Source organism: Streptomyces sp. NPDC005728 (assembly GCF_040630895.1).
Lineage (GTDB): Bacteria > Actinomycetota > Actinomycetes > Streptomycetales > Streptomycetaceae > Streptomyces.
On the sequence record NZ_JBEXYL010000004.1, the window covers coordinates 1 to 56,605 of the forward strand.

Annotated in this window: 53 protein-coding genes, 1 tRNA gene and 1 pseudogene (1 of these 55 cut by a window edge); 33 read left to right on the forward strand and 22 right to left on the reverse strand. The window is 69.4% G+C overall.

Annotated features, from left to right (window positions below; translation table 11 throughout):
- Window positions 1-201: 201 nt before the first annotated feature.
- Window positions 202-903: a DUF5324 family protein gene (locus ABZ471_RS04435; protein ID WP_359062294.1), complete on the reverse strand. Its 702-nt coding sequence runs from the start codon at window positions 901-903 to the stop codon at window positions 202-204.
- Between the two features lie 257 nt (window positions 904-1,160).
- Between ABZ471_RS04435 and ABZ471_RS04440 the strand changes: the two genes are divergently transcribed.
- The gene (locus ABZ471_RS04440; protein WP_359062296.1) at window positions 1,161-1,694 is read left to right on the forward strand and encodes a peptidylprolyl isomerase; all 534 of its coding nucleotides are present in this window, start codon (window positions 1,161-1,163) and stop codon (window positions 1,692-1,694) included.
- Between the two features lie 110 nt (window positions 1,695-1,804).
- Window positions 1,805-2,695, forward strand: coding sequence for a rhomboid family intramembrane serine protease (locus ABZ471_RS04445; protein WP_359062298.1), 891 nt, complete (start codon window positions 1,805-1,807; stop codon window positions 2,693-2,695).
- A gap of 261 nt (window positions 2,696-2,956) precedes the next feature.
- Here the strand turns inward: ABZ471_RS04445 and crgA are convergent, their stop codons facing one another.
- Complete coding sequence (gene crgA / locus ABZ471_RS04450) at window positions 2,957-3,211, reverse strand: cell division protein CrgA (protein WP_359062300.1); 255 nt, start codon at window positions 3,209-3,211, stop codon at window positions 2,957-2,959.
- Window positions 3,212-3,351: 140 nt separating this feature from the next.
- Between crgA and ABZ471_RS04455 the strand changes: the two genes are divergently transcribed.
- Genes ABZ471_RS04455 through ABZ471_RS04480 form a run of 6 tightly spaced genes read left to right on the forward strand, consistent with a single transcriptional unit; the run spans window position 3,352 to window position 7,510 of the window.
- Entirely contained in the window at window positions 3,352-4,140 is a 789-nt protein-coding gene (locus tag ABZ471_RS04455; protein ID WP_359062302.1) for a DUF881 domain-containing protein, read from the forward strand.
- A gap of 23 nt (window positions 4,141-4,163) precedes the next feature.
- Window positions 4,164-4,853, forward strand: coding sequence for a class E sortase (locus ABZ471_RS04460; RefSeq protein WP_359062304.1), 690 nt, complete (start codon window positions 4,164-4,166; stop codon window positions 4,851-4,853).
- Window positions 4,854-4,869: 16 nt separating this feature from the next.
- The gene (locus ABZ471_RS04465) at window positions 4,870-5,067 is read left to right on the forward strand and encodes a hypothetical protein (protein ID WP_359062305.1); all 198 of its coding nucleotides are present in this window, start codon (window positions 4,870-4,872) and stop codon (window positions 5,065-5,067) included.
- Window positions 5,064-5,702 (forward strand): aminodeoxychorismate/anthranilate synthase component II, encoded by a 639-nt coding sequence (locus tag ABZ471_RS04470; RefSeq protein WP_359062307.1) that lies wholly within the window; start codon window positions 5,064-5,066, stop codon window positions 5,700-5,702. The genes ABZ471_RS04465 and ABZ471_RS04470 overlap by 4 nt, the downstream gene beginning before the upstream one ends.
- A complete protein-coding gene (locus ABZ471_RS04475) occupies window positions 5,699-6,742 on the forward strand; it encodes a class E sortase (RefSeq protein WP_359062309.1) in 1,044 nt (347 codons plus the stop codon). The genes ABZ471_RS04470 and ABZ471_RS04475 overlap by 4 nt, the downstream gene beginning before the upstream one ends.
- Before the next feature lie 15 nt (window positions 6,743-6,757).
- The gene (locus tag ABZ471_RS04480; protein WP_359062311.1) at window positions 6,758-7,510 is read left to right on the forward strand and encodes a class E sortase; all 753 of its coding nucleotides are present in this window, start codon (window positions 6,758-6,760) and stop codon (window positions 7,508-7,510) included.
- A gap of 86 nt (window positions 7,511-7,596) precedes the next feature.
- Here the strand turns inward: ABZ471_RS04480 and ABZ471_RS04485 are convergent, their stop codons facing one another.
- The 7 genes from ABZ471_RS04485 to ABZ471_RS04515 form a co-directional block, all read right to left on the reverse strand.
- The gene (locus tag ABZ471_RS04485; RefSeq protein WP_359062313.1) at window positions 7,597-8,646 is read right to left on the reverse strand and encodes a restriction endonuclease; all 1,050 of its coding nucleotides are present in this window, start codon (window positions 8,644-8,646) and stop codon (window positions 7,597-7,599) included.
- 240 nt (window positions 8,647-8,886) lie between these two features.
- Window positions 8,887-10,857 (reverse strand): Stk1 family PASTA domain-containing Ser/Thr kinase, encoded by a 1,971-nt coding sequence (gene pknB / locus ABZ471_RS04490; RefSeq protein ID WP_359062315.1) that lies wholly within the window; start codon window positions 10,855-10,857, stop codon window positions 8,887-8,889.
- 172 nt (window positions 10,858-11,029) lie between these two features.
- Window positions 11,030-12,511: a penicillin-binding transpeptidase domain-containing protein gene (locus ABZ471_RS04495; RefSeq protein ID WP_359062317.1), complete on the reverse strand. Its 1,482-nt coding sequence runs from the start codon at window positions 12,509-12,511 to the stop codon at window positions 11,030-11,032.
- The gene (locus ABZ471_RS04500; RefSeq protein ID WP_359062319.1) at window positions 12,508-13,947 is read right to left on the reverse strand and encodes an FtsW/RodA/SpoVE family cell cycle protein; all 1,440 of its coding nucleotides are present in this window, start codon (window positions 13,945-13,947) and stop codon (window positions 12,508-12,510) included. The genes ABZ471_RS04495 and ABZ471_RS04500 overlap by 4 nt, the downstream gene beginning before the upstream one ends.
- A 27-nt stretch (window positions 13,948-13,974) precedes the next feature.
- On the reverse strand, window positions 13,975-15,519 hold the full coding sequence (locus tag ABZ471_RS04505; protein WP_359062691.1) for a Stp1/IreP family PP2C-type Ser/Thr phosphatase: 1,545 nt from the start codon (window positions 15,517-15,519) through the stop codon (window positions 13,975-13,977).
- Between the two features lie 132 nt (window positions 15,520-15,651).
- Window positions 15,652-16,170, reverse strand: a complete 519-nt coding sequence (locus ABZ471_RS04510) for an FHA domain-containing protein (protein WP_359062321.1) — start codon at window positions 16,168-16,170, stop codon at window positions 15,652-15,654.
- 10 nt (window positions 16,171-16,180) lie between these two features.
- Window positions 16,181-17,041, reverse strand: a complete 861-nt coding sequence (locus ABZ471_RS04515; RefSeq protein WP_359062323.1) for a DUF3662 and FHA domain-containing protein — start codon at window positions 17,039-17,041, stop codon at window positions 16,181-16,183.
- A 418-nt stretch (window positions 17,042-17,459) separates the two neighbouring features.
- Between ABZ471_RS04515 and ABZ471_RS04520 the strand changes: the two genes are divergently transcribed.
- A tRNA-Leu gene (locus ABZ471_RS04520) sits at window positions 17,460-17,543 on the forward strand.
- A gap of 177 nt (window positions 17,544-17,720) precedes the next feature.
- Here ABZ471_RS04520 and ABZ471_RS04525 read toward each other — a convergent pair.
- The 3 genes from ABZ471_RS04525 to ABZ471_RS04535 form a co-directional block, all read right to left on the reverse strand.
- A complete protein-coding gene (locus ABZ471_RS04525; protein WP_359062325.1) occupies window positions 17,721-18,272 on the reverse strand; it encodes a hypothetical protein in 552 nt (183 codons plus the stop codon).
- 397 nt (window positions 18,273-18,669) lie between these two features.
- On the reverse strand, window positions 18,670-19,656 hold the full coding sequence (locus ABZ471_RS04530; protein WP_359062327.1) for a ParB N-terminal domain-containing protein: 987 nt from the start codon (window positions 19,654-19,656) through the stop codon (window positions 18,670-18,672).
- Window positions 19,657-20,040: 384 nt separating this feature from the next.
- Window positions 20,041-21,210 carry a GNAT family N-acetyltransferase gene (locus tag ABZ471_RS04535; RefSeq protein ID WP_359062329.1) on the reverse strand — a complete coding sequence of 390 codons (1,170 nt, stop codon included), beginning with the start codon at window positions 21,208-21,210 and terminating at the stop codon, window positions 20,041-20,043.
- Window positions 21,211-21,734: 524 nt separating this feature from the next.
- Here ABZ471_RS04535 and ABZ471_RS04540 point away from each other — a divergent pair.
- The 5 genes from ABZ471_RS04540 (at window position 21,735) to ABZ471_RS04560 (ending at window position 28,247) form a co-directional block, all read left to right on the forward strand.
- Entirely contained in the window at window positions 21,735-22,262 is a 528-nt protein-coding gene (locus ABZ471_RS04540) for a hypothetical protein (RefSeq protein WP_359062331.1), read from the forward strand.
- Window positions 22,263-22,336: 74 nt separating this feature from the next.
- Window positions 22,337-24,193, forward strand: coding sequence for an ABC transporter ATP-binding protein (locus ABZ471_RS04545; RefSeq protein ID WP_359062333.1), 1,857 nt, complete (start codon window positions 22,337-22,339; stop codon window positions 24,191-24,193).
- Window positions 24,190-25,974 (forward strand): ABC transporter ATP-binding protein, encoded by a 1,785-nt coding sequence (locus ABZ471_RS04550; RefSeq protein ID WP_359062335.1) that lies wholly within the window; start codon window positions 24,190-24,192, stop codon window positions 25,972-25,974. The genes ABZ471_RS04545 and ABZ471_RS04550 overlap by 4 nt, the downstream gene beginning before the upstream one ends.
- Window positions 25,975-26,025: 51 nt before the next feature.
- On the forward strand, window positions 26,026-26,988 hold the full coding sequence (locus ABZ471_RS04555; protein WP_359062337.1) for an NAD(P)/FAD-dependent oxidoreductase: 963 nt from the start codon (window positions 26,026-26,028) through the stop codon (window positions 26,986-26,988).
- Window positions 26,985-28,247 carry an ATP-grasp domain-containing protein gene (locus ABZ471_RS04560; RefSeq protein ID WP_359062339.1) on the forward strand — a complete coding sequence of 421 codons (1,263 nt, stop codon included), beginning with the start codon at window positions 26,985-26,987 and terminating at the stop codon, window positions 28,245-28,247. The genes ABZ471_RS04555 and ABZ471_RS04560 overlap by 4 nt, the downstream gene beginning before the upstream one ends.
- A gap of 73 nt (window positions 28,248-28,320) precedes the next feature.
- Here ABZ471_RS04560 and ABZ471_RS04565 read toward each other — a convergent pair whose 3' ends face one another.
- Together ABZ471_RS04565 and ABZ471_RS04570 are read right to left on the reverse strand one after the other, a co-directional pair.
- Window positions 28,321-29,385 carry an SIS domain-containing protein gene (locus ABZ471_RS04565; protein ID WP_359062340.1) on the reverse strand — a complete coding sequence of 355 codons (1,065 nt, stop codon included), beginning with the start codon at window positions 29,383-29,385 and terminating at the stop codon, window positions 28,321-28,323.
- The gene (locus ABZ471_RS04570; RefSeq protein ID WP_359062342.1) at window positions 29,382-30,203 is read right to left on the reverse strand and encodes a BtpA/SgcQ family protein; all 822 of its coding nucleotides are present in this window, start codon (window positions 30,201-30,203) and stop codon (window positions 29,382-29,384) included. The genes ABZ471_RS04565 and ABZ471_RS04570 overlap by 4 nt, the downstream gene beginning before the upstream one ends.
- A 25-nt stretch (window positions 30,204-30,228) precedes the next feature.
- Here ABZ471_RS04570 and ABZ471_RS04575 point away from each other — a divergent pair, with 25 nt between their 5' ends.
- Window positions 30,229-30,876, forward strand: coding sequence for a Type 1 glutamine amidotransferase-like domain-containing protein (locus ABZ471_RS04575; protein ID WP_359062344.1), 648 nt, complete (start codon window positions 30,229-30,231; stop codon window positions 30,874-30,876).
- Window positions 30,877-30,882: 6 nt separating this feature from the next.
- Here the strand turns inward: ABZ471_RS04575 and ABZ471_RS04580 are convergent, their stop codons facing one another.
- Window positions 30,883-31,881, reverse strand: coding sequence for an aldose epimerase family protein (locus ABZ471_RS04580; RefSeq protein WP_359062346.1), 999 nt, complete (start codon window positions 31,879-31,881; stop codon window positions 30,883-30,885).
- 65 nt (window positions 31,882-31,946) lie between these two features.
- Here ABZ471_RS04580 and ABZ471_RS04585 point away from each other — a divergent pair, with 65 nt between their 5' ends.
- Window positions 31,947-32,903, forward strand: a complete 957-nt coding sequence (locus ABZ471_RS04585; protein WP_359062348.1) for an LLM class flavin-dependent oxidoreductase — start codon at window positions 31,947-31,949, stop codon at window positions 32,901-32,903.
- Here ABZ471_RS04585 and ABZ471_RS04590 read toward each other — a convergent pair.
- On the reverse strand, window positions 32,900-33,904 hold the full coding sequence (locus ABZ471_RS04590) for a 2OG-Fe(II) oxygenase family protein (RefSeq protein ID WP_359062350.1): 1,005 nt from the start codon (window positions 33,902-33,904) through the stop codon (window positions 32,900-32,902). The two genes, ABZ471_RS04585 and ABZ471_RS04590, sit on opposite strands and share 4 nt — an antisense overlap.
- A 297-nt stretch (window positions 33,905-34,201) precedes the next feature.
- Between ABZ471_RS04590 and ABZ471_RS04595 the strand changes: the two genes are divergently transcribed.
- The 8 genes from ABZ471_RS04595 to ABZ471_RS04630 all read left to right on the forward strand — a co-directional run bounded on the left by ABZ471_RS04595 (window position 34,202) and on the right by ABZ471_RS04630 (window position 43,187).
- Window positions 34,202-35,095: a TauD/TfdA family dioxygenase gene (locus ABZ471_RS04595; RefSeq protein ID WP_359062352.1), complete on the forward strand. Its 894-nt coding sequence runs from the start codon at window positions 34,202-34,204 to the stop codon at window positions 35,093-35,095.
- Complete coding sequence (locus tag ABZ471_RS04600; RefSeq protein ID WP_359062354.1) at window positions 35,092-36,732, forward strand: pyridoxal phosphate-dependent aminotransferase; 1,641 nt, start codon at window positions 35,092-35,094, stop codon at window positions 36,730-36,732. Before ABZ471_RS04595 ends, ABZ471_RS04600 begins: the two co-directional genes overlap by 4 nt.
- A gap of 213 nt (window positions 36,733-36,945) precedes the next feature.
- Window positions 36,946-37,227 (forward strand): acyl carrier protein, encoded by a 282-nt coding sequence (locus tag ABZ471_RS04605; protein ID WP_359062356.1) that lies wholly within the window; start codon window positions 36,946-36,948, stop codon window positions 37,225-37,227.
- Complete coding sequence (locus tag ABZ471_RS04610) at window positions 37,224-38,846, forward strand: class I adenylate-forming enzyme family protein (RefSeq protein ID WP_359062358.1); 1,623 nt, start codon at window positions 37,224-37,226, stop codon at window positions 38,844-38,846. The genes ABZ471_RS04605 and ABZ471_RS04610 overlap by 4 nt, the downstream gene beginning before the upstream one ends.
- Window positions 38,843-40,336, forward strand: a complete 1,494-nt coding sequence (locus ABZ471_RS04615) for a hypothetical protein (protein WP_359062360.1) — start codon at window positions 38,843-38,845, stop codon at window positions 40,334-40,336. Before ABZ471_RS04610 ends, ABZ471_RS04615 begins: the two co-directional genes overlap by 4 nt.
- Window positions 40,333-41,547: an ATP-grasp domain-containing protein gene (locus ABZ471_RS04620; protein WP_359062362.1), complete on the forward strand. Its 1,215-nt coding sequence runs from the start codon at window positions 40,333-40,335 to the stop codon at window positions 41,545-41,547. Before ABZ471_RS04615 ends, ABZ471_RS04620 begins: the two co-directional genes overlap by 4 nt.
- A 96-nt stretch (window positions 41,548-41,643) precedes the next feature.
- Window positions 41,644-42,369, forward strand: a complete 726-nt coding sequence (locus tag ABZ471_RS04625) for a hypothetical protein (RefSeq protein WP_359062364.1) — start codon at window positions 41,644-41,646, stop codon at window positions 42,367-42,369.
- On the forward strand, window positions 42,366-43,187 hold the full coding sequence (locus ABZ471_RS04630) for an NAD(P)-dependent oxidoreductase (protein ID WP_359062366.1): 822 nt from the start codon (window positions 42,366-42,368) through the stop codon (window positions 43,185-43,187). The genes ABZ471_RS04625 and ABZ471_RS04630 overlap by 4 nt, the downstream gene beginning before the upstream one ends.
- Window positions 43,188-43,420: 233 nt before the next feature.
- Here the strand turns inward: ABZ471_RS04630 and cysS are convergent, their stop codons facing one another.
- Complete coding sequence (gene cysS, locus ABZ471_RS04635) at window positions 43,421-44,818, reverse strand: cysteine--tRNA ligase (RefSeq protein ID WP_359062368.1); 1,398 nt, start codon at window positions 44,816-44,818, stop codon at window positions 43,421-43,423.
- Between the two features lie 487 nt (window positions 44,819-45,305).
- On the opposite strand from cysS, the gene ABZ471_RS04640 reads away from it, so the two are divergent.
- A complete protein-coding gene (locus tag ABZ471_RS04640) occupies window positions 45,306-45,641 on the forward strand; it encodes a helix-turn-helix transcriptional regulator (protein WP_359062370.1) in 336 nt (111 codons plus the stop codon).
- Between the two features lie 63 nt (window positions 45,642-45,704).
- Here ABZ471_RS04640 and ABZ471_RS04645 read toward each other — a convergent pair whose 3' ends face one another.
- On the reverse strand, window positions 45,705-46,502 hold the full coding sequence (locus tag ABZ471_RS04645) for a hypothetical protein (protein ID WP_359062372.1): 798 nt from the start codon (window positions 46,500-46,502) through the stop codon (window positions 45,705-45,707).
- Window positions 46,503-46,934: 432 nt separating this feature from the next.
- Between ABZ471_RS04645 and ABZ471_RS04650 the strand changes: the two genes are divergently transcribed.
- From ABZ471_RS04650 to ABZ471_RS04685, 8 genes and pseudogenes are all read left to right on the forward strand, one after another.
- Window positions 46,935-47,600: a response regulator transcription factor gene (locus ABZ471_RS04650; protein ID WP_359062374.1), complete on the forward strand. Its 666-nt coding sequence runs from the start codon at window positions 46,935-46,937 to the stop codon at window positions 47,598-47,600.
- Complete coding sequence (locus ABZ471_RS04655; RefSeq protein WP_359062376.1) at window positions 47,597-48,709, forward strand: histidine kinase; 1,113 nt, start codon at window positions 47,597-47,599, stop codon at window positions 48,707-48,709. Before ABZ471_RS04650 ends, ABZ471_RS04655 begins: the two co-directional genes overlap by 4 nt.
- A gap of 181 nt (window positions 48,710-48,890) precedes the next feature.
- Complete coding sequence (locus tag ABZ471_RS04660) at window positions 48,891-49,520, forward strand: histidine phosphatase family protein (RefSeq protein ID WP_359062378.1); 630 nt, start codon at window positions 48,891-48,893, stop codon at window positions 49,518-49,520.
- A 94-nt stretch (window positions 49,521-49,614) separates the two neighbouring features.
- Window positions 49,615-49,770: pseudogene (locus tag ABZ471_RS04665) on the forward strand (DNA-binding response regulator); the annotation flags it as partial.
- A gap of 221 nt (window positions 49,771-49,991) precedes the next feature.
- Window positions 49,992-51,425, forward strand: coding sequence for a DUF2252 domain-containing protein (locus ABZ471_RS04670; RefSeq protein WP_359062380.1), 1,434 nt, complete (start codon window positions 49,992-49,994; stop codon window positions 51,423-51,425).
- A gap of 40 nt (window positions 51,426-51,465) precedes the next feature.
- Window positions 51,466-51,942 carry a hypothetical protein gene (locus ABZ471_RS04675; RefSeq protein WP_359062382.1) on the forward strand — a complete coding sequence of 159 codons (477 nt, stop codon included), beginning with the start codon at window positions 51,466-51,468 and terminating at the stop codon, window positions 51,940-51,942.
- Between the two features lie 49 nt (window positions 51,943-51,991).
- Complete coding sequence (locus tag ABZ471_RS04680; protein WP_359062384.1) at window positions 51,992-52,804, forward strand: hypothetical protein; 813 nt, start codon at window positions 51,992-51,994, stop codon at window positions 52,802-52,804.
- Window positions 52,805-52,835: 31 nt separating this feature from the next.
- Entirely contained in the window at window positions 52,836-53,183 is a 348-nt protein-coding gene (locus ABZ471_RS04685) for a rhodanese-like domain-containing protein (RefSeq protein ID WP_359062386.1), read from the forward strand.
- A 17-nt stretch (window positions 53,184-53,200) separates the two neighbouring features.
- Here ABZ471_RS04685 and ABZ471_RS04690 read toward each other — a convergent pair whose 3' ends face one another.
- From ABZ471_RS04690 to paaC, 4 genes are all read right to left on the reverse strand, one after another.
- Window positions 53,201-54,343, reverse strand: a complete 1,143-nt coding sequence (locus ABZ471_RS04690) for an acyl-CoA dehydrogenase family protein (RefSeq protein ID WP_359062388.1) — start codon at window positions 54,341-54,343, stop codon at window positions 53,201-53,203.
- 134 nt (window positions 54,344-54,477) lie between these two features.
- Window positions 54,478-55,542, reverse strand: a complete 1,065-nt coding sequence (locus ABZ471_RS04695) for a 2Fe-2S iron-sulfur cluster-binding protein (RefSeq protein WP_359062390.1) — start codon at window positions 55,540-55,542, stop codon at window positions 54,478-54,480.
- A complete protein-coding gene (paaD, locus tag ABZ471_RS04700; RefSeq protein ID WP_359062392.1) occupies window positions 55,542-56,069 on the reverse strand; it encodes a 1,2-phenylacetyl-CoA epoxidase subunit PaaD in 528 nt (175 codons plus the stop codon). The genes ABZ471_RS04695 and paaD overlap by 1 nt, the downstream gene beginning before the upstream one ends.
- A protein-coding gene (gene paaC / locus ABZ471_RS04705; protein ID WP_359062395.1) for a 1,2-phenylacetyl-CoA epoxidase subunit PaaC crosses the window boundary here: on the reverse strand, window positions 56,063-56,605 show its 3' portion. It continues 177 nt past the right edge of the window; only the last 543 of its 720 coding nucleotides appear in the window; the start codon falls outside the window, past its right edge; its stop codon occupies window positions 56,063-56,065. The genes paaD and paaC overlap by 7 nt, the downstream gene beginning before the upstream one ends.

The following is a 56,605-nucleotide window of genomic DNA, read 5'->3' on the forward strand; positions in this document are numbered from 1 at the left end:
CGCATCGGCGTCCACCTCTCCGAGGAGTTCCAGCTCCACCCCGAACAGTCCACGGACGCGATCGTGATCCACCACCCCGAAGCGAAGTACTTCAACGCCCGCTGAAGGCCTGGCGCAGGACGTGCCGAAACGAACGGTAGGGCGGGCGACCCGCACATCGCCCGCCCCACGGCCCGCCGGCACCAGGCGGCACCGGCCGACTCACTCCTTCTCGTCGCGGTCGGCGGCCTCCTCCTCGGCCTGCTTCGCCTGGACCTCCGGGTCAAGCCCCGAGGTGCCACTGCCGTCCACCGAACTCAGCCGGCCCGACTCCGGCACCTCCGTCGCGGCGGGCGGCTCCACCAGCCAGTCGGGATTGGCCTGCTTGTCCCACCACTTCCAGGCACAGAACGCCCCGCCCGCCACCAGGCCCAGCAGCGCCAGCACCTTCATGGCACGCCCGGCCCGGCACCGCCGCTCCTTCCTGTGGGCGAGCTTCTGGATCTCCTGCGCCGAGACCTGACCACGCAGCGCAACCAGCGCGGCCGCACCCCGCGCGGCAGCCTCGTCCGCCACCGGAGCGGCCGCGGCCACCGCATGCTCGATCTTCGGACGGGAGTACTCGGCCGCCTGCCGGGCGGCCTTCCGGGTCAGGACGGCAGCCTCCTGCGCGGCCAGATCCACCTTCGGCGGCACATGCGCACGGGCCTGCTCCAGACGCGGGGCGAGCCGGGCGTCGTACTGCACACGGGCCTGTTCAGCGGCCTGCGACACAACGGGCGCCAGCCGTACGCGTGCCTCCTGCGCGTAATACGCGGCACGCTCCTTGGCCGTGTCGGCATAGGGCGCCACCACTTCCGCGGCGTGCAGCACGCTGTCCTTCGCCGAGCCGGTCGCGGCGCGCACGCTGTCGATGCGGGTCACGGGTTTCCTCCTCCTCGGTGGCGTACGGTAATTCGCCTTTCCACACTTTTACGGATCATGCCCGCCGGCAGCCCACGCGGCATGCGAGGACGGGCATATGGGTGCAACAGGCGCTTGTCGACGACACTGCCACGAATCGCCGCCATGCGCTCCCTGCCGTGCGCTTCCTTCACGCAGGAAGTCGCGGCCGCCGGGCGCCCGCCGCCACGCGCCGTGCGAGTATCTGGGGGTTACAAGAGGACAACGGAAGGCAGATCGTGGCTGAGCAGCTCTACGCCACCCTGAAGACCGACCACGGCGACATCGAGGTCCGGCTGTTCCCGAACCACGCGCCCAAGACGGTCAGAAACTTCGCCGAACTCGCTCAGGGCGAGCGTGAGTGGACGCACCCGGGCACCGGCACGGTGAGCCAGGACAAGCTCTACGACGGCACGATCTTCCACCGGGTCATCAGCGGCTTCATGATCCAGGGCGGCGACCCGCTCGGCAACGGCATCGGCGGCCCCGGCTACGAGTTCGGGGACGAGTTCCACCCCGACCTGCGCTTCGACCGGCCCTATCTGCTCGCCATGGCCAACGCCGGCCCGGGCACCAACGGCTCCCAGTTCTTCATCACGGTCAGCCCCGCCCCGCACCTCAACCGCAAGCACACCATCTTCGGCGAGGTCACCGACCCGGCCAGCCGGAAGGTCGTGGACACGATCGCCGCCGTGCCGACCACCCTCCCGAACAACCGGCCGGTCAACGACGTGGTCATCGCGTCGGTCGTCGTGGAGCGGCGCGAGCGCTGAGCCCGCCGCGCCCCGCACACCGCGGGGAACCAAACGTCCCGCTCGTCCGTATGGAAGAACGGGACGGGGTAGGTGCCGGGGGAAGGACCCACAACCAACAAGGGGATCTCATGGAGCAGGCCGAAGGCAGCACGCAGGACGCCCGCAGCCTGCCCGCGTGCTACCGGCACCCGGACCGCGAGACCGGCGTGCGCTGCACCCGCTGCGAGCGCCCCATCTGCCCCGAATGCATGGTCAGCGCCTCGGTCGGCTTCCAGTGCCCCGAATGCGTCCGCGGCGGCTCCGGCACCGGACACACACCCGCCGCATCCCGGCCGCGTACGGTGGCGGGCGGAACACTCACGGCCGACCCCCGGCTCGTCACCAAGATCCTCATCGGGATCAACCTCGCCGTGTTCCTGCTGCAGCAGGCCCTGGGCGACCGCTTCACCAACCGCTTCGAGCTGATCGGTCAGGCCTACACCCCCCTCCTCACCGGGGTGCAGGGCATCGCCGAGGGCCAGTACTACCGCATGCTGACCGCGATGTTCCTGCACGGCGGCATCGCCCACATCCTGTTCAACATGCTCAGCCTGTGGTGGATCGGCGGCCCCCTGGAAGCAGCGCTCGGCCGCGCCCGCTATCTCGCCCTCTACTTCGTCTCGGGCCTGGCCGGCAGCGCGCTCAGCTATCTGATCGCCGCGCCCAACCAGCCCTCGCTGGGCGCCTCCGGAGCGATCTTCGGGCTGTTCGGCGCGACCGCCGTCCTGATGCGCCGGCTCAACTACGACATGCGCCCGCTCGTCGCCCTGCTGGTGGTCAACCTGATCATCACCTTCAGCCCGGGAATGGGCATCGCCTGGCAGGCCCACATCGGCGGCCTCGTCGCCGGTGTCGTCACCGGCTACGCCATGGTCCACGCCCCACGGGAGAAGCGGGCGCTGATCCAGTACGGCACCTGTGCGCTCGTCCTGGTCGTGGTGGTGGTCCTGACGCTGGTCAGGACAGCTCAGCTCACCTGATACCGAACCGTTGTCCACAGCGTGTGGCGGATCTTGTGCACGCTGTGCGGGAACAGCTGTGCCCCCTGCCGCTCGGATGTGTTTCCGCAGGTCGGGCAGGGGGCGAACGCGTGTATGAGGGCCGGTAGGGCAGTCACACCGGCGTCAACGGCCGATGAGTTATCCACAGATCGTAGTCTTTTCCCCAGGTGCATGTGGAAACCGAACCGAGGCTGTGGATAACTCAGCGGAGCAGCCCTGGGCAGAGCTGCCCCGGCCGCGCTACTTCCACTGCGTGGAGACGCCGAACCCGGCGGCGATGAAGCCGAAGCCCACCACGATGTTCCAGTTGTTCAGGCTGTCGATCGGCAGCGAGCCGTCGGTCACATAGAACACGACGATCCAAGCCAGGCCGATGACGAACATGGCCAGCATGACGGGCGCGACCCAGGCCCGGTTCGTGAGCTTGATGGCCTGCGCCTGCTTGGCGGGCGGCGGCGTGTAGTCGGCCTTCTTGCGGATACGTGACTTCGGCACGAGGGTCTCTCCTGTCGATGCGCTGCGTGGCCGCGCAGGTAACTGGGTCGGTCCGGGGCAGCGTACAAGGGGACACTGAGTGCTCCCCCGGGCGTCCGTTAGCGTAGTGCTTCCGCGGCGCCGAAGGAGATAAGGGTACGTTGAGCAATTCTGCCGACTCCCCCGGGACGGGATCAACGGGTTCCGGCCCTGCTCGTGGGCTCCCCTTCCGTCCGGTGCGGATCCTCACGGTGGTCGTCTTCGCGCTGGCGGGGCTCATCTTCTTCACCAGCTTCAACACGGCCAAGGGCACCGACATCCGCACGGACGCCTCGATGCTGAAGCTGTCCGACCTGATCCATGAGCGCAGCCGCAAGAACAAGGAGCTGGACGAGTCCAACGCGGCCCTGCGCGACAACGTGGAGTCGCTCGCGGAGGGCGACGACGGGAGTACCAAGGCGGAGGACGAGAAGCTCAGGGGGCTGGAGCAGAGCACGGGCACCCAGAAGCTCACGGGCGAGGCGATCACCGTCACGCTCAACGACGCCCCGCCGAACGCGACCGCCAAGCTCCCCGGCTATCCCGAGCCGCAGCCCGACTACCTGGTCATCCACCAGCAGGACCTGCAGGCCGTGGTCAACGCCCTGTGGCAGGGCGGGGCCAAGGGCATCAAGGTCATGGACCAGCGGCTGATCTCCACCAGCGCCGTGCGCTGCGTCGGCAACACCCTGATCCTCCAGGGGCGCGTCTACTCACCGCCGTACAAGATCACCGCGGTCGGGGACCCCGGGAAGCTCCAGCAGGCGCTGGCCGCGAGCAAGGCGATCCAGACCTACATGGTGTACGTCAACGTCTACGGGCTCGGCTGGAAAGTCACCGAGAACGGGACGGTGACTCTGCCGGGCTACTCGGGCACAGTGGATCTGCACTACGCGAAGCCAGTGGGGTAGATCCGTCCGGTCAGGAGCCGCCGGTGCGCGTGATCGTCAGGACTGTCAGCGAACTGTGCATCACCGTCGGCACCCTCATCGTGCTCTTCGTCGTCTACGTGCTGTTCTGGACCGGCGTGCAGGCGGACGGCGTGATGAGCGACCAGATCGATCAGTTGCACCAGCAGTGGGCGAAGGGGAGTGTGCGGCCCTCGGCAGGGAGCACCGGGGCCTCCGTGGACGCGGCGGAACGGGCGGCGTACCGGTACGGCAGGCCCTTCGCGATCATGTACATCCCGCGGCTCGGTTTCACGTGGAACAAGCCGGTGCTGCAGGGCACCGGAACGGACGTACTGAAGAAGGGCCTGGCCCACTACGCCGGGACGGCCCGGCTCGGCCAGGAGGGCAATTTCGCGGTCGCCGGCCACCGGCGCACATACGGCGACCCCTTCAAGGACTTCCCGCGGCTGCGGCCGGGCGACGCGGTGGTGCTCACGGACGGGACGACCTGGTTCACGTATCGGATCGACAAAGGGCCTTACAAAACCGTTCCGGCCGACGTTGAGGTGATCGACCCTGTGCCACGTAAGTCGGGGTACACGCGTACGGGCCGGTATCTGACGCTGACCACATGCGATCCGGAATGGGGACACAGTCATCGGCTGATCGTCTGGGCGCACCTGGACTCCACCCAGCCTGTGGAGTCAGGCGAACCGGAGGCTCTGCGCCGTTAGTCTGGTGCAGTACGGCGTGAGTCAGGTGCCGTGGTGGAACGGAAGGGACGGCATGTACGGCTGGATCTGGCGGCATCTGCCGGGGAACGCGTGGGCGAAGGCGCTGGTCTCGTTTCTCCTGGTCCTGGCCGTGGTCTATGTCCTCTTCCAGTACGTCTTCCCCTGGGCCGAGCCGCTGCTGCCCTTCAACGATGTGACGGTGGACAACCAGTGAGTGCGCGGATTCTCGTCGTCGACAACTACGACAGCTTCGTCTTCAACCTGGTCCAGTACCTGTACCAGCTGGGTGCCGAGTGCGAGGTGCTGCGCAACGACGAGGTGTCGACGGCGCACGCGCAGGACGGCTTCGACGGTGTGCTCCTCTCGCCAGGGCCGGGGACGCCGGAGGAGGCGGGGGTGTGCGTGGACATGGTCCGCCACTGCGCCTCGACCGGTGTGCCCGTCTTCGGTGTCTGTCTCGGCATGCAGTCGATGCAGGTGGCGTACGGCGGTGTGGTGGACCGGGCGCCCGAACTGCTGCACGGCAAGACGTCGCTGGTGGAGCACGGGGGCAAGGGTGTCTTCGCGGGCCTGCCGTCCCCCTTCACGGCCACCCGCTACCACTCGCTCGCCGCCGAGCCGGCCACCGTGCCGGCGGAGCTGGAGGTCACGGCCCGTACGCACGACGGGATCATCATGGGCCTGCGTCATCGTGAACTCCTGGTCGAGGGCGTGCAGTTTCACCCCGAGTCGGTGCTGACCGAGCACGGGCACCGGATGCTGGCCAACTGGCTGGTGGAGTGCGGCGACCAGGGTGCCGTGGCGAGGTCGGTGGGGCTCGCCCCGGTGGTGGGCAGGGCCACGGCGTGACCGCGCTGCGGCCCGAGCGCGAGGACTTGTACGGGGAGAGCCCGTACGAGTCCTACGGCTCTGCGCCGTATGCGGCCGCCGGCGACGCTCTTACGGCGCCGATGCCGGCGGCCGACGAGGAAACGATGGCGCTGCGGATCGCCGATTCGCTCCCGGGGTCGGAGAACGGACCCAGACGCGCCTCTGCGGCTCCCTCGGGCTCTTCCGGCACCGGAATCACATCGGGCGGCCGTGCGGCCCGTAGAAAGGCCGCCAAGCGGCGCGGCGGGCGTCATGGCGGCACCAGGGGGCCGGCGAGTCCGCCGGATCCCGGGCCGCAGCGGCCGCTCTCCCGGGTCGAGGCGCGGCGCCAGGCGCGGCTGCGCAAGCCGAGCGCGGGCGTCGTCGCGAGCCGGGCGATCGGCGAGGTGTTCATCACCACCGGCGTGCTGATGCTGCTGTTCGTCACGTACCAGCTGTGGTGGACGAACGTCCGTGCGCACGCGCAGGCGGGCAACGAGACGCATCAGCTGCAGAACGACTGGGCGAGCGGCAAGCGGGCCCCCGGGGTGTTCGAGCCGGGGCAGGGCTTCGCGATCCTGCACATCCCCAAGCTGGACGTGCTGGCGCCGATAGCGGAGGGCGTCAGCAACAAGCGGGTGCTCGACAAGGGCATGGTCGGCCACTACGGCGAGGGCGCGCTGAAGACGGCGATGCCGGGGGCGAAGACCGGCAACTTCGGGCTGGCGGCGCACCGCAACACCCACGGTGAGCCGTTCCGGTACATCAACAGGCTTCAGCCCGGCGACGCGGTCGTGGTCGAGACGCAGGACAAGTACTTCGTGTACCAGGTGACCTCGACGCTGCCGGTGACCTCGCCGTCGAACACGAGTGTGCTGAACCCGATCCCCCCGGGGTCCGGTTTCACCGAACCGGGCCGGTACATCACCCTCACGACCTGTACGCCGGAGTTCACCAGCAAGTACCGGCTGATCGTCTGGGGCAAGATGGTGGAGGAACGTCCGCGCAGCAAGGGCAAGCCGGACGCGCTCATCGAGTAGGGGCAGAGGGAACAAGTGGCAGCGACCGCCGACGACACCGAAGAGCACACGGACGCGTCCGACGAGGCGTCCGCCGCGCGCCGCCGGCGCCCCGGCCGGATAGCTCTGGCGGTGAGTGTCTTCGGTGAACTCCTCATCACCGTGGGCCTGTTGCTGGCCTTGTTCGTCGTCTACTCGCTGTGGTGGACGAACGTCATAGCGGACCGCAAGGCGGACAGGCAGGCCGACAAGGTGCGCGACCACTGGGCCCACGCCACCGACTCGGGTCCCGGCGCGCTGGACACCAAGGAGGGCATCGGTTTCCTGCACGTCCCGGCGATGAGGAACGGCGAGGTCCTGGTCGAGAAGGGCACGGACACGGACGTCCTGAACGACGGCGTGGCCGGCTACTACACGGACCCGGTCAAGGCGGCCCTCCCCACGACCGGCAAGGACGGCAACTTCGCCCTGGCCGCCCACCGCGACGGCCACGGTGCGAAGTTCCACAACATCGACAAGCTGGAGAAGGGCGACCCGATCGTCTTCGAGACGAAGGACGACTGGTACGTCTACAAGGTGTACTCGATCCTCCAGGAGACCTCGAAGTACAACGTCAAGGTCCTCTCCTCGGTCCCCAAGGAGTCCGGCAAGAAGAAGCCGGGCCACTACATCACCCTGACGACGTGCACCCCGGTGTACACGTCCCGCTACCGGTATGTGGTGTGGGGCGAGCTGGTCCGCGTGGAGAAGGTGGACAGCAAGCGGACGTTGCCCAAGGAACTGCGTTAGCGTGACGTGCTGTCACGCTTCATGAGCCGGGCCCGAAGCCGCAACCATCCTTTGCGACTTCGGGCCCTTTCCCTGTCACGCCGTTGTTATTCCAAAACCCTCAACGGTTCCCCGGCACTCCATTCCTCCAGCACCCCACGGTGTACGACGGTGATCCCCGCCTCGACGGCGATGTGCAGGGCCTCAGGGGTGAAGGGGCAGGTGGCGACGAAGAGCGCCGCTTCCGCGCTGTACAGGACCTTGGCGGCACCGACGAACTTCTGCACGTCGGGGCTGGTGATGCTGAGGTAGGGCGCGAACCTCTTGCACTGGACGACCAGGCGCCGCCCGTCGGCCGTGAGCCCGATGATGTCGACGCCCCGGTCTCCGTGCCCGCCCTGTACGACGACGTTGGTGCATCCGTCGCGGCGCAGCAGTTTGCCGACGTGCTGCTCGAACGTGCGGCCGTTCATGGCGTCCATGGCAGCCATGACTCCGACGGCGGGCCGGTCGTCTCGAACCCCTTCCAGCCTCTGCAGCCGTGCGTGGTGCTGATGGAGCCGCCGCTCGATGCGCTGGACTCCCGTCCGCAGGGCGATCAGCTCCTTGCGGTGTTCGCCCGAGGTTTCGATGAGGGCGTTGAACATCGGTACGACGGTCTTGCCGAGGATGTGGGTGATGCGTTGGTCGATGCGGTCGTCGAGGGAACCGCCGTCTGCGTGGATGGAGTTATCCACAGGCCGTGTACGAACCAGGTACTCCATGTCGAGCAGGTACGTGCGTACTTGACGGGCGACCTCGCTGTCGCGGAGGAGCATGGCGATGGTGAGTACGGCGCGCCGGGAGTAGATGGTGAGACTCCGGCGGGCCTGTGGATAACTGCCCAGCGAGAGTGACACGTTGTCACTCTCGAACTTTCGCAGGTCAGCGCCCCGCAGGACGGCCATGCCGTTGGTTTCCAGCTCGTCGCGGTGACGCTTACTGAGCTGCCGGATGACTTCCACGGTGACGCCGAAGTACGCCGCCACCATCGCCGTCGTCACATGCATCCCGTCCGGCAGCAGTGACAGTGCCTTGACTCTGTCGAGCACGTCCGTGCGTTCCAGGACGCTGTCGCGCAGGGTCTTCGATTCCAGCAGTGCCGATTCGTTGATCACGTTCTGCCCTCCCGTCTGTGGCGCGGCCGTACGGCCAGGGCAGAGCTACGACACCCCACCCCATCCGATCAACGAGTTGTCGGATAGGAAGACACGATCGATGGAGGAACTGTCGTGCTGGCACGGCGCGGCATTCTGCGCGCTGCGCGCATCGTGAGACTCGGCAGTCGCCCATGCAAAACGCTCGGCGGGGAAATCCCCGCCGAGCGTTTTGCATGGGCCTTTCAACGGAACTTGGCCTCAGCCGTTGGTGCCGCCGAAGATGTTCGTTCCGCCGTTGTTGCCGTTTCCGCCCTGGTCCACGGTGAACAGGGTGACCGTGTCGCCCTGGTTGACCGTGCTGCCGGGGGTCGGGTTGGAGGTGACGACGAGGGCGTTGTCGTCCTGGGAGCCCTGGACGGCGACCTGGAGACCCGCTTGCTCGAGCATCTTCCGGGCGTCCTTGAGCCGCTGGTTCTGGACCTGCGGAACCTGCGTCTGCTGCTGGCCCTGCACCTTGCCGACGCTGATCGCCACGTTGGTGTTCTTGACGACCGGGGTGCCCGCCACCGGGTTGGTCGAGATGACCTTGCCGTCCTGGTTGGGGTCGTTGGTCGGCGTGTCGTTGCAGCTCGGGACCAGACCCTTTGCCTGCAGCTCGGCTTTCGCCTCGTCACAGGACTTGCCGGTGACGTCCGGGATGGCGATCTTCTCCTCGGCCTTGGCGACCGTGAGGGTGATCGTGGAGCCCTTCTCCTTCTCCGCGCCGCCCTCGGGGTCCTGGCCCGTGACGACGCCCGGGGTCTGAGTGGACACCTCGGTCTTCTGCTCGACCACGAAGCCCTTGTCCTTCAGCCGGGCCTCGGCCTTGTCGTACTGGATCCCAAGGACGTCCGGCACGGTGACCTTGGGGGCGCCCGTCGACACCGTCAGGGTGATCGTGGCGCCCTTCTTCACGTCCGCGCCCGCCGCGGGGTCCTGGGAACAGACCTTGCCCTTCGGCTGGCTGTCGCACTCCTTGCGGATGGGGGCCGCCAGCTTCAGGTCCGTGTTCTCGGCCATTTTCTGGGCGGTGGGGTAGCTGTTGCCGACGAAGTTCGGGGCCTTGAAGGTTTCGTCCGCGTTCTTCCCGCTGAACGCCCACTTCCCGATCAGGATCGCGCCGACCAGGACCAGGACGGCCGCGACGACGAGGAGGATCGTGGAGGTGGAGTTCTTCTTCTGCTGGCGGCGCCGGTCGGGGCGGTCGTCGTAGCCGTAGCCGCCGTCGTCCGGGTTCATCGGCGGGAGCATGCTCGTGGCGCCGGCGTCCGGACGCAGGGCCGTCGTCGGCTGGTCGTCGGGGTAGCCGCCGTAGCCCACCGTGCCCATGGCTGCTGTCGCTGAGACCGGCTGGCCGTCGAGGCAGGCCTCGATGTCGGCGCGCATCTCGTCGGCCGACTGGTAGCGGTAGTTCGGGTCCTTGACCAGCGCCTTCAGGACGATGGCGTCCATCTCGGGGGTGATCTCGGGGTCGAAGACCGAAGGTGCCTGCGGTTCCTCGCGGACGTGCTGGTAGGCCACGGCCACGGGGGAGTCGCCGACGAAGGGGGGCCGTACGGTCAGCAGCTCGTAGAGGAGGCAGCCCGTCGAGTAGAGGTCCGAGCGGGCGTCCACCTGCTCGCCCTTGGCCTGCTCCGGGGAGAGGTACTGCGCCGTGCCGATGACCGCCGCCGTCTGGGTCATGGTCATGCCGGAGTCGCCCATGGCGCGGGCGATGCCGAAGTCCATCACCTTGACCTGGCCGTTGCGGGTCAGCATGACGTTGGCCGGCTTGATGTCGCGGTGGACGATGCCGCTGCGGTGGGCGTACTCCAGGCCCTGGAGGATGCCGATGGTCATCTCCATCGCGCGCTCGGGCAGGAGCTTGCGGCCGGAGTGGAGCAGTTCACGGAGCGTGGAGCCGTCCACGTACTCCATCACGATGTACGGGATGGAGACCCCGTCGATGTAGTCCTCGCCCGTGTCGTAGACCGCGACGATCGCGGGATGGTTGAGCGAGGCGGCCGACTGGGCCTCCCGGCGGAACCGGGCCTGGAAGGACGGATCACGCGCGAGGTCCGCGCGCAGCGTCTTCACCGCCACGGTGCGGCCGAGCCGGGTGTCATGCGCGAGGTAGACCTCGGCCATGCCACCACGGCCGAGCACCTGGCCCAGCTCGTACCGGCCGCCGAGGCGACGCGGCTCTTCCATAGCTACCTACCAGCCCTCTCCGTCGGTCTCGGCCGCGCACGTCCGTGTGCGGCCGAAGGCTGCCGTCCGGGCCTACCGTACCCGGCTCGTTCTGTGTGACCTGGCCAAGCCCGTAACCCGATACAGGACCGGTATCGCAACGTGCACCGATGTGAAGGGGACGTGTGCAGGGTCACTTCTTGGAGTCGATGACCGCCTCCATGACGTTCTTCGCGATCGGCGCGGCCAGGCCGCCGCCGGAGATGTCGTCCCGGTTGGCGCTCTCGTCCTCGATCACCACGGCCACGGCGACCGGGGAGCTGCCGTCGGCGACCTTGGCGTAGGAGATGAACCACGCGTACGGGTTCTCGCTGTTCGCCACGCCGTGCTGGGCGGTACCGGTCTTGCCGCCGACGGTGACACCGCCGCCGATCTGCGCGTTGGTGCCGGTGCCCTTCTGGACGACCGTCTCCATCATCTGCTGCAGGATCTGCGCGTTCTGCGGCGACAGCGGCTGGCTCAGCTCCTTCGGCTCGGTCTTCTCCACCGGGTCGACGTTGGAGGACTGCAGCTGGTCGACCATGTACGGCTTCATCAGCTTGCCGTCGTTGGCGACGGCCGAGGCGACCATGGCCATCTGTAGCGGGGTGGCGGCGGTGTTGTACTGGCCGATGGAGGACAGTGCGGTCTGCGACTGGTTCATGTTGTCGGAGAACACCGAGGCGTTGGAACGGACCGGGGTGAACTGCTCGGAGCCGAATCCGAACTTCTTCGCCTCGGCCAGCATCTTGTCGTTGCCGAGGTCGGAGCCGATCTTGCCGAAGACGGTGTTGCAGGAGTACTGGAGCGCGACCCGCATGGTCGCGTTCTTGCAGGGGATGTTCCCCTCGTTCTTCAGCTGGGTGTGGGTGCCCGGCATGGTCCACGGCAGCGGCGATTCGGTCGACTCGTCGGCCGAGGTGTACTTGCCGTTCTCCAGCGCGGCCGCGGCCGTGACCACCTTGAAGGTGGAGCCCGGCGGGTAGGTCTCGCGCAGCGCCCGGTTCAGCATCGGGTCGGCCGGGTTGTTCTTCTTCTGGAGCTTGGTCCAGTTCTTGGAGTCCACGTCGGTGGAGTTGCCCGCGAAGGACGAGGGGTCGTACGACGGGTAGGAGGCCAGCGCGAGGATCTTGCCCGTGGACGGTTCGAGGGCGACCACGGCACCCTTGCCGCCGCGGCTCTTGAGCCCGCTGTACGCCGCCTTCTGTGCGGCCGCGTTGAGCGTGGTGACGACGTTGCCGCCCTGCTTCTTCTTGCCCGTGATCATGTCGAGGGTGTTGCGGAAGAAGAGCCGGTCGTCGTTGCCGGTGAGGATGCCGTCGTTGATCTTCTCCAGCTGGGAGCTGTCGAAGGCCTGCGAGGAGTAGCCGGTGACCGGGGCCCACATGGGCCCGTTCTTGTACGTGCGCTTGTACTTGAAGTCGCCGCTCTTGGACATGACGGATCCGGTTATGGGGTCGCCGTCGACGACGATGTCGCCCCGCGGGTTCGCGTACCGCTCGATGGCGACCCGGCGGTTGTCCTTGTCGGTGCGCAGTTGGTCGGACTTGACGTACTGGAGCCAGTTGTCGCGGATCAGCAGGGCGAGGACGAGGAGTCCGCAGAAGATCGCGATGCGGCGCAGAGGCTTGTTCACGGGCGCACTACCTGGGTCATCTCGGCGTCGGGGTTGGCGGCGGGGGTGGGCGCCGGGCGGCGGGCGGTGTCGCTGATGCGGATCAGGATGCCGATCAGTGCCCAGTTGGCGATCACGGAGGAACCGCCGTACGCGAGGAACGGCATCGTCATACCGGTCAGCGGGATGAGGCCCATCACACCGCCGGCGACGACGAACACCTGGAGTGCGAAGGCGCCGGACAGGCCGATGGCGAGCAGTTTGCCGAACGGGTCGCGGGCGGCGAGGGCGGTGCGCACGCCGCGCTCTGCGATCAGGCCGTAGATCAGCAGGATCGCCATGATGCCGGCCAGACCCAGCTCCTCGCCGAAGGTGGCGAGGATGAAGTCGGAGTTGGCGGCGAACCGGATCAGCTCGGAGTGGCCCTGGCCCCAGCCGGTGCCGAGGGTGCCGCCGGAGCCGAATGCCCACAGGGCCTGCTGGAGCTGGTCGGAGTGGACTCCGGTGACGCCGGGGGTGCGGCTGAGCACGTACTCGTGCATCGGGTCGAGCCAGGCCTGCACACGCACCTGGATGTGCGGTTCGAAGCTCGCCACGCCGACGGCGCCGGCCGCGGACATCAGCAGACCGAAGACGATCCAGCTGGTCCGCTCGGTGGCGACGTACAGCATGATGACGAACATTCCGAAGAACAGCAGCGACGTACCGAGGTCGGTCTCGAAGACCAGGATGAGGATCGAGATCGCCCAGACGACGAGGATCGGGCCGAGGTCCCGGCCGCGCGGCAGGTACATGCCCATGAAGCGGCGGCTGGCGAGGGCCAGCGCGTCGCGCTTCACCATCAGGTAGCCGGCGAAGAAGACCGCCAGCACGATCTTGGCGAACTCGCCGGGCTGGATGGTGAAGCTGCCGACCTGGATCCAGATCTTGGCGCCGTAGACGTTGGCGCCGAGGCCCGGGACCAGCGGGAGCAGCAGCAGGACCAGCGAGGCCGCCATGGAGATGTATGTGTAGCGCTGCAGCGTGCGGTGGTCCTTGAGGAAGAACAGCACGGCGACGAAGAGCGCGATGCCCATCGCGGTGTAGATCAGCTGGTTGGTCGCCTTGCCGCCGGCCACGCCGATGCCCTGGAGCAGCTTGGACTGGTCGAGTCGCCAGATGGCGACCAGGCCGAGTCCGTTGAGCAGAGTGGCCAGCGGCAGCAGCAGCGGGTCGGCGTACGGCGCGAACTTCCGTACGACGAGGTGGGCGATGCCGGCCAGCAGGCCGAGGCCCAGGCCGTAGCCCAGCAGGCCCGCGGGCACCTGGTCGTTGAGGGCCAGGCCCACGTTGGCGTAGGCGAACACCGGGATGACCACGGCGAAGATCAGCAGAGCCAGCTCGGTGTTGCGGCGGCTCGGGGCGCCGATCGCGCCGATCGTGGACGTGTGGTGCGTCGGATTCGTAGTACTGCTCATCGTGTGACGGTGCCTCTCACGGCTTGCCTACTGCTTGCCGCACTGATCGACGACCTTCTGCTCATCCTCGGAGAGGCTCGGGCCGGGGCTCGGGGTCGTGGACGGGGTCGGAGACTTCGAGGGCGATGTCGGGGACGTTTTCGACGCCGACGGGTTCGGCGTCGGTGATGCCTTGGACGTGAGGGAGGTACGGGTGGTTCCCGTGGCGCCTCCGGCCTCGCCCTGGCCCGTCTTCGCGTTCTTCTCGGTCTCCGCGGCCGTGCGCTCCGCCTGCTTCTTGCAGGCGGAGGCCTGCACGAGCAGCGCCTCGATCTTGGTCTGCGCCTGCTGCAGACCACCCGCGGTGATCGTGTTCTTGACCTGCTTCTGCTGGTAGGGCGGCAGGTACTTGAGTTCGATCTCGGGGTGGTCCTTCTCCACCTTCGACAGCGACACCCAGGCCAGGTCCTGGCTGATGCCGCGGTACAGCGCGACGTGCTCGCCGTTGGCGCCGACGTAGTACTGCGTCTGCGTCCACCGGTACCCGCTGTACAGGCCGCCGCCGATGACCGCGAGGGCGAGGACGCTGTACAGCGTGGCCTTCAGCCACGTGCGGCCCTTGCGCGGCTTGACGAAGTCCTCGTCGGTGTAGTCGCCGAAGCCGCCCGTGGGTACGAAGCCGGTGGTGTCGCCGGAGCCGGGCGGGCCGAACTCGCCGCCGCCCTGTCCGTGGCCCTGACGGCCGAGGTGGGAGGCGCGGCCGGCCGGGGTCTGCATGATCCCGTTGTCGTGGAGGTGGTGCTGGTTCTCGGCGACGGCGCCGACCACGACCGGGGTGTCCGACAGCTGCGTGGCGAGGGTGTCACCGGTGTCCAGGTCGAGGACGTCGGCGATGATGACGGTGATGTTGTCGGGGCCGCCGCCGCGCAGCGCGAGCTGGATCAGCTCCTGCACGGTCTCCTGCGGGCCCTGGTAGCTGGCGAGGGTCTCCTCCATCGTCTGGTGGGAGACGACGCCGGACAGGCCGTCGGAGCAGATCAGATAGCGGTCGCCGGCCCGGACCTCGCGAATGGACAGGTCGGGTTCGACATGGTCGCCGCTGCCGAGGGCGCGCATCAGCAGGGAGCGCTGCGGGTGGGTGGTGGCCTCTTCCTCGGTGATCCGGCCCTCGTCGACGAGCCTCTGCACCCAGGTGTGGTCCTGGGTGATCTGGGTGAGCACCCCGTCACGGAGCAGATACGCCCGCGAGTCGCCGACGTGCACGAGGCCGAGCCGTTGCCCGGTCCACAGCAGGGCGGTGAGGGTCGTGCCCATGCCCTCGAGCTGGGGGTCCTCCTCGACCATGGCACGCAGCTGGTCGTTGGCGCGCTGCACGGCGGCGCCGAGGGAGGTGAGGATGTCGGAGCCGGGCACGTCGTCGTCGAGCGTGACCAGGGTGGAGATGACCTCGGAGGAGGCGACCTCGCCGGCTGCCTGGCCGCCCATGCCGTCGGCGATGGCGAGCAGGCGCGGACCGGCGTAACCGGAGTCCTCGTTGCCCTCCCGGATCATGCCTTTGTGCGATCCGGCGGCGAAGCGCAGTGACAGACTCATGCGCACCTCGCCCGTCGGCTCCGGGTACAGCCGGTCGTGTCGAGCCACACTGCCCACCCTCCGGTCGGGAGCGCGCCGGAGACCGGGGTGCGGCCTGCCGCTGCGTGCTCGCTCCGCTCGCTCATTGTCGTACTACTTCCGCAGCTCGATGACGGTTTTGCCGATGCGGATCGGCGCGCCCAGCGGGATCGGTGTGGGAGTCGTCAGCCGGGACCGGTCCAGGTAGGTGCCGTTGGTGGATCCGAGATCCTCGACGATCCACTGGCCGTCGCGGTCCGGGTAGATCCTGGCATGGCGGCTGGAGGCGTAGTCGTCGTCCAGCACGATCGTGGAGTCGTGCGCCCTGCCCAGGGTGATGGTCTGGCCCTGGAGCGCGACGGTGGTGCCGGTCAGTGTGCCTTCTGACACGACCAGCTTGGTGGGGGCGTTGCGGCCACGCCGGCCGCCGCCCTGCTGGGCGCGCTGTTGTTGCGGCGGTGCGGACTGCTGGCGTTGCGCCTGCTGGGGGCGCGCGGCCTCCCTACGCGATCCGCGCTGGGTGACACGCGTACCGAACAGGTCGCTCCGGATGACCTGCACGGCCACGATCACGAACAGCCACAGTACGGCCAGGAAACCCAGCCGCATGACCGTGAGGGTCAGCTCTGACATTGCCCCCGCTTCACCCTTCGGCTTGCCGGTAAATGATGGTGCTGCTGCCCACGACGATCCGCGAGCCGTCGCGGAGCGTAGCGCGGGTGGTGTGCTGTCCGTCCACCACGATGCCGTTGGTGGAACCGAGATCCTGGATCGTCGAGGGCGTCCCGGTCCGGATCTCGCAGTGCCGGCGGGAGACGCCGGGGTCGTCGATCCGCACGTCGGCGTCGGTGCTGCGGCCCAGCACCAGCGTCGGGCGGGAGATCTGGTGGCGGGCGCCGTTGATCTCGATCCAGTAGCGGGTGCGCCCGCCGCTCGCCGGGGCGGCCGCGGGCCGCTGGGGGGCGGGCTGGGGGTAGCCGTAACCGCCGCCGGGGCGGGCGCCGGGCGGTGGCGCGGACGGCATGGGGGGCGCTCCGGCGGGAGCGGCGGGCGGGTAGCCGTAGCCGCCCGGGGCGCCCTGGCCGGGCCGGCCGGCCGGAGCGGCGGGTGGGGCGCCCTGCTGGTTGGCGGAGGAGGCGAGGGTGCGCGAGCGCACCCGGTACAGACCGGTGTCGAGGTCGTCGGCCTTCTCCAGGGTGACCTTGATCGGGCCCATGAAGGTGTAGCGCTGCTGCTTGGCGTAGTCGCGCACCATGCCGGCCAGCTCGTCGCCGAGCTGTCCGGAGTAGGGGCTGAGGCGCTCGAAGTCCGGTGCGCTCAGCTCCACGATGAAGTCGTTGGGGACCACGGTCCGGTCGCGGTTCCAGATGGTGGCGTTGTTGTCGCACTCCCGCTGGAGCGCACCGGCGATCTCCACGGGCTGGACCTCGGACTTGAAGACCTTGGCGAAGGTGCCGTTGACCAGACCTTCGAGACGCTGCTCGAACTTCTTCAGGACTCCCATGGGGCACCTCCTCCGTCGCTGACGCTTCTTCCTTGCCCTGCTCTGTGCCGCTGTCTTGCCCGGTACTGCTTACTGATCGTATCTACGCGCCCGGCAATCAGCCGGTTCCCCCAGCGGCTCCCCTTCGAACTCCTCCACGCAAGGATCGTAGAGGCGGGCGTGGACCAGTGTCCCGCACCCGGCTGTGGACCCGGTCCGCCTCCTGGGGAGATGACCGGGACCGGTACGAGGTTGATACGTGAACAGGCACTCCTCGATACGTGGGCGGGTACGGGGCAGATCCGGGCGGTCCCGGGCGGTCCCGGGCGGTCCCGGGGCTGGTGGGAAGGGATGTGAACCCACCCCGTACGGCGTGCTAATGTTCTGGATGTCGGAAGGGGCCAGCCCGAAAGGGCCGGAGCCGGAAGACACACCCAATGCGCGGGTGGCGGAATAGGCAGACGCGCTGGATTCAGGTTCCAGTGCCCGCAAGGGCGTGGGGGTTCAACTCCCCCCTCGCGCACAGAGAGAAACCGATGAAACGGGTCTCTGCCGGTGACGGAAGTCACGGCGGGGCCCGTTTCTCGTTGTGTCCGGGTTTGTGAGGGATCGCACAGTCTGGCGGCAGACGCAGGAGACCCCATCGGTGAGCTATCTCACCGATGGGGTCGACTGCTTTTCTGCAAGAGATGCCGAGCTGTTACCTGGGGTCGGCCCGGCTGGGCGGCGGCTGCGAGGTGGCCGGTCGGCGTCCAGGTCTCGGGTTCTTCCGTCTGACGGCGGTGGTGGGTGCGTCGCCGTGGCCGCTCGCCTCCGAGGGACAGCGTGTCCAGCCACCCTTCTGCCATTCCGGGCCGCCCTGCTCCAGGGCCTGCCAGTGCTTGGCGCCGGTCTCGGGGCTGATGGTGATGGTGCGCCGGCGGCAGACCTTGAGCGGGCCGACCGGGCTCGGCTCCGGGCCGACCAGGGGGAGGTGGATGCCGCGGCCCATCGTGCGGGGCTTGATGGGGCACTGGGCCTTGCCTGCCTCGGCGGGGCACATCATCCGCTGGCAGCCCTCGCCGTCGGCGTTCTCCTTGGGCATCAGGCGGTAGCCGCGGCGGGCGGCGATGAGCCGGCCCCAGGTCTCCCGGTCGATGCGGTCGGCGTGCAGGTCGATGGTGGCGTTGACGAGAGGCTGGGGCATGGACGGGCAGTACCACCAGCCCTCGACGAGGATCGCGCCGTGTGTTCCGCCCTGCGGCGAGGTCACGCGCCGCCCACAGCTCCTTGCCGTCCTCGGAGCGCGGGTCCCGGTGGCCGGCGCGGCCCGGCCGGTTCGCTCCCGGCCAGGCCGCCGGATACACCGAGCGGTGCCCGTCGGGGGCCCAGACCGCCTCGGCCACCGCGTCGACCCGCAGCCCGGCCGGCAGGTCGCCGATCGGAAATCCGGGCACGCTCACTCTTCGGGCGAACTTGTACAGTCAACTTCAGCGACCGTCACAGGCGGACGCGTCCGGGAAGTGACCGGCACAAGACGCCGAGGCGAACCCCGCTGCGTGCCTTCGGCTGTGCACCGCTCGAAGACCTGGTCCGGACGACCCGGGTGCGCGTCCCGGGTCAGGATGCCGAACCGCCGAGTTGCCGACGGACCGGTGTCCCGTCGATCTCTATCCGATCGCCACGCGGCTCTCGCCGAGCGCTCCTTTCAGCTGTTCGGTGAACTCCTCCCATGCCCTTGCGTTCGCCTGCGCCACCTGCAGGACGCTCTCCACGCAATGGGGCGGAATGTTACTGAGCAACGCCTGCCACTTCTCCCGCTCCGGCTGGCTGCTCAGCCAGTTCAGCAGGACGCGCCCCGTCTCGCTGAACCGCAGGGACGGGTCCTTGCGGAGTCTTTGCAGTGCGGTCCAGTCCGCCACGGGGTCCTTCGTGATGACAGCCCGGGCAGAGCTGGGTGCGGCTGCTTTCTGCGCTCTTCCTGCGTTCTTCTTCGTCCGGCGCTGACTGGACGGCACCGGATCCTGTCCGTAGCGCAACCTGTCTCGCACGTCCATCACGGTGGACGGAGCCAGACCCGCGGCCCTTGCTATCTCCCGCAGCGACGCATCGGGGTTCTCGAGCAGCAACGCCGCGGCAAGCTCCCGCCCGCTGGCGCTGTTCAACGGACGAACCCGGCCGTCGCGCCCCACCCTCGAGGACTCCCGCTCGTTGTTGTCGGTGAGTTGGTCCCTCACCGCTCTTACCGAGCGTGCCGACAGCCCGGTGATGGGGGATATGGCTCGGTCCGAAAGTTCGGGATGCTCAGTGACAATGCGCGCGGCTGCCGCTTTCCGGTCGGAAAGCGAGAGAGGTAACCCATGCCGCACATTCATCTCGACCGCGACAACGAAGGCGTCCTCTGCAGCACCGTCGAAGAAGCGGACGTCAATGGATTTGTCCCCTCTCAATGTGGCGGCGCGTAGTCTGTGCATTCCGTCGATCACGCGCATGGTGGCCCGATGTACGACAATGGGCGGAAAGTGCGCGTCGGATTCTATGAGCAACCGGATGTGGTCAGCGCGTTCGCCATCCAGGCGGGGTGAATCCGCAGGGAGGATGGAACTGATAGGGAGTCGTACGACTGGGTTCCGTTCCAGGAGTGCGGTCAGTCGCATGTCGTCTTCGTGGAGCACCAAGGCCGTTTCCCCGTCCTCGCGGCGTACAGTTTCAGTCATTCAGCCGCAGATATCCAGGCGGCCAGGCAGCCTGGATATGCATGAGCGTAAGAAGATCACGCACACTCCTGGTGCGCAACTGCTTGCTTTGTTTTTTAATCAAAGAAAACCTGGCCACCGACGGGATTCAGCCAGGCCCATCCTGAAACGTGCATGCAGAGTGAAAGCATGTCGCAAGGGACGTGAAGAGCGGGATACCTATCGCTGTATCCCGCATGTCGTACACAAGGGTGGAAATCGGGTTTTCGCTGGCACGGCTGATGTCGCGTTCCGGCGAGCGGTACGTCGATGAGGCGGGCGCCGGGCCGGCCGCCGGCGGCGACATCAAGAAGGCGAACTCGTCCGTATCGTCTCGACGAACCGGGCCGCCTCACCGGCCGGCAGGACCGCGGCCAGCCGGGTCGCCCGGTCGAGTACGACGCTCCTGCGGACCGGCACTCCTGGGGCGACGGCCCACAGCGGACGGACACGAGCCCCTCTGCGGCACTTCGCCTCGTACGACTCCGTGCCCAGGTGCAGGCGGCGCAGGCCTCGCTCGTAACAGTATTGGAGCGGGGCGTGCAGCATGACCTGTGCATACGTCGCGGAGTCCTGAGCTGTGGCGTAGTCGAAACCCACCAGGCGCAGACTCAGTTCGGTGCCCCAGTCGTAGCAGAGGGAGAAACCGGCCAGGTGCCCCTCGGCGTCCCTGGCCTCGAAGACGACGGAGAGGTCGTCGAGGTGCTCGGCCTGCCGCCGCAGGGAGGAGCGCTGCTGTTCGACGGTCTCGTCGTGGCCGTATTTCCACTGCACCTGGGCGAGGAGGGGGGCTCCTTCGTCGCAGACCTCGGACAGCCGGGTACGGCGGATCCGCAGGCCGCTCTCCTCGAACCGCCGCACCTCCCGCTGCCAGTTGGTCCGGCGCTGTTTGGTGGGCAGTGAGCGGCGCAAGTCCTCGGGACTCTCCCCGACGAGGTCGACGACGCAGTCCGCGCCCACCAGATGGATCTCCTCCGCCGTGAGCGGTCCCAGGAGACGGGCGGCGGCGACGGCGGTGTCCACCGAATCCGGGGTGAGATAGGGCCACCACCAGCGGCCGTCGGCCTGAGGCAGCTCCTCCAGGGCGTGAGCCAGCAGTTTCGCGGTGTGCTCAACTACCGCAGCCTGCGACCGGCCCGGCGGGACCAGCACCGCGGAGCAGTAGCCCCGCCGGCCGCCGACCGTCAGGGCGGGTCCGGCGCCCTGCCCCCGTAGCACGGCCGCGGGTTGGTAGCTGGTGTGCGGGTCCCGCGGGTTCCAGTGCGCGGGCAGGCCAGCGACCACGTCGGCTCCGTCCTGCAGCGCGAAGTAGTGCGGTTCGCCGGTGGGGCTGGTGTCGACGAAACGGAGCCAGTTGGAGGAAAGGTAGAAGGAGGAGCCTTTCGCGAGAGCGTCCCAGCCCGGGAGGTCGTCCGGTCCGCGGACATGCCGTACGGGCGCGGTGCCGTCGGTCGCGGCGAGGCCATTTCTGGTCATGTGTGTGTCCTTCTCTCCGCCGGGACGTGGCCGTCCTGGCGCGGGGTCCAGGTCGAGTGGCTGCCGGCGCCGGTGACCTGGATGCCCGTCCGGGACAGCCGCGAGCGGATGGTGGCGGCCCGTACCCGGTCCCTGCGGGCGCGTGCGGCGATGCGGCCGGGGACCAGCCGGTCGATGATGTGCCGTTGTCCGCGGGGCGGTTCACCGATGCGGAGCCCCGCGGCGGCCAGGTCGTCGGGACGGGGTGCCCTGGCCCGGCGGCAGGCAGCTGTGCGGCTCCGTGTGCGTGGACCTGAATGCCCAGGTGGGCGGGGGAGAACGCAACCGGTCCGCAACTGTACATGCGTACCTGGTCCCCGTCCGGCCCGGACGGCTCGAACACAGCCCGATGCCTGTTCCGCTGCTCCGTCATATGGCTGTTCCACTGTTCGACTGCGAACCGTCCGCAGTCGAACGCCGCCGGCCGCGTTCGCGGTATCGGCGAACATGGACAGTCTCTGGTCCCGTGGCCCATATTGAGCGCCATGACAAAGCAGGGCGCCGAGTTGTCCGATGGGTGGTCGATCGCTGCTGAAGCCGCTGAAGTACACGAACTGCTCTGCGCATCGGACGTCTTTATTGCAGCGACATACGGAACTCCGGTGCCGCAGCGAAACCGAGAGAGCACCGATGGGCTGGTGTCCGCGGAAGCCGTGCATCTTCTCCGGCAAGGCGGCGTGGCGACAGGCATGTTCACCCTGACGTGGGCACCGTCGTTCACCACCGGTACGGACATCTTCCCCGATACGGACAAGCCGATCTACATGCAGCGGATGGCCGTGCTCCCGGACCGGGTGACCGGCGGGGAATTGACGGGCCTGATGTGCGTGCGCCGGGCCATGGAAGTGGCGCTCGAATACGGGGCGACGGCCATTCGGGCTGAAACAAATCCTGATCTGACGAACACCCTGCTTCTCATCGAGCAATTCGGGTTCCGGCCCTATGGGCCCATCCTCGCCCACGGCGGCGTGCGCCGTATTTATCTCCAGAACGACCTCGAGATAACAGAGTAGCGATGGAACGATGCCGACCGAAGGCGGTTCGGGACGCTGCGGCCAGGCTGCAGGACCGTTGGCGTCTGGCGGGAATGCTCCGTGCGGCGGGTCTGCCGACCTTCGCCGCGCTGACCGTCGTGGACCTCTCGCTCGCGCTGCTCCCCACGGCCACGGGCCTGATGACGGGCACCCTGGTCTCTCGCCTCGTGTCCGATCCGGACGACGGACACACGCTCACCTTGCTGACCCTGGCCGTCGGCGCGCTGATCTTCGCCTCGCAGGCGTTCGAGTTCCTGCACTCGGCGCTGCGCGTCGTGGCGGCCCAACGGGTGAACGCCCACCAGCGGCTGCGGGTGGGCGACCTGGCGACCCGGTCCGACGGCATCGCGCGCCTGGAGGACCCGGCCACGCAGGACGATCTCGCGCTGGCGGTGATGAAAGGGCTTCCGAACTGGGTGTTCTACACCGTGGGCACGGGGGCGGCAGGCCAGCTCACGATCATGACCCGGACGGTCGGAGCCTGCGCTGCGGCAGGTGTGCTCGCGTTCTTCTCCTGGCCGCTGGCGCTGTGCATGCTGACGGTTTCGCTGTTCGTACGGGCCTCCACCCGCCGGCAGTGGATGAAGCAGCACGCCGAAGTCCGCGGGTGGGCGCCCGAGATGCGCCGGGAGGACTACTTCACCCAGGTCGCCGCAGCTCCGTGGGCCGCGAAGGAACTGCGCGTCTTCGGTCTCGCCGAATGGGCGATCGGCCGGTACCGCGAGGTCACCGGCGACAGGGTGGACGGAACGGCGTCGGTGCGCCGGGGTCTTCTGCTGCGACTGCGGTGGCACTTCGTGCTGCTCACCGTTGCCACGGCGGCCGGACTCGCCCAGCTCGGTCTCTCGGCGGCGTCCGGGCGGATTTCCGCCGGCCAACTCGCCGTCCACCTCGGGGCGTTCTGGGGCGTCCTCGCGGTCAGCCGCTGGGACACGGAGGCGTACGACGTGGAGTTCGCCGGTATGCCGGCGCTCCAGGCGGCCGACCGGCTTGCCGAGCGGTTCACGGCGCGGGACGGCTCGCCGGCCACGCCCGGCCCCGTGCAGCTGGCGCCCCGCGGTGCCGTGGGCGTGGAGGAGGCCACGGCCACCCCGCCGCCTCTGGTGCGGTTCGAAGCGGTGGACTTCCAGTACGACGGCACTGAACGCAGGACCCTGCGCGGCCTGGACCTCGAGATCAGGCCCGGAGAACTGCTGGCCCTGGTCGGCGTCAACGGTGCGGGGAAGACCACACTGACCAAGCTGCTGGCCGGGCTGTACCAGCCCACGGCGGGAGCGGTCACCGTTGACGGGGTGCCGCTGACGAAGGTGGATCCGGAAGCATGGCGACAGCAGATCACCGTCGTCTTCCAGGATTTCACGCGCTACGAGATGTCCCTGCGGGACAACGTGGTCCAGGGCGCACCCGGGTACCCCGCGCCGGCCCGGCTGCTGGAGGACATCGCGGACCGGGCGGGCATCACCGACCTGGTCGAACGAGCCCCTCTGGGCTGGGACACGCCGCTGGCGCGCGGGTACACGAACGGCATCGACCTCTCCGGCGGACAGTGGCAGCGTGTCGCGCTGGCAAGGGCGCTGTACGCGACCGCGTGCGGTGCCCGGCTGCTCGTCCTCGACGAGCCGACCGCGCACCTCGACGTCCGGGCCGAACTCGACGTCTTCTCCCGGGTGATGAAACACGCCACGGAAGCGAGCGTCCTGCTGATCTCCCATCGGCTGTCCACCGTACGCAGGGCGGACCGGATCGCCGTGCTCGACGGCGGTCGGGTGGTCGAGACGGGCACACATGACGAACTGCTGGCCCTCGACGGCCAGTACGCCGGCATGTTCCACCTGCAGGCTGCCCGGTTCGCCGCCGATGACGCACTGCCCGAGCCCGCCGATCGCGACAACGAGGTGACCTCCCCATGACCCGCGGACAGGCGCTGCGCCGGCTCTTCGGGCTCTCGTGGCAGCGGCACCGCAGCTGGGTCCTGGCGTTCGCCGTCCTCGCGGTGACCGACGTACTGGCCACCGGAGCCTTCGCGCTCACCTTGCGGATGCTGATCCAGAGCGCACTGCACGAGCACATGCAGGACGCGCTGATCGCCACGGCGGGCGCCGCGCTCAGCTACGCGGTGACGGTTGTCGGGGCCTCCGCCCGGCTGAACATCGTCAACCTGCTCGACGAGGCCATCGGGGTGGACCTGGACGAGCGGATCCTGGGTCTCATCGCCGGACTGGACGGCATCGAGCACCTCGAACGCCCCGAGTACGCGGACCGGATAGCAATGGTGCGCGGCAGCGGAGACGTCATCGCCCGGTGCGGATGGGTGCTTCTGGACGGCGTGACGATGCTGGTCAGGCTGTTCGTGGTGCTCGCCATCCTGGCGCTGACGGCCCCGGTACTGCTCGTCCTCGCGCTGCTGCTCGTACCGGCGCTGTGGTTGCCGCGCCGAGGGCAGCGCGGGATCCGGAAGGCGGCTGTCGCGGTCGCGCAGGACGTCCGGCAGGCGGAGCACATACAGGCCCTGCTGACCGAGGCGACGCCGAACATGGAGGTGCGGATCGCCGGGGCCGGGCCGCGGCTGCAGAACCACGGCCGGGACGTGTGGGACCGGATCATCCGCACACAGGCCCGCGCCCAGTGGGTGAGTGCCGGACTGGGCATCGCCGGGTGGGCGGTCTTCTCACTGGGATACGTGGCCGCCCTGCTGCTCATCGTGCGCGACGTGTCCTCCGGGCGGGCGCAGCCCGGTGACGTACTGCTGCTGGTCACTCTCACCAACACGCTCCGCGCCCAGGCCGAGGGCGTCGTACGGTCCTTGCAGCGCACGACCGACGGCATGAGTGCGCTGGACGCCTTCCTGTGGCTGGAGGACCACGCGGCGGCCCACCGCACGGGCGAGTCCGCGGCCCGCATGCCGGACCGGCTGACCGACGGCATCACGCTGGCCGGAGTGTCGTTCCGGTACCCGGGCACGGACACGTGGGTGCTCAAGGGGATCGACCTGCATCTGCCGGCCGGGTCGACCGTCGCGGTCGTGGGGGAGCACGGGGCGGGGAAGACCAGCCTCGTCAAGCTGCTGTCCAAGTTCTACGAACCGACGGAGGGCACCGTCCTCGTCGACGGCGTCCGGCTGGACGACATCCCCGCCGGGCACTGGTGGTCCCGTACGACCGCCAACTTCCAGGACTTCGCACGGTTCCTGTTCCTCGTGCGCGAGTCGGTCGGCGTGGGTGATCTCACCGCGGCCGACCAGCCCGACCGGCTGGCCCGGGCGATCGCGGACGGGGACGCGGAGGAGATCGTCGCCGGACTCCCGGACGGTCTGGACACCCAGCTCGGCCGTGTGTTCGACGGCGAGGAGCTGTCGACCGGCCAGTGGCAGCGGGTGGCCCTGAGCCGCGCCCACATGCGGACCGCACCGCTGCTGTGCGTCATCGACGAGCCGACCGCCTCCCTGGACGCGCGCAGCGAGTACGCGGTCTACCGGCGGCAGATGGCGCTGGCGAAGACCCTCGGCGAGCGTTGCGGAACGGTCACCCTGGTGGTCTCCCACCGGTTCTCCACCGTTCAGATGGCGGATCTGATCGTGGTCGTCGAGGGCGGCTCCGTGGCGGAGATGGGCGACCACGAGGAACTGATGGCGCTGGGCGGCGTGTACGCGGACCTGTTCCGCATGCAGGCAGCCGCCTTCCGGAACGGATGAACGGGCTGCGGGCTGTACCGGATCGCCCGCGCAGGCTACAGAAGGAGAATCGTGTCGTCCCCTCCCCATGATGTGGTGGTCATCGGCGCCGGAGCCGCGGGTCTGACCGCGTCGGTCATGCTCGCCCGCGCCAAGTTGCGGGTGCTGGTGGTGTCGACGGAGAACCGGCGCAACTCGTGCGTCGACGCGGTGCACAACGTGCCCTATGCGGAAGGGGTCCCGCCGGCGCAGCTGTACGGCACGATGGAGGAGACCGCCCGGGAGTACGGCGTCGATTTCGTGTGGGACGAGGTTCTCGAGGCCGAGGCGGGTGACGTCGGCGTGGCCGTGCGGACCCGTGGCGGTGGCCGTCATACGGCCGACCGTCTGCTGCTCGCGACCGGGCCGATCGACGAGCTGCCCTCCTGGCTGCCCGAGGGCGTCTGGGGCAAGACCGCCTTCGAATGCCCCTTCTGCCATACCCACGAGCACGACGGAAAGCCGTTCGCGTCGGTCGGCACGGGACTGGAGGCCATTGGTATGGCCCTGATGTCCGTCCAGTACGCGACGACCATGACCGCCGTCGTCTCGGACGAGAACGCCGCCGGGACCCCCATGGCGGAGCGGCTGCGCCAGGCCGGCGGAACCGTCCTCGTCGACGAGGTCACCGGGGCCGATCGGGATGCGGAAGGCTCGATGACCTTGTACACCAAGGGGGGTGCCGAGGTGGCTGCGGGGGCCTTGCTGATTCCCGGAGTGAAGAAGCACAACCTCCGCTTCGTTCCCCGACTCGGCCTGGAGCTGAACGAGAACGGCGGCATCGGCACGACGACGCTCGGCCAGACCTCGAATCCCCGCGTGTGGTGCGCCGGCAACGGATCCGGCAACGGGCCGTACTTCATGTGGACCGGGGCGGCCGCCAGCGGCATCAATGCGGCCCGCTCCATCTGCGAGGACATCGCGTTCGGTCCGCTCCTCGACTCGTACTGGGCCCAGGTGAAGAAGGCTCCCGGCGAACAGGGACAGAAAGCATGACGATGAACGTTCTGTTGGTGAGGTACAGCCCGTACTGGGCGGCTCCCGTGCTCGACCGCGACGACGTCACCCTCTACGTCGTGCACGAGCGGACCCCTCAGGGGCTCGGCGCCGACGCCCTGGCGCGCTTCGAGAAGGTCTACTACGTCTCCTCCTTCGACGCGCTCGAGGAGCTCAGCGCCGTCGCGGCGGACCTCATCAGTGAGGGCGTCGACATCGACAAGGTGATGTCCTCCAACGAGTTCAGCCAGTACGCGGCCGCCTACCTGGCCCACCTGCTCTCCGCGGACCAGCCCTCGACCTCCGTGGTGCTGGCCACGCGCGACAAGCGGCTGATGAAACGGCAGGCCCGTCAGGCGGGGCTGCACACCGCCCGCACCTGCTCCGTGCCGGACCCGGCGGCCCTCGTGGACGGCGGCGACGACGCCCTCGCGGAACTGGAGAGCTCCGTCGGCTACCCGGCTGTCGTCAAGCCCGCCAACGGCTGGGGCACCGTGTCCACGACGGTCGCCCGCGACCGCGAGGAACTCCGCGCCGCCCTCAAGGACTTCCGGTACGCGCCGGAGCTGCGCTCCCGGCACCTGCTGGCCGAGGAGTACATCGACGGCGAGGAGTTCCACGTCGACGCCGTCTGGCGGGACGGCGAGCCGTGGGTCTTCTGCGTCAGCCGCTACGTCACCCCGCCGCTGCAACTGCGCGAGGGTGCCGGCCCCGGCCTGTCGGTCCTGCTCGACGAGGACGACCACGCCGGCCTGTACGCAGAGGTCCGGGAACTGCACCGGCGGCTCAACGAACAGCTCGGCCTGACACGGGGCCCGACGCACCTGGAGTTCTTCCGCGAGTACGGCACGGGCCGGCTGGTGTTCTCCGAGATCGCCAGCCGCCTCGGCGGCCTCACCGTGGCACAACTGGTCGGAGCCGCCGTCGGCGTCGACGAGCGGGAGATCGCCGCGCACGAGCTGCTCGACGGCGCCCTCTCCGAACTGCCGCTCCGCAAGAGCCCGTTCCGGTACGTCGGCATGCTCAACATCACCCCGCTCCGCTCCGGCCGCGTGACCCGTATGCCGACCCGTGACGAACTGCTCGCCCACGACCACGTCCTCGACGTCTCCATCGGCCCCGGCGTCGGCTCGGAGGTGACACTGGGGCAGTCCTCCGCCAGCGTCTGCGTCATGGTCATCTACGGCGCCGACAGCGAGGACGCCCTGCTGAAGACCGGTACCGAACTGGCGGAAGCCCACCCGGTCGAGGTCGCGTAGCCCACCGGGCCTCCGGTGTCCGCCCAGGATCTGGGCGGACACCGGAGGCAGGCCGGGGCGGGTGCCCGTCGCCTCAGCGACCCGAGAACGGGACCCGGCCCAGTGCGTCCGCGAGCGCGGCACCGAACAGGCCCGCGAAGATGTGGTCGACCAGCGGGCTCCACTCCTCGCGCAGCCCGCCGTGCGTCGGCAGCACCCGATGCGCGACGCCTACGGCGGAGTCGTCGTGCCGGGCGACGGCGACGACCCGGCGCCCGATCTCCGTACCGCGTACGACCAGGTCGACGGCGCGAGAGTGACTGCGGCCGGGCGGGGCCAGCACGAGCAGCGGGCTGGTGCCGGGGAACGCGAAGCGCTCCACGTGCCACCACTCCTCCAGGTCCTGGGCGAACGCGGGCAGCGCGCACGCCTCCACCACCTTCGCCGCCGCGTACTTGGCGGTGCCCGCCTGGGGTCCGGTACCCGTCATCACCAGCGGGCCGGGATCCGCTGCCACCTCCTGGGCCAGCTCCAGACACGGTCCCTCCAGCGCCTCGGCGGTCGCCGCCACGGCGTCGGCGGCGGCGCGCAGCTCGTCCAGCAGCGGCTGCACGGGCTGCCGTGCGGCGCCGAGGCGCACGGCGACGACGAGAAGCGCGGTCAGACATGCCTGGTAGGTGAGGATGCCCGGCGACGCCTGCCTCGGGCCGGTCGGGGCGATCACACCGACGTCCGCCGCCCGTGTCACCGGACTGCCCTCCGACACGGTCACCGCGACGGTCGGCGAACCCCGGTGCGCGGCCTCCTCCAGCACCCGGGTCACGGCCCTGCTGCCGCCGGACGCGGAGATCCCGACGACCAGGGTGTCCCGCCCGTCGCCGCCGGGCCCGACCGCGCCGTAGTCGAGGAACCGCTGGGCGTTCAGCGGCTCGCAGGTGAGACCGGAGAAGCTCTCGAAGGCCAACTCCGCTGCCCGCGCCGCGTGATAGGAGTCCCCGTTGCCGGTGAGCACCACCCGGCGTATTCCGCGGGCTGCCCCGTCCAGCGGCCCGTCCGCGGTCGTCCGGGCGAGGTGGTCGACCACCTGGGTGAGCTCCGCTGCCAGGGACCGGGCCTGGCGCCGCATCTCCTCGGTCGTGTAAGCCTGGCGTGTGGTCACTCGGCGTCCTCCAGCGAGCGCAGGATGTCCATGTAGGCGGCGACCTTCTCCACCTGGATCCGGCCCTTCCAGCCGTTGAGGCAGGTGCTCACGAAGGCCCCGTCGGCGTGCGCCATGAGCCGCGCCGCATTCTCGTGGTCGGTGTGGCCCGCGAGGAAGACCGGCACGTCGGGTGCCGTCCGCCGGACCGCCGCGATGGTCCGGAGCGTCCGCTCCTCGTCCTTGCTGCCCAGGCACACCACGTCCGCGCCGACGAAAGCGGCCTGACGGGCTATCGACTCCGTCGGTACGCCGCCGCCGAGCCACTGGAAGTGCATCGAGTCCACGTCGGCGATGACCTGGACGTCCCACGCGTCGATCTTCCGCCGGTACTCCATCACGTCGAGCGGGTCCGCCTGTACCAGGCCGTGGGTGCTGACGGTGGCGCCCACGATCGCGGTCGCCCGCACGAAGTCGCCCCCGCAGACCTTCGCCACCGCGAGCGACGCCTTCGTGGCGTGCCGCATGAGTTGCACCCCGATCCGGAAGCCGTCGCCGGTGGCCTCCCGGGCCGCCCGGGTGATCACGCTCATCGCGGCGGTCCGGGCCGGGTCGGACTCGTCGCGGGTGGTGTAGACGCGGTCGACGGTCTGCAGGAGGGCGCCGTGCGCGCCGCCCTGGTACAGCGCCCGCACGGACGCCACGGCGTCGTCGAGGATCCGGTCGAAGGACCCGGCCTCGTGGAAGGGAGTGCCGGGTAGCGGATCGAGGTGGACGACACCGAGGCACACCTTGCCCGGCCGGCCGCCTGCCGCCCCATGTTTCTCAACCTGACTCAAGGGATCACCTCGTATACTGCGCGTTATGCGTCTTTATCTTTCTTCTTTTCGCATCGGGAATCGGCCCGAGGAGCTGCAGCGCCTGCTCGACGGGCGCACGCGCACGGCGCTCGTGATGAATGCCTATGACTTCCAGGACGCGGACTCCAGGGACGCCTCCCTGGAGCGAGAGGTCACGGAACTGCAATCGGTGGGGCTGGCTCCGGAGGAACTCGACCTCCGCGACTATTTCAGTGGTGGCCGTTCGCTCCGGAAAACTCTGGAAAACTTCGATCTGGTGTATGTGCGGGGCGGAAACACATTCGTCCTGCGCCGTGCTCTCCTGCACAGCGGCGCCGACGAGCTGCTCCAGGAGTTCCTGGCCGCCGACGCCCTGGTCCTCGGCGGCTACAGCGCTGCCGCGGCCGTCGCAGGCACCACCCTGCGCGGCATCGCCGGCCACGTGGACGACCCGGACCACGTTCCCGCGGGCTACCCCGCGGGCTCTCCGCTGTGGGACGGGCTCGGCCTGCTGCCCTTCGCGGTCGCACCGCACTACCGCTCCGACCACCCCGAGACAGACGAGATCGAGCACACCGTCCAGTACTACATCGACCATCACGAGCCGTTCGTGGCGCTGCGGGACGGTCAGGCGATCGTCGTCGACGGCGGCGACGTACGGATCGTCGGCTGACCGGCTCTAGAGAGCGACCGAGAAACGGTAGATCGTGCTCTCGGTGCGCGTCTCGCCCGGGTCCAGCCGCGCCGACGGGTAGTCGGGGCGGTTGGGTGCGTCCGGGAAACAGCCCGGTTCCATGGCCAGGCCGGCCCGCGGGGTGAGCATCTTGTCACCCGAGTACACGCCCATCCCCGGCCCCTCGGTGCGGACCTCCAGCAGCCTGCCGCTGCCCGGATCGTGCAGTTGCGCAGCCCACAGCCAGGGGTCGTCGAGCACGAAGAAGTTGTCGAGCTCGTCGTCCCCGATCCCGCGCGCGCTCTGGTAGTCCAGCCGCGTCCCCCGGATGTCCGCGGGCGGTCCGGCGAGCGGCATCTGCTCGTCGTCGAAGAGCACGCTGCTGCTCGAGTTGATCGCCAGCTGGTGCCCGTCGATCGTGCCGTGCCCGGCCAGATTCCAGAAGGCGTGGTTGGTGAGGCCGAAGACGGTCGGAGCCGTCGCCGTACCACTGAACTCGATGGTCAGCCCGGCCTCACGGTCGACCCGGTAGACCGTCTCCGCCGTGACCGCGCCGGGGTAGCCCTGGTCGCCGTCGGGGCTGTCCAGCCGCAGCCGCAGCACCAGGTCGTCGCCGTCACGGCCCGCCTCGGCCGCCCACACCCTTCGGTCGAAGCCTTCGCCGCCGCCGTGCACATGGTGCGGCCCCTCGTTGCGCGCGAGCTGGTGCGGCACACCGTCGAGGACCATCCGGCCGTCCCGGACACAGCGGCAGTACCGCCCCACCGTCGCCCCGACGTACGCATTGCGCCCGCGGTCCTCGTAGTCGCCGAGCCGGGGCAGTCGTACGACCACGTTGTCGGTCCGGTTGTCCCGGCCGGGCGTGCGGACCTCGACCAGGGTGGCGCCGTAGGTCCAGACGGTGATCGCCAGATCGTCGCCGTTGTCGAGGGTGTACGCGTCGACCGGCAGGTCGGATCCTTGCGGGGTGTTCGTCCGTCCGACGAGCTGTCTCTGGATTTTCAAGGTTCCCTCCACGGAATATATTGCCGCACACGATGTTCAGCGAGAGCCTCGGGAGCGCTCGGCGTATGCGTATATACGGAGATGCAATCCGGTTCGGAATTCATTCCGGACAGCAGTACACGTCCTTTTCGGAAATGGTCGACCTGTGGCAACGGGTAGAGGAAATGAGGTACGACTGGATTTCCTGTTTCGACCATTTCCGCCCGCCCATCGGCGGCCCCGGCGGCCCCTGTTTCGAGGGCACCACGCTGCTGTCCGCGCTGGCCGCGCGCACCAGTCGTATCCGCTGCGCCATGCTCGTCTCGGCGGTCACCTGGCGGCATCCCGCGGTGGCTGCGGCCGCCGCCGCCACCATCGACCATGTGTCCGGCGGGCGTCTGGAGTTCGGCATCGGCGCCGCCGGTGACGACCTCGGCTACGAGCAGTACGGCATCCCCTTCCCGCCGGCCGGACAGCGGCTGGACATGCTGGACGAAGCGTGCCGGGTGCTGCGCGGGCTGTGGGACGAGGAAAGGACGGACTTCGAGGGGAAGCACTTCAGGCTCTCCGCCGCGCACCTGGAGCCCAAACCGGTGCAGCAGCGGCTTCCCCTCGTCATAGGCGGCGAGGGCGTGCGGCGGATGCTGGGCATCGTCGCCGAGCACGCCGACATCTGGAACACGCTCGTGGCCGAACCGGAGACTTATCGGCGCAGGCTCGGTGCGCTGGCCGACCATGCCGCCGCCGTGGGCCGGGACCCGGGCGAGATCCGGCAGTCGATGACCTTCCGGGCCATCCTCGGCGAGGACCGGCAGCAAGTCGAAGAGCAGAGAAGGGCCGTGGCCCGGATCCTGCCCCCGGACTCGCCGTTGTGGTCGGAGTACCTGGTGTTCGGCACTCCCGAGGAGTGCGTGGAGCGGCTGAAGCCCTATCTTGAACTCGGTGTGCGGGACTTCCTGCTGGGCTCCCGGCCTCCCCTGGACTGGCGGACCATCGAGCTGTTCGCGACCGAGGTGATCCCCGCACTGCGCACCGGGGGCTAGGGCCGGGTGGGCACTCGGCCACCGTCCGCTCCTGCGCCGGCCGCCCGATCGCCGTCGTCCGCCTGCCCGCCCGGTGCCGGGCGCCAGCCCATCCTGCGCAGGTCGTCGATCCGCTTGCGCAGGAAGGAGGCCGCCGTGTACTGCTCGTTCAGCCGGATGCCGCCGGCCGGATGAAGGAACATCGGCATGGAGAAACGCGAGCGCCCGCCGTCCCCGCCGACGGGGAACCGCACCCGGTGCTCGGTGGCCCGGTAGTGCCCGCCGGTGATCTGCTCCAGCATTTCCCCGGCATTGATCACGAAGGCTCCGGCATCGCAGGGCACGTCGTGCCACTCGCCCGCGCTGTCGCGCACCTGCAGTCCTGGTTCCCGGGGGGCGGGCAGCACCGTGATCAGGTTCAGATCGGTATGGGACAGTCCGCGCAGGGAGTCCGGGGTCTCCTCGCCGGTCGCCGGGAGGTAGCGCTGGATCCGCAGGGTCGTGCTGAAGGAGCCCTCCAGCATGCGCGGCAGCGGCATGGCGAACCGGCGCGAGACACCGGCCGGCACGGCGTCGCCGAGCCAGCCGAGAAGCGTTGCCGCAAGGTGCCTGGCCTCGTCGAAGTACCGCAGCGCAGAATCCGACACTTCCTCCGGATAACTTCCGTCGCGCATGACCTGAAAGAATTCTTTACGGTCGAGTTTCGGGGCGTCGGGTCCACCGCTCGCCGGCAGTGGAAAAAAACCGTCCTGGCCACCGGAATTCGCGTACTTCCACTTGGCGTCGGTGGCGAAGAATCTCGCCCATTCCTCGTGGATCTGTTCGGGCAGACCCATCGCGGCCAGCGGATGGCTGACGACGACGCCGAAACCGGTCGCATGCATGGACGCGGCGAACTCGGCCGGTGCGTGCGGGTTGGTGTAGTCAATGGTCGCTACGTGCATGGCCTCCAACTCTCCCCAAAGGTCCGGCCTGCAGATCTTGATGCCAGACGGTAAGCCACGTGTCGCGTTTGAGTCCACAGCTGCTGCTTTCGGCTGTTCGAGCGAACACCCGGCCCTCGTTGTGATTCCCGGAAATGGCCCATACGCTTTCTGGCCGGTCCAGTAAGAGGTGATTCGTTTTCGAGGCTGTGGAGGCTTTCCTGTGACTCGTTCAGACTCCCTAAACGACAGGGAATTTTTTGATTACGTGTGTAGTCGCATCCGGTGGGCCGCAGGCGTGAGCCGCCGCATCGTCGGGGTCGCCACCGACTGCCGGGCCGGCCTGACGGTACCGGGCTGCGGCCACGCGCCGGTGCCCGGCGGGAACCTGGAGTGATGGTGCAAGGCGCCTTTGTCGAACGGGACTCGGATCCCCATGTCGCCCTGCGCAGCTCCCTGCTGGACAGCGGCCGACGGCTGCCCTCGCCGCGCGAGACGGTGCCCCCGGTGCCGCCGGGCGAAGTGGTCGCCGACACCGTCCGCCAACTGGACTCGGACGGCCTCTTCCTCGGCGCTCTCGACACCACGCCCGTGGACGACGACTTCATCGCCCTCGGCAAGACCCTGGGGGAGCTGATACCGGAGACGGACCCGGCGGTGCAGGACCATGTGTCCCAGGAGGTCCTGCTCAATCTGGTCAGTGTCCACCCCGAGACCGACGACGCGTCGCTGCAGCCCTTCGCGACCGGGGCACTGACCCTGCACTCGGAGGGAAGCGGCCGTCCGGTCGCCGGACAGCCCCGGTACATCGTGCTGATGTGCTGCGACCCCGGAAAGCCCGCCGTCACCGCGGACGGCCGTGAACTCGTCCCGGCGCAGACCGTGCTGGTGCCGATGGCCGAAGTGCACGAGGCGTTGACCCCGGCAGAGCGCGACATCCTGCGCGTCACCCGCTATCGCACCGACCAGTCCGTACCCACCGTGCTGCGCGAGGTCGACGGCAGGCCCGTCTTTTCGTTCCGCGACTTCGGTACCGCGGCGCTGCACTGGGTCAGCGACGCCCGTGGGGCCACCGAGTCCGATGTGAACGACGCCTTCCGCGCCCTGCTCGCCGCCATGTACGCGCATGAGCCGGCGCGGGCCGTCCACTGGGCGCACGGCACCGTCGCCGCCATCGACAACACCTACTTCTTCCACGGCCGCACGTCCGGCGCGGCCCACCAGCCCGGATCCCGCCGCCACCTGAAGCGGCTCCGGATCAGGACCGCACGGCACACGGGGGAGCGATGACCACGGGATCGGGGTTGTTCTCCGGCATGGCGACCGGCGCACCTCTCGCGGTGCCCGAGGAGATCGCCCGCGGAGCGGGCACCGTTCTGCCGTCCGCGGAGGTGGTCATGGACCCCTCGCCGGACGACCGGATGGCCGAGATCTTCCGGCGGGCCGCCGATCCGGCGGACCCCATGGAACTGCGCGACCTGTACCTCGGCCGGATGGAGGCCGAGCTCGGCCGGCACAGCACACGGCCCGAACTCGCCTCCCGCTGGCGGGAATCGACGGTGCGCCGCCCGTTCGGCAGCGAGGAGATACTGTCCTCGCGGGCCACGGTCCGTTTCGTCAAGGAGATGTTCAACTACTACTTCCGCGACGACCTCTACGGCGATCTGCGCCCCACTGCCGATGTGATCCTCTCCGGCGGCGCCGTGGACGAGGAGGCGTGGGGGCTGCCCGGGGTCCTCAAGGAGTGCGTCAGCTACGCACTGACACGTGACTGGTACGGCTACTCCGATTCCCGCGGTCGGGAGGCGTCGCGCGAGGCGGTCGCCAGGTACGAGTCGGCTCGGATGGGCTTTTCCGCGTACGGGGCGGAGAACATCGCTCTCACGATGGGCGCGACCTTCGCCATCAGCAGCCTCGCCGACTTCCTGCTGCTCGGCGGCACCGGCACCGCGCCCGCCCTGTGCGCCCTGCCCAACTACCCTCCGCTCGTCGAGTCCGTGGCCCGACGCGCCGACACGAAGTTGGTGCCACTGCCCGCCCGGGACGGCACGACGTCGCTGCGCCCGCTGATCGACCAACTGCGCCCGGACACCCCGCTGGTGCTGCTGCAGACCGCGGCGAACCCGACCGGCGCGCTGGTCCCCGAGGAGGAGCTCGACGAGCTGATCCAGGCGGCGTCTCCGAACACGGCCATCGTGCTGGACGAGTGCCACGAGTGGCTCGGCCGGCCGGTCTCCCTGTCCAAACTGCGCGCGGCACCCAATGTCATCAGGGTGAGCAGCCTGTCGAAGAACTGGTCAGCCCCCGGCCTCAAGGTGGGCTGGATCATCGCCGACCGCGCCTTCGTCGACGAGTACTACGAGTACGCGTCCACGACCTTCGGCGGACCGCCTTCGTTCTTCTACACCCTCGTCGAGGTGCTGGCGCGGATGGAACGATGGATCGTCACGGGAGTCGAGGAGCCGGGCACGGAGCAGTGCGGTGAGTTCGAGCCGGGCTACGGTGTCCAGCCGCGCGCCCTGGCCGCCGCCTACCGCGCCTACCGGTCCGACCGGCTGGCCCGGCAGGAGTCCCTGATGGCGCTGCGCGACGCGGTGACCGGCGGCCTCGATCTGCCGGGCGTCTCGGTCATGCCCGCCGCGTACTCCATCAACCTGGCCCTGAACTTCGACGACTACGCCGACTCCTACCTCTGCTTCCGTGATCTGCTCCGGGAGACGGGCGTGTCCGTCTTCCCGGGCCTGCTGACCTTCGGCCTGTCGGGCGGCACCGTGCGCATCACCAGCGCCCGCCGGTGGGAGGAACTCTCCGTGGCCCTCGACCGGCTGGCGACCCGCCAGAACCGCGTCCGGAGCACCACACGTTCGACCGCATCGGATCCGCAGTCGAACGGTCTTCGGCACTCGCGAGGGCGCACCCATGGCTGACGTGCCCCCCTCCGACGGGCCTGCGACGGGAATCGAGCCCTGGCGTACCGGCCATCGAGGACCCGGACGGTCCGGCGGCAGCTGAAGCAGCCTTCGTACGGCGGGGAGTGGGCGATGCCGCGACCATGCCCGGCGGCTCCGGCAGGAGTCGCGGGGCCCGCCCACTTCGCGCAGACACAGACAGGTATCCCGAGAGAGGAAGAGAGCGCGCGGATGAACGACGTGACGCAGGCGGTCGAGGAGCTGGTCATCCGGCGCCTCAAGGCGGGAGACGCGGAGGAGTCCGCGAACCTCGACACCCCGCTGACGGACCGCGGCGTGGACTCGCTGACCATCGCCGCACTGATCATGGACATCGAGCGGACCTTCGGCGTCCGTTTCCCCTCCGGTCTGATCACGCACGACACGTTCGTGTCCGTGCGCACGGTGGCTGCCGCCGTCCGCGGCCTCACCGACGACGGCGCGGTCGAGCCCGGGCGTCGGGAAGACGCATGACCGGCGCCGAGCAGGATCACGCGGCCGTTCACACCTACCGGGGCATGCCCTCGGCCCAGTACACCGGCAGCCACTCCACCGTGCTGGCGGCGCTGGCGGCCCGCGTCCGAGACATGCCCGACGCGCCCTATCTGACCTCCGTCGCCGCCGACGGCACCGAGACCGTACTGACCTTCGGGCTGCTCGACGCATGGAGCGCCCGGCTGGCCCGTTGGCTGCGGCGTGAGCTCGCGATCGCCCCTGGCGACGTGGTCGCGCTCATGCCGCTCAACGAGCCGGTCTCCATCGCCACCCTCTTCGGCGTCCTGCGCGCGGGTGCCGCCTGTCTGCTGCTCAACCCCGGCGACCCGGCCGAGCGGGCGCTCCAGCAGAGCGGCAGTCGGTCGGCGGTGACGGTGCTGTGCCCGCCGGCGGTACTGCTCGACAGGGATCCGCTGCCGGGCGCCGTCACCGTGCCGGACCCGTCCCTGCTGCCGGACGTCCCGGACGACACGGACGGGCGTGACCACCCCGAGGTGCGGGCTGCCGCCGACGCGCTGCTCTTCGGCACGTCCGGTTCCACGGCGGCGTCCAAGATCGTGGCGCAGACCCACCGCAACGGCGCCGCCAACGCCGAGGCGTTCCGGCGCCACCACCGGGTCCGCCCCGGCGAGCGCATCCTGGGTTTCCTGCCGATCCACCACGCCAACGGCGTGCACACCACACTGTTCTCCCCGCTGTTCTCGGGCGCCCACACGGTGCTGGCCGGTTCGTTCAGCCCCTTCCAGTACCCGGGGCTGGTCGAGCGGTACCGCCCGCGGTTCGCCAGCGCTGTGCCCAGTGTTCTCGACTCGCTGCTGCACACCTGGCGCGAGCCGCAACTCCCCTCCGGCTTCGAGTACTTCCTGACCGCAGCCGCGCCGCTGTCCGCAGGGACGTGTGCCGAGGTGCGGCGCACGTTCGGCGTCCGGATCGTCCAGGGGTACGGGCTGACCGAGACGACCAACTTCTCCACCACGGTGCCGCTCGGCCTGTCGGAGGACGAGTACCGGCGTCTCATGCTCGACACGGACATTCCTTCCATCGGCACCGCCGTGTACGGCAACGAGGTCGCGGTGTTCACGGACAACGGCGACCGGGCCCGGCCCGGCGAGATCGGCGAGATCCGGATGCGCGGCCACAACGTCATGTCCCGGTACGCGGGAAACCCCGAAGCCACCGAGGAGGCATTCCGGGGCGGATGGTTCCACTCCGGCGACCTGGGCTACGAGGTGGTGTCCGCCGAGAGCCCCGGCAACCTCCTGGTCATCACCGGCCGTACCAAGAACATGGCGAAGGTGCGGGGCGAGGCAGTCTCCCTGGAGGAGATGGAGCGCGCCCTGCTGCGGCTCGACGGCGTGCTGGACGCCGCCTGCGTCGCTGTCCCCGACTCCGTGGACGGGGAGGCCGTCACCGCGGTCGTGGTGTCGCCGCAGCGCAGTCAGAGCGAGGTCTTCCAGCACCTGAAGACCGCTTTCTCCGCGAACGCGCTGCCCCGGCGGATCGTCTTCGCCGACCGGGTCCCCAGGACGAGCACGGGGAAGATCATCCGGCGGCGGCTCGCCGAAGAGGTGGACAGGAATCAAGGGGAGCGCCCGTGAACACCGGCGCGGAGCTTCGCCTGTACAACTCGATGAGCCGCCGGCTCGAGGTGTTCGAGACGTCCGGACCCGAGGGTGACCAGGTGCGCATGTACAGCTGCGGACCGGTTGCGTTCTCCTCCGCCCACCTGGGCATTCTGCGCGGCTTCGTGTGCGTGGACCTGCTGCGGCGGGCGTTGCGCTGGAAGGGGCACTCCGTCCGGCAGGCCATGATGATCACCGATGTGGTCCGGGCCGGAGTGCCGGAGGGCACGGACCCCGAGTTCCACATCAAGGAGTTCCTCGACAGCCTGGCGGCCCTGAACGTCCTGCCCGCCGCCCACTACCCCCGGGCGTCGGAGCACATCGGCGAAATGATCGGCATGGCGGGCGAGTTGGAGCGACGCGGCTACGCCTACCGGATCGACTCGGGCCTGTACTTCGACACCTCCCGCTCACCGGGCTACGGAGAGCTCGCCGGGATGGACCTGGACGCCCAGCGCGACGGCGTGAGGGCGGAGAGCATTCCGGGCCGGCGCAACAAGAACGACTTCGCACTGTGGCGACTGACCGGCCCCGACGCGGAGGCGGCGGGCACCGGCAGAAGCTGGGACTCGCCGTGGGGCCGCGGCCTGCCGGGCAGCCATCTGCCCTGCAGCGCGGCGAGCATGGCACTGCTGGGCCCGCACCTCGACATCCACACCGGGGGCCGGCACCACCGCTCCCTGCATCACGTCAACGAGATCGCGCAGAGCGAGGCCCACCTCGCCGACGCACGCCCATGGGTCAGGCACTGGCTGCACCACGGCGCACTGACCGCCGCCGACCAGCCCATGGTCAGACACCGGGCACCTCATCTGGGCGACCTGACCGCCACGGGACTCCACCCCATGGCGTTCCGCCTCCTGCTGCTGCGCGGCCACTACCACCGGGACCTGGCCTACACCCGCGACGGCGTGGTCGCCGCCCAGGCCACGCTGCGCCGACTGCTGGCCCGGCGCCGGCCCACCATCCCGCACCCGCGCAGCGAAACGCACCACCCGCACATCGAGACCTACCAGGACGCCAGACGGCTGCTGCCCCCCGACGACCCGGCCGCCCGCCGAATCCTCGACGGCATGGACACCGCGATCTGCGCGGACCTGAACACGGCACAGGTGCTGGCCCAACTCCAGCAGGCCGTCCGCATCCCGGACATCACCGACCGCGGCCTGCGCGTCGTCCTCGCTGCCGCAGACACCCTCCTCGGACTGCGCCTCACCACGCTCGACCCCGCAGAACTCGCCCACCAGCCCCTCACCGGTGAACTGCCCCTCGGGCAGCAGCACGTCATCGACCGGCTGGTCGCCGACCGCACCGCCGCACGCGCCCGCAAGGACTGGGAACGGGCCGACACCATCCGCTCGCAGCTGTCCCGGATGGGCATCGAGGTCACCGACGCCGGCAGCAACTCGACCTGGACCCTGCGCCAGGACAGCCACGTCCCGGCGGAGAGAAAGACACACACATGACCAGAAAACGCCTGATGATGATCGCGAGCACCGGACGGCCCTTCCGCGAATACATCCTGGCCGACATGAGTGCGGTCGTGGACCTGATCCTCGTCGACGACAGGGATCTGGCCTGGCAGAAGCCGTACGTCAGCCGGTTCCGTCAGGCCGATCCCCGGGATCCGGTCGCCGTTTCCGCAATTGCACGTGCGGAGGCGCCCGACGGGCTTGTCACCTACGACGACGCGCTGGTCGAGATGGTGGCGGACCTGGCCGCCGAACTGGGACTGCCCCAGGCCGCGCCCGCTGCCGTACGACGTTGCAAGGACAAGGCGGCACTGCGGGCCTGCCTCGACGAGGCCGGTATCGGACCGGTGCAGTTCGCGGTAGTGACCGACGAACAGGAGGCTCTTGCCGCCGCCGAGGACATCGGCTACCCCGTTGTGCTCAAACCCCGCGATCTGGGCGGGAGCATCGGCGTCGTACGGGCGGACGACAAGGAACAGCTCCTTGCCGGGTACGCCATGACGGCCGGCACCCGGGCCCGGTTCAGTGAGATCGACGGACCTGCCGGTGTGCTGGTCGAGGAGTACCTGGACGGACCCGAGTTCAGTGTCGACTGCCTCACCTGGCGGGGTGTCACCCACCCCTTGTTCGTGGCGGAGAAGGTCCTGGGGCTCGCGCCGTACTTCGAGGAGGTCGGTCACTTCGTGCCGGCCGCGCCCCACCCGGACATGGACGAAGCCCTGCGCCTGGTGCGCGAGGCGCACCGAGCGGCCGGACTGGACGACCTGGCCACTCACACCGAGTTCCGGCTGACCAGCCGCGGCCCGCGCATCATCGAGATCAACGTCCGGCTCGGCGGCGACCTGATTCCCCACCTCGGCAAGCTGGCCACCGGCGTCGACCTGTCGGCGGCCACCGCCGACGTCGCTGTCGGGCGGGAACCGCGGCTTGCGGCGGATCGTTCCCGGGTAGCCGCCGTCCACATGATCTATCCGCCCCACGACATGACGTTCCGGCGGCTGCGGCTCGACAGGGATCCCGGCCGGCTCCCCGGCCTGGAGCGGTTCGAGACCATCGTGCCGGAGGGCCGGCAGGTCCGGCTGCCACCGAACGGCTTCCGTTCCCGGGTCGGTTACGCGGTGATCACCGGTGCGGACCGGGCGGAGTGCCTGACGCGCCGCGCCGCGGTCGAGGCGGCCGTCGTGGTCGAGGGGGAGACGCTCTGAACCGCGGCATCGCACCCCGCTCCGCGGGGCACCGCTGACTTCTCCTTTTGGCGCCTGCCATCTTCAGACTGCATCAGTACTAGAAATGGAGAGCTCATGGTTTCCGAAACTCTGAAGAACAATCCCGACGACGAGAACGAGGTCCATGACCTCTACCAGTTCGAGGATGCGGGGTCCTGTATCGTCACGCCGGTCGCATCGCTGCCGGCGATAGCCGCGAACGCCCTGGTCAGCGCGATGGCGCAGGTCGTCCGAAACGGCCATGCAGCGGAAACGGCGTTGACTTCGGACAACGACGGCGTGATCCGCGCGCAGTATTTCGAAGAGGGCCTCGTCTACATGCTGGCCAAACCCATGGACGGCTACTCCGCAAGCCGCTACGTCATGGATCTGTTCAACGTCGGTGAGCGGGGCGCCTGTTCGCGGATGCACTACCACACAGGTGCGCGGATGGTGAGGCTGATCACGGGCGAGGACACGACCATCCGTGTGTCCGCGCTCTCACCCTTCCACTACACCTATGTCGACGGAGTGACACCTTTCAAGCTGGAGGTGGAGTGCGACAAGATGCCGGACAGCACTCGTAACCGGTACAGCTTCTGGGTGCCGGAATCCTCGATCGTGGACATGCAGATTCCGCGCGGTACTTCGCACCAGTTCAATTCCTTCGGGGACAACGCGGTGATCGACACGATTCATCCGGAGGAGACGATTGAGGCCTTCCGGGAGAAGATGTCCGGACTGCGCATGATGGCGCAGACGGTATTTCTGTCGGACTCCTTCCCCGCCGTCGAGGACTGTGGCGGAGACCTGCGCCGATGAGAGAGGTCGACTGGTACGGCCTCGGAGCCTTCGGACTGCCGATGGCGTGTCGCGGTGTCGCGTCCGGCTACACGGTGCGCGCGGGAAGCGAGCGCGGCCAGGTCGCCGAGTTCGTCGAGGCCGGCGGCTCGAGGTCCACGGCGGAGGTCCAGGGTCTTCCGATCGTGGCGCTCTGTCTGCCGTCGGCCACCGAGGTGCTGGACGTCGTTCGGGACCTCGAGACCGCGTCGTGCGTAGTGGACTTCTCCTCGCACGATCCGCTGTCGGCCAGGAAAGCGGCCGAGCTGTTGCGCGATCGCGGGATCGGATACGTCGACTGCCCGGTGTCGGGGAGCGTGGAGCTCGCTCGCGACGGGCGGCTGACGGGATACCTCGGAGCGCACACGGACGACGTCACGGAGGATGTCCGTGAGTTCGTCGAAAGCCTCTGCAGCAACGTGTTCTGGACCGGCGGCCTCGGCCAGGGGCAGGCGATGAAGCTGGTCAACCAGGTCATCCATCTGGGTAACGTGCTGGTCCTGGGTGAAGGCTTCGATCTGGCGGAGCAGCTGGGACTCGCGCCTGAGACCGTTCTGGAGGCGCTGAAGGCGTCATCGGGTTCGAGTCGCATGCTGGAGCGGTTCGGTCAGCAGATGTTGAGTGACCTGTATCCGCGCCAGTTCAGCGCACGGCTGGCACGCAAGGACATCGGCAACGCTCTGCGGCTGTGGCCCGACCTCCCTGTCGCAGCCATGGTCGAGGAACGTCTGCAGGATCTCGTCGACTCCGGGCACGGTGAGGAGAACTTCACCCGGCTGGCGAAGCGGCCGGAGAAGTAGACGACAGGCTTCTCCGGCCCCTCGCGGCCACTGCCTTGTCTCCGTGGTCGGTCACTCAGGTCCAAGAGGTGCCTCGCATCAGCGGCTTTCGGCGCAGATGCGGGGCACCTTTCCTGGTTCCGGGCCGGGATGTCGGTGCGCGGGCCGGGCCGGGGCGGCGTGAGCAGGTGCGGCCGTCCCTGTGAACCTGTTCCTCCAGGCGGGCACGGTGGGGGTGTGCGGTACCGCGGCGGTCAGCTCCCCAGCGACCACCGCGCGCCGTCCGGGGCGTCCTCGATGACGAGGCCGGACTGCTGCAGTTGGTCACGGATCGCGTCGGCGGTGGCGTAGTCCTTGCGTGTCCTGGCCGCCTGCCGCTGGTCGAGGACGAGGCGCACGAGCGTGTCGATCACCCCGTGCAACTCCTCGCCCCGGTCGTCGGCCCCGGTCCACTGCTCGTCCAGCGGGTCCAGGCCGAGCACCCGGAGCATCGCCCGCACCTCGGCGAGGCGCGCCGTCGCCGCCTCCTTGTCGTCGGCGGACAGCGCGGTGTTGCCCTGCCGGACCGTGGTGTGAACGACGGCGAGCGCCTGTGGGACGCCGAAGTCGTCGTCCATCGCCTCGGCGAAGGCGGGCAGCACGTCGTCGGCGGGCTCCACCGGCCCTCCCACCTTTTCCACCACGCGCTGCACGAATCCCTCGATGCGCGCGAACGCGGACTCGGCCTCGCGCAGGGACTCCTCGCTGTACTCGATCGTGGAGCGGTAGTGCGGGCTGCCCAGGTAGTAGCGCAGCACGATGGGCCGCCAGTGCTTGAGTATCTCGGAGACCAGTACCGAGTTCCCCAGCGACTTGCTCATCTTCTCGCCGCTCATCGTCACCCAGGCGTTGTGCAGCCAGTAGCGGGCGAACTCGTCGCCGTAGCTCCTGGACTGCGCTATCTCGTTCTCGTGGTGCGGGAACACGAGATCGAGCCCACCGCCGTGGATGTCGAAAGCCGGACCCAGGTACTTGTGCGCCATCGCCGAGCACTCCAGGTGCCAGCCCGGACGGCCGCGCCCCCAGGGCGTCTCCCAGGACGGCGTGCCCTCCTTCGCGGCCTTCCACATCGCGAAGTCGCGCGGGTCCCGCTTGCCGGTCTCGCCGTCGCCCTCGGGCTGGCGGAGGTTCTCCAGCTCCTGGTTGGACAGCGCGAGGTATCCGGGGAAGGACCGCACGTCGAAGTAGACGTTGCCGTCCGCCGCGTAGGCATGCCCGCGGTCGATGAGCGTACGCATCATCTCGATCATCTCCGGCACATGGCCGGTGGCCCGCGGCTCGTACGCCGGGGGCAGCACACCGAGCGCGTCGTAGCTTGCGTTGACGCTGCGTTCGTTCTCGTACCCGATGGACCACCAGGGGCGGCCCAGCTCGGCCGACTTCGCGAGGATCTTGTCGTCGATGTCGGTGACATTGCGCACCAACGTCACCTCATAGCCGCGGTATTCGAACCAGCGGCGCATGATGTCGAAGTTCAACGCGCCCCGCGCATGACCGATGTGCGGGGCTGCCTGCACCGTCAGACCGCAGAGGTAGATCGAGACACAGCCCGGTACGACCGGGGTGAAGTCACAGGCCTGCCGGGCGCTGGTGTCATACAGGCGAATAGTCACACCGAAAGGGTAGCGGCGCCCCGCCCGCCTCAGAGGGTGTTCAGGCATGCCTCGTGCCGGTAGGTCACGTATGCAGCCAACCCCATATGGGCGCTATACGCCCTGGGTGCGCGGTGCCCGGACGGGGTCGCTCGCCGCCGAGGGGCAGGGTGCCCAGCCGCTTTTTGATCTTGCGACGGTTGACGTGGGTCGAACTGGAAGGCGAGCAGGATCGTGGGAGTCGGTGATCCCGGCAGCGGGCTGTGTGCAGATCTTTACGGACCGCCGGTCGGAGTGACCGCACACCCCCATTGGGGTGACGTTGAACCAGCCAGGGATCGGCTCCCGCCGGAAGCTCATAGTCGCAGGTCAGAGGCGCACAGGCGGAACGATGTGCGCCACCGTACCCGGAGCTTTTGCGGGAACTGAGTGTTTAGCTAGACCTAAAGGTGGCATCCTTGGGGCAGCGGCAACATCCGCTGCAGTCACATGAGTTGGGGGTCATACGATGAGCTTCTTCGCTCGTAGTGAGAGCAACGCCGAGTTAGCCGGTGCACAGTTGGCGCGCCAGGCAACGGCTTCTCTCGCAGGCTTGTTGGCAGGGCTGGGAAAGACACGTTCGGACCTTGCCAAGGCCATGGGCGTCAGCCCTGGGCGGGTCAGTCAGATCATGTCGGGTGACGCAAACCTGACGGTGCGTACGTTGGCTGCGGCAGCGGAAGCGCTGGGCGCTGACGTGGAGATCAGGTTTTCCCCCCGCCTCCCACACACTGCAGAGCGGCCGTCTGTGAGCAGCGGAGAGTCATCGCCTTTGCATGGAAGCAGCATCGCCACGCATCGATGAGCGTGTCCGGCCGATCGCTCCGGTCGTTGCGGGGCGGTGTCGTCCGTCGCCGGATCGGATTCCCTAGGGGTGGTTGCGGCGGAGGCTGAACCGTCGCCGTTGCTGAGGCAGTGCCGAACTGTGGAAGGCATCGTTGGACAGTGCCTTGGTGCGCAGTGTCTCGAGCTCGGCCTGTTCCGTCCGGCGGCCGTGCAGGTAGGCGTACAGCAACAGGTCTCCGCAGCGGTTGCGGGCTTCACCGAAAGCACTGCGGCACTGATAGACCTCTTCGTCGGTCGGCTCCCGCGTCCAGGAGATGTGGATCTCGCGGCGGGCCTCATCGGTCTTCGTCTGCACCTCAAGGGCGTTGATCATGGCCTTGTCGGCGGCGTCGAAGAGGTTGGTGACCGTCTTGGTGAGCGTGGGATGTCGGTCCAGCAGGTAGTTCTTGAGGTCGTGCATGAATACACGGAGCTGTGTTGACTTCTCGAAGCCGTCCATGAACCGGTCGCACCAGCGGCGAGCGTCGAGCTGCATGCGGTACTCGAGTCGTTCCCTGAACCAGGCAATGCCCAATGTCATGTACTTGACGTAGGGCTGAGTCGTGTCGTCCTGCCTCTTGCGCGGCATGGTCGTGACACCGGTGGCCAGGCCCGCGGCGATCGGAGGCAGCTTCGCCAGGTGCGGAAGCGCCAGCCCGGCGGCGATCCCGACGGTGCCTGTCAGGGCGAGAACCAGGAGTGTCAGGCCGGCAGATCTCCAGCTGCCCAGCAGCCGGCCCCTGCCGACGGAATGGCGGGCTAAGCCGATCCACGCAAGGCCGGCGCTGAGGGCGGCCGGTAACGCGTAACCGGCGAGCCAGCTGTGGTGGTACCAGGTCATGAACGGCCCCAAGTCGTGCATGGACAGGTAGGACCGTCGCAGGCGAGCAGAGGGCGAGCCGGGCTCCCCCTCGGCGTGTGCGCCCAGCCCTCTCGCTGCGGGCCTACAGCGAGAGGGCTGCCGCGAGTACCGCAGATGATGTCACCTGCCGTTGGCTTGCGGCATTACTTTGAGCAACAAGCGGCAACCGACTGCGGTGATCCAGCCACTTTGCGGCTCGCAACGGCCGGGCCGTTCGGCGCCCTGTTGCGGGAAGCCGGGGCAATGATCCCTGTCGACCGGTCAGGGTGATCCCTGCCGACCGGCTGGGGCGATACCCGCCGGTCGACTGGGTGCGCGCCGCCAACCGGCGGGTATTCCGTGTCGGCTGCCTGGAGACGGGTTCTGCGGGGGTACGCATCGAACTACGGGCATGCGACGAGCGGAGCGCACATGATCCGGGTGCTGGTGGTCGATGACGAAGCCTTGATCCGCACGGGCTTCACGCACATTCTCAACACGGCGGACGACATCGAGGTCATCGCGGCCGTACCCGGCGGCCAGGCCGTGCGCGCGGTGCGAGAGCTGCTGCCCGATGTCGTCCTGCTCGACATCCGGATGCCCGACGTGGACGGGCTCACCATCCTGGCCGACCTGCGCCGCATGCCGCAGGCCCCGGTGGTCGCCGTGCTCACCACGTTCGACACCGACGAATACGTGGCGACCGCCCTGCGCTCGGGCGCCGCCGGATTCCTGCTCAAGGACACCGACCCCGAGCAGCTTCCCCACCTCGTGCGCACGTTGGCCGAGGGCGGGACCGTGCTGTCGTCCAAGGTCACCCGCCTGGTGGTGGACGGCTACCTCGACAAGGACCTGCACGAGCCCGCCGTCCGCCTCGCCGCCCGGCTGACCGCGCGCGAGCGCGCCGTCCTCGTGCTCATGGCCGAAGGGCTGGCCAACACCGACATCGGCGAACGGATGCACCTGAGCACCGGAACCGTCAAAGGCCACGTCAGCGCCGTGTTCAGCAAGCTGCAGGTCAGCAGCCGCGTCCAGGCTGCTCTGATCGCCGAACGCGCGGGCCTGCTCACGTCGGACCAGGACGAGGGCGCTCGATGAGCCCTCGACGGCTGCGGCCCCTGCTGCTCGACATCGCCCTCGTCGGGTCCGCGCTGGCGGACGTATGGATCCACGTCGACGTGGAGGAGAAACCGGCCATGGCGTGCGCGCTGCTGGGCGTACTCGCCCTCACCCTGCGTCGCCACCTGCCCTTGACGACCTTCGTCCTCACGCTCCCCACCGCCCTGCTCACCGACGCGGTGGTCGCCCCCATGGCCGCGCTGTACACGCTCTCCTCGCTCAGCCGCCACCGTCTCCTGCTGGCCGGCTGTGCCCTGACGTACGCGGTCAGCGACTTCATGCCCTGGCCGTGGTCGTCCCTGGATGCCACCGAGCTGGCCCAGACGAACACCCTGTTCCGCATCAGCTACGACCTCGCCACCGCGGCCGCCCCCGTCTTCCTGGGCCAGCTCGTCCAGGCCCGACGCGAACTCTCCCTGCGGCTCGCCGACATCACCGAGGCCCGCGAGTACGAACGGGAGCTGACCGCCCAGAGCGTTCTGGCGAAGGAGCGCGCCCAGCTCGCCCGGGAGATGCACGACGTGGTCTCCCACCAGGTCAGCCTCATCGCCGTACAGGCCGGAGCGCTCCAGGTGGGGAGCCAGGACGACGAGACGAGACAGGTCGCGGCCACGATCCGCCGCCTCAGCGTGCAGACCCTGGACGAACTGCGGCACATGGTCAGTGTTCTGCGGGCCTCCGGCAGCAGTCCCACGGAACTCACCCCCCAGCCTTCCCTCGCCGACCTGGAGCGCCTGGTCGAGGCCAGCGGCATCGACGCGAAGCTGGAGACCGATCTGCCCGTCGAGCTTCCGCCCACGGTCCAGCGCGCCGTCTACCGCACTGTCCAGGAAGCGTTGACCAACGCCCGCAAGCACGCCCCCGGTGCGACCGCGACCGTCCGTATCCACCACAGGGACGGCGCCGTCCACACCACCGTCACGAACACCGCCCCCACCCGGCCTGCGTTCGCCCTGCCGAGCGCCCACCACGGCCTGGTCGGTCTGGCTCAACGAGCCGAGCTCCTCGGCGGCACCGTCACCTCCGGCCCCACGGCCCAGGGGGGCTACGAGCTCTGCCTGGAACTGCCCGTCGAGCGGAACCGGTGAGAGCCCCGGTACGACTCCGGCCGGCCTCCACCGCGGCCACTGCGACCCAGTTCGGCCGGGTGGCCGGGCTGCGTCAGCCGGTCGGCGGGGTGGTTTCCGGACAGCCGCAGGATGGTGCGGCGGGAGGCTGCCACCGACCCTGGAGCACAAGAGCTGCCGGGCCACGAAGGAGGTCGGTCCTATGACGATCCGCCTGACGTTTCTGTGTGCGCCCGGCGGTGACGCCACCCTGGATCCACTCCTCGGTGACGCTCCCCCGAGTGAGCGCAGCCTGCGCATGGCAGGCCTCGCGGGAGCCGCGCTCCCTCCCCACGAGCTGGCCTTCCGGGCGCCCTCGACCCGTTGCGCACAGACCGCTGACGCCCTCGGCCTGGCGGCAGCGCCCGAGCCTGCGCTGCGCGATCTCGACCTCGGGAAGTGGTGTGGTCGCACGGTCGACGACATCGCCGCAACCGACCCCGACGGATTCACCGCCTGGCGCACCGACCCGGATGCCGCACCGCACGGAGGCGAGTCCGTACGCGGGCTCTGCCGCCGGACAGCGGACTGGCTGAGCGGCATGGCGCCCGAGAGCGGCGCCGCAGTGGCCATCACCGAAGCCGCCGTGGTCCGGGCCGCGCTCATCCATGCTCTGGGCGAACCGGCGAGAGCGTTCTGGTATCTCACCGTGCCGCCTCTGTCCACGGTCGCCCTCACCTGGCGCGGTGGCCACTGGGACGTTCGGCTCGGCTACGTCGTCACCCCGCGGGAGGGCCGGCGAGGATTCCTCTCGCGGTCATCCCGGGAAACGGTCTTCGTCGGCTGTGCATAGGGTCTGACCAGCCCATTCTTCGCGAGGAAGCTCCCAGGGCCGGGTGGCGTGGCCCTGGGAGCTTCCGTGTGCCCGGGTACCGGTGCCGGCCGTCGAGGGCGGGTCGGACGCGGCGATCGCCCGCCATCTGGTGGTCTCCGAGGCGGCCGTCGGCAGGCACATCGGGGACATCCTCACCCAGCTCGACCTGCCGCCGGCCGAGGAGACACACCGGCGGGTGCTCGCCGTGCCGGCGTTTCTGCGGGCGTGAGGGCAGACGCGTGGGGTACGAGGAGTACCGGTGCCGGGGACGACGGACGCGTGGGGTGCCAGGAGTACCGGTGCCGGGGGCGGCAGGGTTTTCCACAGGGGCCGAGTTGTCCACAGGGTCTGACACGTTTCGGCCACCGGTTGTACGGTCTGCACGAGTTGATGTTCGAGCGAATCCGCGGGTGAACGCGGGTGCGGTGGGTTTCGGGGGAGGCGGTCGCGATGACCGAAGCCGGTGTGGGAGTGGCGGAGACGGCCGAGCGGGCGGTGGCGCGCCGACTGCCCAGGGTGCGCGGGTTCGCGGACCGGCAGCCGCAGGGCTCGCCCAAGGAGGAGGGCAAGGCGCTCAGGACGAGCGTGCCGCGCAGCGCGCACCGAACCCTCGATCCGGACGGCTGTCGCCCGGACGCGGTCGGTGCGGTGGAGGAGTCCAACGCCGGCCGCATACCCGATCTGACCCCGATACGGGTGGGCCGGATGGCGGCCACCCCGTTCGCCTTCCTGCGCGGCTCGGCCGGACTGATGGCGTACGACCTTGCGCGTACCCCCGTGACCAGGATCAGTGCCCAGATATGCGGTGATGCCCACGCGGCCAACTTCGGCCTGTACGGCGACGCCCGCGGCCGCCTGGTCATCGACCTCAACGACTTCGACGAGACGGTGCACGGCCCCTGGGAGTGGGACCTGAAGCGGCTCGCCACCTCGCTGGTGCTGGCCGGGCGGGAGGCGGGCGCCGACGAGGACACCTGCCGCAAGGCCGCCCAGGACACGGCCGGCGCCTACCGGCGCACCATGCGGCTGCTGGCCAGGCTTCCGGTGCTGGACGCCTGGAACGCGATCGCGGACGAGGAGCTGGTCTCCCACACCGACGCCCACGACCTGCTCGGCACGCTGGAGCGGGTCTCGGAGAAGGCGCGGGCCAACACCAGCGGCCGGTTCGCGGCGAAGTCGACCGAGGAGGCGGAGGACGGCGGACGGCGCTTCGTCGACGCGCCGCCCGTGCTGCGCCGGATCCCGGACACCGAGGCGGCCGCGGTGGCCGCCTCACTCGAGCCGTATGTGACGACGCTCTCCGAGGACCGGCTGCCGCTGCTGGCCCGGCACGCGGTGCACGACGTGGCCTTCCGGGTGGTCGGCACGGGCAGCGTGGGCACGCGGTCGTACGTGGTGCTGCTCCTGGACCACCGCGGGCAGCCGCTGGTGCTCCAGGTGAAGGAGGCCCGTCCGTCTGCGCTGGTCCCGCACCTGGCCACGGCCGGCTTCGAGATTCCGCCGGTGGAGCACGAAGGGCGCCGGGTGGTCCTCGGCCAGAAGCGGATGCAGGTCGTCAGCGACATCCTGCTGGGCTGGACGACGGTCGACGGGCGGCCCTTCCAGGTGCGCCAGTTCCGCAACCGCAAGGGCAGCGTCGACCCGGCCGCGCTCGCCGCCGACCAGATCGACGACTACGGCCGGATGACCGGCGCCCTGCTGGCCCGCGCCCACGCCCACAGCGCGGACCCCCGCCTGATCGCCGGCTACTGCGGAAAGAACGATGAGCTGGACGGGGCTATGGCCGACTTCGCTGTCGCCTACGCCGACCGCACCGAGGCGGATCACGCGGCGCTGGTGGCGGCGGTGCGCTCCGGGCGGATCGCGGCCGAGACGGGCGTGTGACGGCGGATGCGGGCAATGCGCGGGCCGAGGGGGCGCTGAGGTGAGGTACGTCGAGCTGACCGGTGGTGAAGGAGAGGAGTCGGTGTTCGCCGACCCCCGGGCCTACCTCGACCGGCTGCCCGCGCTCGCGGCCGAGCTGCCGCCGGGCGCCCGTGCGTTCGCCACCGACCCCGGGCACTACGACTTCGGCGGCAAGCGCTGCGTGAAGGACCTCAGGCCCGCGCAGGTGCGCCGCAGCAGGGACGGGGACGTCGAGATCCGCTTCCGGCACAACTGCTTCAAGCACGACGAGGACCTTCTCGTCCGCTACACCGGAGTCTCCCGTTTCCAGTCGGACGTCCTGGGCGTGTGCGACCCGGCCTCGCTCGGGGACGTGATCCTCGACGAGATCCTCCCGCACCCCGGCGGCTGCACCCACGAGCTGGCCTGCCGGCCCGGCACGCTCGTGGTCGCCTGCCGGGACCTGGAGGCCGAGTGGGTACCGGCCGACTGCCCTGACGCGGGACCGCCCGGCTGAGCCGTGCCGTCTCCGGCGGCGGGGTCCTGCCGTGGCCTACGCTGGTCGGGTGACGACCCCGGAAGCTGAGCAGTCCCAGGCACCGCGGCCCGAGGAACGGCTGGAACAGGCCGTTCGGGCCGCCGAGCAGGCGTTGATCGAGTACGAGATCGCCGTGGAGACGTTCCGCGTCGAGGTCGAGAACTTCTCCCGGCTGCACGAGCAGAAGCTCGGCCCGCTCTACTTCCGCATCGAGGAGCTGGATGCGGAGATCGCCGAGGCGAAGGCGGCCCGCACCGGCGACCCCGAGGACATCCGCCGGGCCGAGGAGGCCCGCGCCCGCGTCCTCCCGATTCCCGGCGTCGAGGAACTGCTGAACGGCTGGATGGACGGCCACGGCCTGTTCCCGGAGGCCGCCGCCATGCTCACCGACCAGACGGTGCGGCCCCCGCAGCGGGTACGGCCCACCGAGGAAGCCCGCCGGCTCTACCGAGAGCTGGCCCGCAAGGCCCACCCCGACCTCGCACAGGAGGAAGAGGAGCGGCTGCGGCGCGAGGAGTTCATCACCCGCGTCAACGCCGCCTACGCCCGCGGCGACGAGAAACTTCTCGGGGAGCTGGCCGAGGAGTGGGCGGCGGGCCCGGTGCCGCCCGAGCGGCGCCCGAGCCCCGCCGAGGAGCTGTACGCCCGCCTGGAGTGGCTCACCCAGCGCAAGGAACTGCTCACGATGGTCGCCCGCGAACTCGAGGACGGCGCGATCGCCGGCATGCTTCGCCTGGCCCCGGACGACCCGGACGGCCTGCTCGAAGAGATCGCCGGTCGGCTGCGGGCCGACATCGAGCAGCGCGAAGCCGAGCTGGCGGGCCTGCTGGGCCAGGGGTGAACCACCTCGCCCTTCGGGTAGCGTCGTAGACATGCATTTTGGATCTGGTGTGCCCACGGTCGAGGTCTCAGCCCTCAGCGACGGCGACTTCCTGCTGGACGTCCGTGAGGACGAGGAGTGGGAGGCAGGTCACGCCGCAGGGGCGCTGCACATCCCGATGAGCGAGTTCGTGGCCCGGTACGGCGAGCTGACCGAGGCCGCCCCGCAGGACGGCCGCGTCAACGTGATCTGCCGCTCCGGCGGCCGCTCGGCCCAGGTCACGATGTACCTGGCCCAGCAGGGCATCGACGCCGCGAACGTGGCCGGCGGCATGCAGGCCTGGGAGGACGCGGGCCGACCGGTGATCACCGACGCCGGAGCGCCGGGCGCGGTCGTCTAGCTCTGCCCGGGGCCCGGTCAGCTGAGTGGGTGTGCCGCCAGCAGGTCCCCGAGCCTCTCCTCGTATGCCGCCGCCGGGCCGAGCGCCAGCTCCAGGTGCTTGGCCCAGGCGTGGTAGCGGTGCAGCGGGTAGTCGGTGTCCGCGCCGAACCCGCCGTGCAGATGCTGTGCCGTCTGCACGACGCGACGCACGCCTTCCGCCGCCCAGATCTTCGCCACGGCGACGTCCCCGGCGGCCGGCAGTGCCCCCGCCGCTCCCGAGGCGATCCGCCAGGCGGCCTGCCAGAGGGTGGCCTCCATGGCACGCAGGTCGATGTACCGGTCCGCGGCCTGGACGGCGACTGCCTGGAAGGTCGCGATCGGATGCCCGAACTGCTCCCGCTTGCCGGTGTACTCGCTGGTCATCCTCAGTACGCGCTCGCCCAGTCCGAGGGCCAGCGCACAGATGCCGGTGACCAGCAGCGCGTGCAGCCCCTCCCAGGCGCCCTCGGCCTCGATGACATCGCCCGCCCCGATCCGCGCGGACCGCAGACGCAGCTCGGCCAGACGCTCCCCGCTCGTCGAGATCTGCTCGCCCAGCACCACCCCGTCGTGCCGTCGGGGAACCAGCGCGAGTACGGTCCGGTCGGCGGCCGTGCCCTCGATGTGGGCCGGTACCAGGACGAGGTCCGCGTCGTACGCCCACGGCACCGCCGTCTGCACCCCGTCCAGCACCCAGGCCTGCCCGTCCCGCCGTGCGGTGACGGCGAGTTCCGCCGGGTCGTGTCCGGTGCGGCCGTGCGCGGCGACGGTCAGTACCAGCTCACCGCGCCCTGCGCGGGCCAGCAGCCGATCCTTCGACTCCTTGCCGCCGTAGGCCTGTACGGTCGCCGTGGCCGCGCTGTGCTCCAGCAGGGGCACACGGGCGAGCACCTGGGCGGACTCGCGCAGCACCAGGCACAGCGCGACGGCGTCCAGGCCCGCCCCGCCGTACTGCTCGTCCAGCAGCAGGCTGAGCAGGTCCGCGCCGGCCAGCCGGGACCACAGCTCCCGGTCGAAGCCGTCGGCCACGGCGCCGGTGGTGAGCGCCGGGCTGGGCACCGCGTCCGGCGCCACCCCGGCGAACACCCCCCGTGCCGCCTCGGCCGCCGCCAACTGCTCCTCGTCGAAGGTGAAGTCCACGGCCTGTCCTCCCGGAGGGTCCGGTGATCCGGCGGATGATCCGACGCATCGTCTGGCGGGCCGTCAAGATAGAACAGGTTCTAGAAGAAGGGAACGGGGAAGGCGGGTGCGGTCGTCGTCGAGGCTGTCGCGCCTCAGCGGTCGAAGTCCAGCTCCACCTTCTCGGTCACCGGATGGGACTGGCAGGCCAGCACATATCCGGCCTCCGTCTCCTCCGCCTCCAACGCGAAATTGCGGTCCATGCGCACCTCGCCGGAGACCAGGAAGGCCCGGCAGGTGCCGCACACCCCGCCCTTGCAGGCGTACGGCGCGTCCGGCCGGTTGCGCAGCACCGTTTCCAGCAGGGACTCGCCGTCCTGGACCGGCCAGGTGCCGCCGCGCCCGTCGAGCCGGGCGGTGACGGTGCTGTGCGCGGGGGCCGGGACGGTGGGCGCCGGGGCCGCCCCCGCGTCCACGTGGAAGATCTCCTGGTGGATGCGGGCGCGGTCCACGCCCAGCTCGCGCAGTGCCTTCTCCGCGCCCTCCACCAGCCCGAACGGCCCGCACAGGAACCATCCCGCCACATGGTCCACCGGCAGCAGCGCCGGCAGCAGTCCCGTGAGCCGCTCCCGGTCGAGCCGCCCGGACGGCAGGCCGGCCTGCTGCTCCTCGCGGGAGAGCACGGTCACCAGCTGCAGCCGCTCCGGGTAGCGGTCCTTCAGGTCGGCGACCTCCTCCAGGAACATCGTCGAGGCGGCCGTACGGTCGCTGCGTATCAGGCAGAACCGGGCCCCGGGCTCCCGTGCCAGCAGCGTGGAGACGATCGACAGCACGGGGGTGATGCCGCTGCCGCCGACGACCGCCGCGTACATTCCCGGTGCCGGTTGGAGGGTGAAGCGTCCGGCCGGGGTCATCACCTCCAGCTCGTCGCCGACGTTGACCTCCTTCAGCGCGTACGTCGAGAAGACGCCGCCCTCGACCAGCCGCACTCCCACACGCAGCGTGCCCGGGCCCTCGCCGGCCGGGTCCGGGGCCGGGGAGCAGATCGAGTACGTCCGCCGGATCTCCTCGCCGTCCGTGCGCCGCCGCAGGGCGAGGTGCTGGCCGGGCGCGTGCCGGTACTCCTCGCGCAGCCCGGGTGGGACGGTGAAGGTGAGGGTGACGGAGTCGTCGGTGAGCCGGTCGACCGCGGCCACCGGGAGCGGGTGGAAACGTGCCATCACAACTCCTTGAAGTGGTCGAACGGTTCACGGCAGGCCAGGCAGCGGCGGAGCGCCTTGCACGCGGTGGAGGAGAACCGGCTCAGCAGCTCGGTGTCCGCGGATCCGCAGAGCGGGCAGCGGACCGGGTCGATGTCCTCGGCGAGGGTGCGGGTCGTCCCCAGGGCGAGCGGCACCGGTCCCGAGTCGTGGCGCACACGTGGGGGAGCGATGCCGAACTCCCGGAGTTTGCGACGGCCTTCGGGGGTGATGTCGTCCGTGGACCAGGCGGGGGCGAGCACCGTGCGGACGGTGACCTCGCGCATGCCGTGGGCGCGCAGCACCCGCTCGATGTCCACGCTCATCGCCTCGATGGCGGGGCAGCCGGTGTAGGTCGGCGTCAGATCGACCTCGACCGTGTCCGCGCCGCTGAGGTGCACCGCGCGCAGGACGCCCAGCTCATGGAGCGTGAGCACGGGCAGTTCGGGGTCGGGCACCGAACCGGCCAGCTCCAGCAGCTCCGCCTCCAGGGCGGTGGCCGTCACCATGACGCCCCCGGGTGGCTGCGGTGCAGGTGCTGCATCTCCGCGAGCATCCGCCCGAACGACTCGGTGTGCAGGCCCTGCCGGCCGGCGCCCGCCGACCATGCGCCGGTGCGCGGCCCCTCGGGCACGGTCAGGGTGGCCCGGGTGAGCACGTCGGTCACGGACCGCAGCCAACGGGCCTCCATGCCCGCCCAGTCGGCGTCCAGGCCCTCCACCGGCTGGAACATCTCCCCGGTGAACCGCCACAGCGCCTCGCACGCCCGCTGCATCCGCTCTCTGCTCACCTCGGTGCCGTCGCCGAGCCGCAGCGTCCACAGCTCGGCGTGGTCGCGGTGGTAGGCGACCTCCTTGACGGCCTTCGCGGCCAGCGGTGCGAACGGGCCGTCTCCCGTGGCCAGTTCGGTGTAGAGCAGCTGCTGGTAGACGGAGAAGTACAGCTGGCGGGCGATGGTGTGCGCGAAGTCGCCGTTCGGCTGCTCGACCAGCTGGAGGTTGCGGAAGGCGCGCTCCTCGCGCAGGTAGGCCAGCTCGTCCTCGTC

Bases quoted from the DNA above. Each gene is read 5' to 3' on its own strand.
- ABZ471_RS04445 (WP_359062298.1), top strand. From the start codon at position 1,805: ATGGAGCAGGCCGAAGGCAGCACGCAGGACGCCCGCAGCCTGCCCGCG.
- pknB (WP_359062315.1), bottom strand. From the start codon at position 10,857: ATGGAAGAGCCGCGTCGCCTCGGCGGCCGGTACGAGCTGGGCCAGGTG.
- ABZ471_RS04500 (WP_359062319.1), bottom strand. From the start codon at position 13,947: ATGAGCAGTACTACGAATCCGACGCACCACACGTCCACGATCGGCGCG.
- ABZ471_RS04505 (WP_359062691.1), bottom strand. From the start codon at position 15,519: ATGAGTCTGTCACTGCGCTTCGCCGCCGGATCGCACAAAGGCATGATC.
- ABZ471_RS04510 (WP_359062321.1), bottom strand. From the start codon at position 16,170: ATGTCAGAGCTGACCCTCACGGTCATGCGGCTGGGTTTCCTGGCCGTA.
- ABZ471_RS04515 (WP_359062323.1), bottom strand. From the start codon at position 17,041: ATGGGAGTCCTGAAGAAGTTCGAGCAGCGTCTCGAAGGTCTGGTCAAC.
- ABZ471_RS04530 (WP_359062327.1), bottom strand. From the start codon at position 19,656: ATGCGACTGACCGCACTCCTGGAACGGAACCCAGTCGTACGACTCCCT.
- ABZ471_RS04535 (WP_359062329.1), bottom strand. From the start codon at position 21,210: ATGACCAGAAATGGCCTCGCCGCGACCGACGGCACCGCGCCCGTACGG.
- ABZ471_RS04540 (WP_359062331.1), top strand. From the start codon at position 21,735: ATGACAAAGCAGGGCGCCGAGTTGTCCGATGGGTGGTCGATCGCTGCT.
- ABZ471_RS04545 (WP_359062333.1), top strand. From the start codon at position 22,337: ATGCTCCGTGCGGCGGGTCTGCCGACCTTCGCCGCGCTGACCGTCGTG.
- ABZ471_RS04550 (WP_359062335.1), top strand. From the start codon at position 24,190: ATGACCCGCGGACAGGCGCTGCGCCGGCTCTTCGGGCTCTCGTGGCAG.
- ABZ471_RS04560 (WP_359062339.1), top strand. From the start codon at position 26,985: ATGACGATGAACGTTCTGTTGGTGAGGTACAGCCCGTACTGGGCGGCT.
- ABZ471_RS04575 (WP_359062344.1), top strand. From the start codon at position 30,229: ATGCGTCTTTATCTTTCTTCTTTTCGCATCGGGAATCGGCCCGAGGAG.
- ABZ471_RS04585 (WP_359062348.1), top strand. From the start codon at position 31,947: ATGCGTATATACGGAGATGCAATCCGGTTCGGAATTCATTCCGGACAG.
- ABZ471_RS04595 (WP_359062352.1), top strand. From the start codon at position 34,202: ATGGTGCAAGGCGCCTTTGTCGAACGGGACTCGGATCCCCATGTCGCC.
- ABZ471_RS04600 (WP_359062354.1), top strand. From the start codon at position 35,092: ATGACCACGGGATCGGGGTTGTTCTCCGGCATGGCGACCGGCGCACCT.
- ABZ471_RS04605 (WP_359062356.1), top strand. From the start codon at position 36,946: ATGAACGACGTGACGCAGGCGGTCGAGGAGCTGGTCATCCGGCGCCTC.
- ABZ471_RS04610 (WP_359062358.1), top strand. From the start codon at position 37,224: ATGACCGGCGCCGAGCAGGATCACGCGGCCGTTCACACCTACCGGGGC.
- ABZ471_RS04620 (WP_359062362.1), top strand. From the start codon at position 40,333: ATGACCAGAAAACGCCTGATGATGATCGCGAGCACCGGACGGCCCTTC.
- ABZ471_RS04625 (WP_359062364.1), top strand. From the start codon at position 41,644: ATGGTTTCCGAAACTCTGAAGAACAATCCCGACGACGAGAACGAGGTC.
- ABZ471_RS04630 (WP_359062366.1), top strand. From the start codon at position 42,366: ATGAGAGAGGTCGACTGGTACGGCCTCGGAGCCTTCGGACTGCCGATG.
- ABZ471_RS04640 (WP_359062370.1), top strand. From the start codon at position 45,306: ATGAGCTTCTTCGCTCGTAGTGAGAGCAACGCCGAGTTAGCCGGTGCA.
- ABZ471_RS04645 (WP_359062372.1), bottom strand. From the start codon at position 46,502: ATGACCTGGTACCACCACAGCTGGCTCGCCGGTTACGCGTTACCGGCC.
- ABZ471_RS04650 (WP_359062374.1), top strand. From the start codon at position 46,935: ATGATCCGGGTGCTGGTGGTCGATGACGAAGCCTTGATCCGCACGGGC.
- ABZ471_RS04655 (WP_359062376.1), top strand. From the start codon at position 47,597: ATGAGCCCTCGACGGCTGCGGCCCCTGCTGCTCGACATCGCCCTCGTC.
- ABZ471_RS04660 (WP_359062378.1), top strand. From the start codon at position 48,891: ATGACGATCCGCCTGACGTTTCTGTGTGCGCCCGGCGGTGACGCCACC.
- ABZ471_RS04670 (WP_359062380.1), top strand. From the start codon at position 49,992: ATGACCGAAGCCGGTGTGGGAGTGGCGGAGACGGCCGAGCGGGCGGTG.
- ABZ471_RS04685 (WP_359062386.1), top strand. From the start codon at position 52,836: ATGCATTTTGGATCTGGTGTGCCCACGGTCGAGGTCTCAGCCCTCAGC.
- ABZ471_RS04695 (WP_359062390.1), bottom strand. From the start codon at position 55,542: ATGGCACGTTTCCACCCGCTCCCGGTGGCCGCGGTCGACCGGCTCACC.
- paaD (WP_359062392.1), bottom strand. From the start codon at position 56,069: ATGGTGACGGCCACCGCCCTGGAGGCGGAGCTGCTGGAGCTGGCCGGT.